This window comes from Delftia lacustris, assembly GCF_040267515.1.
Classification (GTDB): domain Bacteria; phylum Pseudomonadota; class Gammaproteobacteria; order Burkholderiales; family Burkholderiaceae_C; genus Comamonas; species Comamonas tsuruhatensis.
In genome coordinates, this window is record NZ_CP141273.1 from 230,687 (window position 1) to 286,545 (window position 55,859).

Sequence of the window (55,859 nt, forward strand, 5' to 3'; positions counted from 1 at the left end):
GTTTTCGATGAGGAGGCTATTGCGCGTCTCAGTCATGGAGAAGAACTTGTCCATGAGCCCGCGCAGCCGTTCTGCCTCGGCCATACCTTTGTAGGGCTCGATCATTCGGTTGAAGTCCTCCCGGGACATGCTGATGCGGACCTGGTCAGATGGTGGTTCCAATTCGTCCCCACCAAGGAACTCCTTCAGCTTCTCAGCCGCCGTGGCGACACCCTTAGCGTCCTTTGCATAGCCCTCCAGGCGCGTCTTGAACTTGTTCGACGAGTCGATGATCGCTCCGTACTCCTTCTTGGTCTGAGCGTCCTTGCTGAGCCACTGGAAGGCCTCGGCGCCACCGGCAACGATGGAGGCAGCAGTGGCCCCGCCTGACGCGACAGTCACCACCACCATGGAAACTGCGATGACGGTGTTCAGGAAGCTCGCACACGGGTTCTTCCGTGCCACTGCATCCTTGAATTGCTCATCCGCCTTCTGAACCTGCTGCCACACCTCCCAGTAAGTGGTTGCAATCGCATCCAATTGCTTTGAAACGTCTTGCAGCCTCGCATTAACCTCCCCCAGACGCGCCTTGCCGAGGGTTGCCACCTCCAATGCATTACTGATCACCTTTTGAGCGGCAAGGCGGACGGTCTCAACCTGAACGTGCTCATCGCGCAGCTCGGCGACGTAGAAGCGAGCGCGAGCACGGCTTTCCAGCATGCCGCGCAGGTTGTTTATGTGGAAGTCGATCGGGCGGAGCGAGCAATAGACGCCCTGGATGCCTACAGGCGGCATGCCGGCAGATATCCGCGCCAGTGTCGCCGAGAGCCGCAGCCGGATCTCCTGCATCTGGCCGTCGCCCGCCGAGTTGGATATGGCAAACAGCCAGGCCGCAATGGCTGCGGCCTCCTCCTCGTTGCCGCGCAAGTGCTGTAGGTCGGCGTCGATGCCCAGCAGCTTGACGCCCCGCAGTGGGATGGAGAGGCCATGGCGGAAGACATCCCCTGGCGCCGCTGAGCCGTTCTGCCCTGCGCTTCCCTCGGCCGCAGCGTCGGAGATTGGCGAGGCAGGTCTGCCGCGCTGACCGTCGGGGTGCTTCCCGTCAGGAAAACAGTCCCTGCCTCTAAATTGCAGTGGAACCGTGATTTTTGGGCCCCGATCCTGCGGATAGCACTTCCACCGCTTGCCCCCCACCCCTCCCTCACCGGGTGTGCCTGGACTCCCATGCATAGCAGCAGGTGCCGCCGCACCGCCCACGAACGAAAAACTCAGCTGTTCGGATCCGCTGTCCACAAAGGTCCGGATGAGCCCGCCGTTTCCAGCTGTGCCAGGCCGACCAGCATGGCCAGGCGGCCCTGCATCACCGCCAGGCCCACCGGGCTTGCCCTCGGCATTGTCCGGATAGCCCCTCTTCCCATTCGCTCCGTTCGCTCCAGGCTGCGCCAATCCTCCCCGGCCGCCCACCGCGATGAGCGCCAACGGCCCATAGAGATCCTTGAAGAGAACTTCAATGCTGCCCGCATGCCCGCCGCTCCCTCCGTCCTTACCATCCTGTGGCGGAGCAGCGGCATCAATCGGCGTAGGAGGCCGAACCTGCGGCGCGTCTACCCCGTCAATGCCGGACACATTTACGGTGGCCTGCGACCCGCCAAAGGCCTTTCGCGCAATGAGTGTGACGGTAGCGCCCGGAGCAATGATTGGTGAATCCAAACGCAGGGTATCCGCGTGCACTACAACCCGCTTACGCCCGCCGATGCGTGGATTGATTTCTGACGCCCCGATGTCAGTGGCGCAAATTTCAAGAATATTGTCGTCGTCGTATATGACTCGATCTTCCGCGATCCGAATGGACATGCTGACTCCTCCTGGTGGTTGAGGAAGTCATATTGATCACGGTTACAACAGTTTGCAATAACGCTTCTACCCGGGCTGCTGGCACGAGCGCATCTGCAAGCTGTGGTCATCGGAAGGCCCAATGTAGTGCTGGCGCTGGGCAATCGCTACGAACGGCACTCAACGAACAGAAATCATGCGCTACGAGCCGCAGCGCAAATCGGGGCGAAAGCCAAATCCAGCCAAATCAGAAAATCTTATTTGATGGAGCATAGGGTCGCCACCACCATCGAACGGTACGAACACACCGCCTTCATCACACCGGGATGATCTCGCCCCACTCCCAAAACTCAATGCTGGGTAGCCCCTTGGGATTCCCATTCACATCGCAGAAGAAGTCGATGCCCGCGCCCTCCTCATTCACCAGCACCACCTGCCCCTGTTCTCCACCGCGAGTCAGGAATTCCTGCTGAACAGTGAGGTAGTCGCCTAACTTCACGCCCTTGGCCCAATCGGGCATGGTGGAGATCATTTCAACTTCCCCCCTGAAGCTGTCCCCATACAGACAGCGACTTCTGCCCGTTGGGCGCGTGTCGCGCGCCGCCAGCCTTGCGCAGTTCCCACCATAACTTCCCCGGTCTCCATGTCAAGGGCTGCCCACTTCTGCGGGCAGCGGGTGTCCAGCGAAAGCGGGGGAACCGGACCCTGCAACTCGGGCACTTCCCGCCCGCTGCGCAAGATCCTCTTCGTGGCCACCTTGACCCAGTGAAGGTGAGCGTGGCGCTGGATAGCACCCGACTTGGCCATCTCGACCATGAGCGACTGGGCAATCTGGTCGGCTCGGTCGCGCGACCGGGGAGTCGTGTGAGGGTAGATGGCCTGAGCCAGCTGCTGACGCCGGAAAGGCCCCTCCAGGGCATCCAGGAAGGCGGAGGCTGCTCGCCGATGGTTGGGGCGGATAGTGGAACTGGTCATGCGGTATTGTCCGCGCCTGCAGCGGCGATCTCTTCCCTGGTGAGGCAGACGCTTCGCTCCGTGCCCTTCACCATGATGCTCAATGTGCCTTTGCGCGGGCCTGCCTTGGCCACCCTGAACTCCGCTCCCTTGACGCACATCACGCGCCAATCCTCGGGCCGCTTGCCCAACCAACCCGCCTCGAAAAGCCGGAAATTTCCGGGCACCGGCGCCAGCTTCTCCAGCGCCAGCTTGCCGTATTGTGTGTCCGCGAAAACATCCTCTGTCATATCCGAACTCATCCACGCCTCCGGTTCCGCAAAGTTGAAATCCAAGCAAGCAGCAAGAACGCTGCAAGTGAGCTGCTCCACCGTATAAGAAGGTCTACCGTCGTCAGTTGGCAGCTCTCAGAGCAGTCCCACAGGAGCCATACCATCGACCACGCCGCTGACAGGCTGAGGAACAGGATTGCCTTCGTCATAGGTTTAGTACAACTCCCATCAAATAAAAGATCAATTAATTGTCAATTCTAATTGTATCTTAATTGCTAGGAATGTCCCAGTATTGTTCAATTGTTGGTGTGGACCTCAGTTTGCTGGTCGGGTAAACGACCTCTGTTACTCGCCCTCTTGAGGGGGCCGAGCATGCGCTAGAATCTCCGCATCTTTCGCACAGGATTTGCCTGTCGTAGTTCTCCAAGCTGAGGAGCAGAAACCAGCAATTTTCACGTTCGGCGTCGCCGGATGTTCAACAAACCCCCGCGGGACAGCTTCCCGCAGGGGAGGTGGTTCCGGGCTTTTTCTGGAGCCACTATGAAAAGTGTGAACAGCAGCCGCTATGCGCTGCTAATGACCTCCTTACCGCTTGCGGCCAGAGGTCTCAAGAGCTACCGGCACCCCTCCGTCTTCGGATGGGTGATGATCGGAGCCACAGATGATGCTGACGCTCTTCGGGAAGCCGCAAGGAGTGTCGATAGCCCTTCCATGATGCTGCTGCAGAAATGGAACGGATCCGCTTATCAAAACTGCGCTCAGCAGGCGGCGTCATAGCCCTGATCGGTTCGCGCTACCTGAGAACTTTGGTGCTGCTTCTGCGCAAAGAGGCAGTCAGTTCCCTTCATCACTGCCTCTGGGCAGTATCGGACTAAGGCAACCCGCTTCAACGCAAGTGGACCGATGCGGCAGCTGCCCGCGCCTTCGGCAATGCAGCTACTACCGCCCCTGCCACCAGGCTTGGGCATCTCAATCCCACCGGGGACCGCATCCCCAGCGTGGGCGATGTGTACCCGGTTTTTCACATAGGAGAAAGACCATGGACACCAACATCACTCTGCAAACCACCCACCAGGTGCTATACGTTCCCGCCAGCGCCAGCGAACGGCACCCGCGCTTGGTGGATGACCTGGTCACTCTGGAGGATGGCCGCGTGATTGGTCGCTACACCCGGATGACCAAGGAAGAACTCAGCTCGCGCATGAAGACTGAGCTGCTGGTTACCGAGAGGGACACCTTCAGCAGAATGCAGGACGACAGCTACGTGACAGAGCCCAGGCTCATCACCGAAGAACGCTTCCAAGAAGCCTTCGAGTGCTTGCCCCCGCTACGGTGGGAAACGCACCAGGGCGTCGAGAGCTTCCGCTTCATGGAGCATTCCTGCGGCGACATAACCACCATCTTCGCGCGCACAGGCCACCAGTATTGGGAGTTTGAGGACCGGTTCAACATGAGCCGCGACGATTTGGCGCAGAAGGTGCTCGCCGCTGCCAACGCGGCCTCGGCCCAGCACATCCCTGGATGAGAACCAATTCAAAGGAACTCGCCATGGAAATTGATTCGCTCATGTGCGTCAGCACAGTTCACCCGGACATCGTGAAGCCCGTTCGCGGCTTGGTTTGCTGTTGCTGCGGAGGGAGCATCACAGGTCGGCAATTCCACAATCAGGACACAGGCCATGGCCTGGGCGACTGCTGTGTGGAGTTCGTCAAACCCAGAACCGAAGACATGGAACGGACCTACGGCGTTGAGGGAGTGCACTACCTCCTCGATCCCTTAGTTCTCGTTCGTGAGTCGGAAGCCCGGGGGTGGACGAAATGGAGGATCAGCCTACGCCTGACGGACCGCTGCGGATTGCTCAATGCACCGGACCCTGAAAAGCGTCCTGCATTTCCCAGACTCCAGAGCGATCCCGCTCTTCTCCGGAGCCTGCAGGCGCAAATGCCCTGGAACGTCTCGTCCATCGTTCGCAAGGACGGTGTTTGGGGCATCCTGTTCGAGGTTCCCTTCGCCACAGTCGAAAGCGAGAGAGGCAAGGTTGACCCACAGGATCCCTGGTACTTGAGCCTCCCTTTGCAGGAGGAGAAGTCCAGCCAGATCCTGAGAGCCTTTCCAAAGCTCGCCATCGCCTACCCAGGCGTGCAGTTCGCGGTGCCTGATCGCGAACACGTCGAGCTGGGACGCACAACGGTCTGGGCATTCGTGCCTCGTGGCCTGCTTGATGCGCTGCAGCGCTTTGACCTGATCGGCGCGCTGCACCAGCTCTAAGCCTTGTCCCTGGCCCCACCGGGCCAGGAGACACGGCCGAGCCTTCAGCGCGCAATCAGCCCAGCTCCACAGCTTGTCCGCGCCGGGGCAAGGCCTGGAGAACTGGGTGAATCTCAGCCTCTTCGCCAGAGGCGCTGGCGCTGAACAACCACTACATCTTCTGGGAGGTCCCAGAAGCACTTCCCTCCTGACCGCAAGGGCAGGAGGGCTTTCCAAAGCATCAACGCCCGCGCAGGCCTGGTGCTTTGGAAAGCATTCAACTCCTCGGCGTAACGCCTTGGGCTGATACGGCAGCTGGCCGTGCTTTGGCAACCAGCAAATCCGCACCTTCGGGTGCTTTCCTAAAACCCACCGGGGATGCGAAGTCCTCAGGGGTTTCGCTCTTCGGTCCTCTTCACAGGAGTTCTTGATGAGTGTTCTTTCTTTTCCCCAGCGCGGCCCTTGGGGTAATGCCAAGTGGCGCGGCAATTGCTCTGGGTACGTCTACAAAACGATTTTTGAGCAGCTGCGCCCAGCAGTCTTCGTAGATCCCATGTGCGGCTCTGGAACCTCCATCGAGGTTGCAAGGGAACTGAGCATCGAGGCCTACGGCCTTGATCTACACAGCGGACACAACGTACTCCGGGACAGCATCCTGGACGCCGTCGGCAAGCATGCTGATCTTTGCCTCTCACACCCACCCTACGGGGACATGGTGATCTACTCCGGTGAGGTGTGGGGCTCCCCTCATCCTGACGATCTTTCCCGCTGCACCAGCGAAGCAGACTTCCACGAGAAGCTTCACATCGCGCTCCTTAACCAGCGCGATGCGACTAAACCTGGCGGCTACTACGGGACGATTGTTGGCGACAAGCGTAAGAACGGCGCCTATGTTTCCTACCAGGCGGAAGCCATCGCGCGAATGCCATCGCAGGAGTTGGCGGCCGTGCTGATCAAGCAGCAGCACAACGTCATGTCGGACACGCGTACCTATCGCGGCATGAGGCTGCCCAGATTGACACACGAGTACATCCTTCTTTGGCGCCGCCCTGAGGTGATCACCTCGTTCCTTTCCGACCTGGCAAGCATGGCCAAGCAGCAAGCGGCTCGGCTGACCTCAACATGGAAGGCACTGGTGCGAACGGTACTGGTGAGTCTTGGCGGCAAAGCAACCCTGTCCGAAATCTATGCGGTCGTGGCCAAGAATGCTCCTGAGCGTCTCTCGGCCAACCCCCATTGGCAAGCAAAAGTTCGTCAGACGCTGAACCAAAACCAGACCTGCTTTGCACCGTTGGCGCGGGGCGTCTGGTCCTTGGCGAGCTGATCGAACCCCAGGTGGATTGCGTCGTCGGCCAACGGCATCGCACCCACTGCACCTGCTCCTATCAATCGCAACCCAGCCCCCTCCCGTCCTCGGACGGCAGGGGGATAACCCATGACGGGCGCATCAGCCCTCAGGGTAGGTGCCCGTCTTTTTATCTACAGGAGAAAAGAGAATGGAAAGCACCGTTTACCAGGCTACCGCCGCAGACCGCGCATTCGAGAACTACTACTTCGGCAACGGAGTTGAGGTTGCCGAAGTTGCGGGCTGGGAATACACCACCCCCGGCTACGAGCGGACCCGCAAGGTCTACGTCGAAACCGAGATTGAGGATGACGGGCCCGCCCCGCGCTACACCCTCAATTTCACAGTGCGCTTCGACCCTGCGACAGGGGCCCTAGTGGAAGCTACAGCCACCGACAGCAAAGGGCAGACCTGGGGCACGCTGGCAGCAGTCGTCATCCTGCAGCTGAAGGAGCTCGCCGCCCAGATCGATCCAGATACACGGGCGCCGATTGTGCCCGTGCACGTCGATGGAGACAGGCTCAACTGCTTCGTCGTCGTCCAAGGGGACGCGTCTGATGAGGACGATGGAGGTCTTCCCGGCATCTTCCTGATTGAGCTCCGCCTTGCACGCGCGGTCGCTCCTCTGGCTATGACTAAGCGGGAGTCCTCAGCGATTGCTGCGGCGGTGCTGACCGAGTTTCATGAGAACCAGGGTATCGCAGTCCTCGATGACTTCGAGATCTCGGTGTTCCTGGAAGACGGCACCATGCTTGAAGAAGACGATTCCGAAACCTCGGGAGACGATCTGGTTGCTCACTCCGAATGCTCAGGCCAGTTGGCCTATGAGGAGATACCGGCCGCCCTCGTGCAGCACTACTTGTGCGCCAAAGCTGTCTACAACGCGTCGATTTACAAGGGAGTTCTCCGGCTGGCGAATGGTGTGCTCATCGACTTGTTGCAAGCTCAGGCGACCCTCAACGCGGGTTTCCAAGCGACAGGAGACCGCGAGATGATGGGCGCCTGCGACAAGTTGTCCCTTGCCACCGGCATGGTTTCAGGCGTCCATGGCCGCCTCGTTCCCAGCGGAAATGCGGATGCACAGCCGCAACGTGCGGCAGAGCTCGCCGCCTGTAAAACGGTGATCTGCGCGGAGCTAGCAGGCCAGTTCATGGTCGAACTGCTCAACAGCGTTGAGACACTATCGGGCATCGCCGAAGTGCATGGCACGTGCACTCTCGCGGATCTGATGTACCTCCATAGCGCCATCCTCTCGGATAGCTTTATTGAGCATCTCTCCGCCATGTCGAAGGTGGTGGATATCGCATCCGCGCTCCCATCCGGGGAACGTTGGGCGACGTACATCCACCCCCTGAAAGACTGCGAGTAGTCGCGCAACCATCGCCTCCCGTGCCGTTTGTGGCACGGGGGTATTGAAACCCATGGAGGGCACCTGATGCCCACTGGGCCGGAGCCTTCCGCATTTCTCAAGGAAATTACGATGACATGCACCGACCCGAAGTCCACAAAGGCCCTGCAGCTCCGCAGGCAGGCGCTGGCCATGCTGCAGGAAGCTCAGCAGCTTGACGGACTCAAGCCTTACACAGTCACGCATACCCACTGCGCCGGCTGCTCGACCTACGTCATCTGGGCGGAATCCATGCCCAGTGAGGCGCACGCGAAATCAGTGCTCGACTGCGAATTCGAACCTTGGCGAGACGAGCAGCTCTCGGTGGAAGGCCATCATTTCTTGGACGACATTGCGGGTGCGTCCGAGACCTCCCGACTTCCCGACATCCTGGAGAGCTTCACCGCTCCTGCCAGTTCAGAAGAGGCCTGCGCCTCCTGATCTCGGCACCCCACCAAAGCCCCACGCTTGCTCTCTTGAGCATGCGTGGGGCTTTTTCTTTTCATCGTCCATCACTTGTCAGACTGGGCCGTACCCCCTAGAATCCCTGCCGCCACCTCCGGACGCAATCGGGGGGCCGATTAGGCAGGGCCTTGTTTTTTGCACCAACTTCATCTTCCCTTTCGATCTCTGGATCACCGGGTTGTTGTATGCGTCCACGGCTTTCGCCCGGGAAAACTGGAGAACGACATGGATTTTCACTTTCGCAACGACGAGGCTTTCGCCGGCCGCGTCCAAATCTCGCGCCTCGCGCGCAGCATCAAAAAGCAACTCCGTCCCGATGCCTCACATGATGAGTGTCTGGACCTTGCATCGCGCCTACTGGGCTGTGACAGCTACTACGACCTGCGCAGGCGCGCCACTGATCCTGACATTCGCGGCTGGGACCACCAAGAGGCAGTGAAGCTACTGCAGTCCGAGGCTATCAAGCGAGGCTCGCGGTTTCCAGGCAACCTCCCTCCTCGCTTTGACGAGAGCTGGCAGCGCCAGGCTTACCAGCTCATCGACGAAGCCTTGAGTAGTGTCCACCCTGGCACTCTGGAGGTTGTGGCCCTCATCGGCCCTCCCGGCAGCGGAAAAACGCTCCTGGCGGCGCACGTCGTGGACCGTAAGGGCGGCTTCATTGTGGACGTTGGTCAAGCCTCGCTCATCGACATACAGCGCATAAGGTTCAAGGAAAGCGACAGACTGCTGGTGTTTGACCAGTCGTCCGAACCTGCCCGCGAGTTCTATGAACACCCCGCCTTTGGTGAACCCAGGCCTGCACCTCCACCGCTCACGACGCTGAGCGCTCTGGGGAAGTCACGCCGGGTACGTCACGCCACGCTTCCCCTCGACTCCTATCGGTATGTCGGCATGACGGATACGGGCACGACGACGCTGCGCACACTGCTGGCGAAGCACCCGGGCCTCGTCGTCGTGGCCACGTTCGCAAACGAAGATGAGGCACTGAACGGTATCCGCAGCACGGCACGGATTGTCAGCGCAAACCCTGCGCTCACCTTTCAGCGGAACTGGCAACGCCTGCATGTCGTGTCGCTTGAGGAAATGCGCCTTAAGACCATTGACCTGGCGCAGGCGCCGTCTACTTCATCGCAGGGCGACTAGCACTCCCCTACCCAAGCGACTTATAAGCCCCGAGGTGAAGGCCCCGGGGCTTTTTCATTTCAGGATGCCTCCAGCACCGGACTTCGCTGGACTACGCCACAGCCAGATACAGCAGGTTTATCAAGGACTTAGGCGAGTTCAACATATGCCGGTGCTTTCCGAAACTTGACCCGACTTCCCCTCTGTTGGCCCCTAGAAGGCTCCTGGGAACCGGGTCTCTCCGAGGAGTCATCATGGCAAAGATCAAGCTCACCAAGTCCGCTGTCGATGCGGCACAACCCCAGGCGCAGGCCGTCGAACTCCGGGACACGTTGGTGCCCGGCTTCTTGTGCAAGATTACCCCATCGGGTCGCAAGGTGTTCATGCTCCAGTACCGGACGAACGCCGGCGAGCGCCGCAAGCCCGCGCTCGGTCAGTACGGAGAGCTGACTGTCGAACAGGCCCGATCCTTGGCACAGGAGTGGCTGGCTCAGGTACGTCGGGGCGGTGATCCCGGCGCAGCCAAGGCCGAAGCGCGCAAAGCACCTACCGTCGAGGAGCTGTGCAAGAAGTTCATGGAGGATCACTCCAAGAAGCGCAACAAGCCCAGCACCCAGGTCGGCTATCAGCGCGTCATCGACCGCTGCATCATCCCGCTGCTGGGCCGCAAGAAGGTCCAGGACGTGAAGCGCCCCGACATTGCCGGGCTGATGGAAAAGTTTTCGTACAAGCCCACCGAGGCGAACAAGGCGTTCAGCATCTTGCGCAAGATGTTCAATCTGGCCGAGGTGTGGGGCTACCGGCCCGATGGCAGCAACCCCTGCCGGCATATCCAGTTGTTTCCGGCTGGCAAGTCCACCCATCTCATCAGCGACGAGGACATGGGCAAGCTGTTCCGACAGCTTGACAAGATCGAGGCCGAAGGGCTGGAGAACTACGTGGTCCCGTTGGCGATCCGCCTGCAGTTCGAGTTCGCTGGCCGCCGTGGCGAAATCGTCTCGCTCGAATGGGAATGGGTCGATCTGGAGAACCGGCGGGTCGTCTGGCCTGACAGCAAGACCGGCGGCATGTCCAAGCCCATGAGCGAGGAAGCCTACCGGCTGCTTTCGACAGCGCCGCACAAGGAAGGCGCTCGCTATGTGCTACCGTCGCCGCGCCATCCGGGACAACACCTGACCACAGGCGAGTATTACGGCGGCTGGAGCCGTGCACTCAAAGCTGCGGGGGCAACGCACGTGGGGACGCACGGCATTCGACACCGCTCGGCGACCGACATTGCGAACTCGGGCATTCCGGTCAAGGTCGGCATGGCACTCACGGCGCACAAGACCGTGGTGATGTTCATGCGCTATGTCCACACCGAGGACAAGCCGGTCCGGGAGGCCGCCGAACTGGTGGCGAGTCGGCGCAAGGCGATCACCGGCGCCAAGCAGCAGCCTGCCGAAGCGACGGCATGACCAGGCACCAGGGATTTGCGTCGTCCGCAGCGCCGTCGGCGCTGCTGGGCGATCCGGCTTCAATCCCTGCCTTACCATAGGCATCAGGATTTCCGAGACGCTGTCTCGGAGTTCGAGCGACTTGCGAGCGGCCTGACGGCTGCTACGCTAGGGCTATCGCTGCGCCGGCTTCCTGAAACCCCCGTTCAAGCAAGACGGGTCTCAATTCCTCCAGCGCATTGGCCGGTACACCGAGCCACAGAAGATTGCGGGCGCGAGTCACGGCAACATAGCCGATGCGCCCGACTTCGGTGTCTACGCCGGCCAGCAGCGCATTGGCGTGTTCCCGGTTCGCCAAGTACAGCACAGCATCAAGGCTTTCGCCCTTCGCCTGATGGACTGTGTCCACTCGGATGCGCGGTGCGTCGTCGTTCGCTGCCAAGTCAGCGGCGGTGATCAGCGGCGCATTGGGCAACCCCCTTTTTGCGAGCTTGTTGCCCAGGTTGTTGGTGCTCGCCAAGCCGTGGTCTTGTGCGATTTGCGCCAGCAATGTCCTCGTCCGTTCCAGCAGCAGCGGATGCCACTGCGTGTCCCCGGTCAATGTCGCGGCCGGCAGCCCCGAATCCCGATTGCGTGTGAATGCCCAAACGAGCCGTCGCAGCATTCGATCATCCGGGTAGCGCGCGGGCTGCGTGATCCTTGCCACCAGTCCCTGCGGCGGGTTGGCAAGTAGACCGACGATGCCGGAAGCCACCAGCTTGAACGCGGCGAGATAGTCCTGGTGCCGGTCGCGCAGGATGGCGGCCTGTGCGAGAGCCTTGACGGTTCCCTGGCCTGGCGCCCCTTCGTTGCCGCCGAGCTTGTTGGCCATGTCCCGGGCGCGGCACAGCACGGCCGAGCTTTCCAGCTTCAGGTCGGCCGCCAGCACCGCCGCCTGGAAAGCAGCGATGAGGTTCTCGCGTTCGGCGTTCCGGTAGGGCACGAAGAAAGCGCCATGCGTCGTATCGGGCACTAACCTGTCCGCGGTGTCTGCCCGCGTTGACAGCATATTGGCCAAATCCAGAATCGCTGGCACAGACCGGAAGTTCCTGGTCAGGTGGAGACTGTTGACACCTTCCCGCTGACCGTACCGTGTCAGGAACGCCCCATTGGCACCGGCGAACTCGTAGATGCCTTGGTTTGGATCACCGATCAACGAGACCTGGCAGCCCGCACCGACAAGCTGCTCGATGATGGCCTGATGAGCCGTACCGATGTCCTGCGCTTCGTCGATCAGAATGTGCGGATAGCGGCGGACCAGGGCGCGCAGGATGCCGGGCTGTTCTACCAATGTGCGGTAGCACCAGTAGCGCCCGAGGTTGTGTGTATAGGCACCTACCTGTCCAAGACGATGCACAAGGCGCGTCGCTTGCATGGTATCCAGCCTGAGCGTCCGGTCGTTGTCCGCGTAGCAGAAATAGGCACCGTTGTTGTCGATGCCAACCTGCATCTGCGTGATCTCGCGAGGATACGTGTTCGTCTGGAACCTGAAGCCGCCCAGGAACGCTTCACCGCCCATCACAAGGAATGCGGCCTGCTGCGCACCCATCGTTCGATATGCGTGTGGGCGCAGCACGTTGCCGGTGATGAAGGTGTCTAGCGTGTCGATCTCAACGCGGCCGTGGGCGACTCTGGAGGGCACCTCCTGGACCATATTCTGGTATTCGCGCCGAAAGGTATCCACGGCGACATTGGAGAACGACAGGAGAGCGACGCGACCGCGGTCGTCACCGAGCTGTCGGCGCATCTGCGCCAGCCGGCGTACAGCGGTGAACGTCTTGCCGCTGCCAGCGCAGGCAATTACGGACATCGGTGCGATTGGTGCGCCGATGACCTGCAACTGCTCGTCGGACGGCTGGGTCACTACTCGGGCTCCTTGACTTGACAGGCGTGGGTGATTGCCTCGCGGATGTAGTCCGGCACTACGCACGCGGCGCCATCGGCAATCACCTGCGCGAGTGCCTGGCCGAAGCGGCCTTTCTGCACATTGTTCTGCGGGCGCTCAAACATGCCGCTGAAAAGGGCGCGCGCCTTGGCCGCATCGCCTTCCGCGGCTTCGACCGCTACTGCGACGGTTTCGCCGATCTTCGGATGCAGTTCCTTGAGAGCCGCCAGCATCGCGACACGGTTGTCGGCATGCAGGGCCAAGTCGTATTCGAATGTCTTGAGACCGTGGAATACCTTGACGAAGGTATCCTCGCCTTCCTTCATCTTGGCGGTGTTGTCCGACACCTTCACAGCAGTACCGGGCGCGGGGTAGGCCGCCTGCGGTTCTCCGTCGCCGTCGGGTTCGCCGACCGGGTCCGCGTCTGTTATGACAGCGACCGGGATCTTCAGTGCCTTTTCGCCGAACAGCGGCAGGAACGAGTCGAAGTTCAATCCTTCGACGCTGATCAGGCTGACACCGTGTTCGCGCAGCCTATGCCCGCACTTCTCCGCCAACACGCTCACCAGCATCAACTCGGCCGCACCTTCGACGAAGATGACACGGCGGGCAAAGAACAACTCGGCACGGGTCACGTCGAGGTAACGTTCCAGCTTCTCCCGCTTCCCCTTGCCGAAGGCGATCGTACGCGGAAAGAATGTCTCCACGGAGCTCCCCGTATCGACCAGGCAGGCAAGGCTGTCGAGATCGGCGATGCTGGCGAAGTTGGGGGAGTGGCTTGTAACGAACAACTGGACAGGCTTCTCGCCCTCGACGGCCTTGATAGTCCCCAGATAGTCCAGCAGTACCGCCTGAAGTTGCGGGTGCAGGTGCGCCTCCGGCTCCTCGATGATCAGGCCTCGATAGCTTGCTTCCGGGTTCTTGGCCAGCTCACTGAGCACGACGGCCATGAAGATCAAGTTGTTGAAGCCGAGCCCGTTCTGCTCAATCTCGAACGTGTCCACCACCAGCGACAGGCGCGACGCCAGCCGCTGAAAGTCGCTACCGCTCAGGCCAAGATCCAGAATTTGGGCAAGCTGCGGCCCAAGCATCGTACCGTGCCGGTTCTTGATGGCTGTGTGAGTGTTGACGACAGGCTCGTGCTTCTTCAACTCCTCGTCGAGCTTCTTCAGCGCGTCATTGATGCCATCGCGTCCCGCGTCGTCAGCCAGGAGCTGAAACAACCGGGCCAATTGGCTGGTGCGACTGGGCTTGAGTCCTTGCGAAGCGTCCCGCAGCGGGGGCAGATAGACACCGCGCAAGTTCTCCATCATGTCTGCGGTCAAGCCCATGTCCTCGTGGTCGCCACACCAGCGCTTGGCACGCAGCCTTCCCGTCTTGTCGGCTTCCGAGTAACGGATGGTGATATGCGCTTCGAGCTTGCCGAGTGCGTCGGGCTTCAGCGCCGCCAGGAAATCGGCCTCGTCATCCGGGTCCAAATCACGAAAGACGTACTGGAACTCGATGTCGCCCGCCGGAGCACCGCCCTTGGGCCGGTGCATATCCTCGCTGTCGAGGCGAGGGTACGGCTCATCATGCCCCGCAAGCAGCGCACGCAGTGCATCGACGACAGCGGTCTTGCCGACGTTGTTAGAGCCGACCAGAACGTTCAGTCCTGGCTGGAAGCTCAGATCAACTTTCTGTAGTTTCCTGAAGTTGGATATTCTCAGTTGTGCCAGATACACCGATGATGTCCTCCTGCGGCCTGTTTCGTGAGTCGGTCGGCAGCCAAGATTGTCGTGTCGGTGTCACGACAATTGGCTTCCGAGAGCACACGTGGTTCGGCCGACCACCACTACTCCATTGATCTCCAACTATCCGAGCAAAGCGCGTAGGTTGTCGCGAACGAGGTTGGCCACATTGGTCGCAGGCAGCCCATGCAAACGGCCCAGCGACTCCACTACGCCCGCCACATCGGCCGGCTGCGAGGGTCTGTCGCCGGCGCGAGTGAAGGGACCGTCGGTTTCCGTCAGCATCCGATCCAGCGGGATGGTCTGCATCATTGGCGCGTGTTTCTCATTGCCAAGCATTCCTGCGTTGATCGAGAAGTAGCAGCCCAACTCCAGCGCACGCTTCGCCTCGCTCTTTGTCCCGGTGAACCAATGAAGAACGATCTTGCCGCGCTCGGGTGGCAGATGCGTCTCGACAAGATCAAGCACCGCCTTGGCTGACCTGATGCTGTGGACCGTGATCACTTTCCCACCGGCCTGAGCGCAGCGCTGCAACACATGCTGGAATACGCGCTTCTGCGCATCGAGTGACTTGAAGAACCGGGGGCCGGCGTCCAATCCGACCTCACCGATGTAGCGCGTCTCCGCAAGGTATCGATCCCACAATTCGATTTCGTTTTCACGCTCCGCGACCAACTGCGGATGCAGCCCCAGTGCCGCTCGAACATGCTTCGTTCGCTGCGCGAGTTCGTGATTGCGAGGCCAGGCGCGCGGTGTTGTCGTCACCGCCAGCGTGAACACGCCGGCCGCCTCCGCGTCCCGAACTGCCACGGCATGGTCCGGGTAGAGATCGAGGTGGCAGTGGAAGTCCACGAGGCCGGTTGAAGAGATCATGCACGCATCCTCGTCAACTCGGTTTCGCCTCGGTGCCATCAATGAGCCGCGCAACTTCGCCAAGGCCGCGCCGATAGACATCGGCAAGCTCATCCAGATGCTCGGCTTCTTCAGCAAGCGAGCCCGGTTTGTGAATCAAGAGGTTTGCGAGCTGCGGTTTTTCCCTCAAGCGCTCGATCGCGTACTGAAACGACCTGACCTGTACTCCGGTCGCTTGGCGCGTATCCAACGGCTGGGCGTGAAGGTCGGATACGGTGTACGTCGTCGGATCGCTTCCCGTACCCCATGCTGCCTCCAACGCTGCGCGGCGGATCAGACATGGCAGACAGTAGCCGCAGTGCTCGATGCCATGCCCTAGCCATCGGGCTTTGGCGGGGGACGAGCACGACAACGAATCTGGCGCCAGCTTCTTCAAGAGGGCCGGGTTGCGGCAGGCTGCGGCCATCTCGCCCTTCGTCTTGTCCCAGTACGGATTCTGAACTTCGCCGTTGATGCCGAGTTCGCCGAGTAGGTCGTTCCACCTTGCCATGTAGTAAGGATGCGTAGTTCGAGTGCTGTTCGAGCCCAGCCGCAAAGGGTCCAATGGCACATTCAGAGCGATCAGACCATTCTCGGGTACGCGCAGTACAAAGCGGTGCCCCAGCCCAGTGCCCGCGAACACGCCGAGTGCGAAGAACAGGAACGACCTGCCGCGCGTGCTGTCTTCCGAGCCAACGTCGGCCACCAAACCTTTCTTGAAGGTCATGCCGACACGCAGCCGCTCGAAAGACGACTTGACATACTGCTTTCTCAAACCCGTGAACAATTTGCCTTGCGCGTCGCTGATTGAACCTTCACCAAAGTGACTGATCAGTAACGGCGTGGCACCATCCTCCAACAGGTCGATGGCGCCAATCAGGCTGTCCAGTCCTCCGGAAAACAGGCTGACGGAATCAAAGGGGAGAGCGATCAGGCTCGGAGGAACTGTCTGGGCGATCGTCGCGAAGCGAGCCGGACGTGCTCTGAAGCCAATCGTCCAGCGATCGCCTGTCAAGAAGTCAAGCGACTTCTTCAGCGTCGGTGCTGCTGCGCTCCAGCGAGCTGGATCGCTGACTGGAACAACCAGCCGTATTTCGCGCGTCCACGAATCCTGTGACTGCTCGGCACGAGAGATGCGTGTGTCGGCCGCATGGACATGAGCTGCCAGCACCAGCAGGTCGATGCCGATCTCCGAGGGGAATACGCCGATCTTCTTCAGGCTGGTGAGCGCGCCACCGAGACCGTGGTCCAAGGACTTTTCGCCGATGACCAATTGCAGGTAGGTTCGCTGCTCATCGGCGCCTACCGTTACATCAACGTGGTCGTCAGGGCCGAAACGGCCAGCCAGGAGTTGCCGCTTCATTGATTGGCCTCCGCATCACCCAAGGTCTGCAAGATCGCGAATGCGGACTCGTACACTGCGTCCACGAAGCCCTGAATTCGTTCGGGCGTGAGATTGGGTGTCTCTGCCCTGGCACGAGTGACCGCGTCGCTTACCCCGCCTCGGATGAAGTCGCGCAACTGCTGCTCGACGCGGTGTGCAGCCTGCGCGTCCGCTGGCATGGTCACGGCCTTGGTGCCGATGTCGTTGCAGATGCGCGCCTCGATCGCATGGGTGGCATACAGCTCGAAAACCGTCTGCATCTGATCCGGGGTGAACGTGGCAAGGTCGGTGAGACCTTCACTCGCCAGTTCAACGATGGTTTCGATGTAGGCCTCGCGGGCGATGCCTTCGTCAACCGTTCCCGCGCCCGGACAGATGTAGTCGGCCAGGCCCACGAAAATTTCGGTGATCGGGCGACCCGCCAACGATTCCAGGTCCAGCGCTCGCAACGCCTCGCGCACACCCCGCGTTTGCGCATCGGTCAGGAAGCCGAGGAGCCGCGCGCCGGAACCCCGAGAGGCGCCCATGCGTTGGGCAGCCTGGCGCGCGCCCCCGGCGGACGTCGAGACGTACCTTGAGACGGCGCGGCCCAGGCTGGCCCGGTCGCTACCGCCGGAGCCCGCGAATCGTGTGAGGTTAGAGCGAGCACCGGCGAAGCGTTGCGGGTCCGCAGTCCGGGGAATGGGCGGGCGGTTCGGCGGCACCGGTGGCGCAGTACCATCCGCGGGCGCCTGGCCGTCCGGACCTGCCCCATTGCCCGGAGGGGCAGCAGGAGCGTCACCGCCACCGGCGTCGCCCAGCCATGAAGGAACAAGCGGTGTTCCGCCGCCAGGGCCGCCGTAAGCTGTCGAGGTTCCCATCAACGGCCTCCCTTCAGATCCCTGAGCACTGCTTCGGCGCTTGCCTTGAGGCCGGGGTTGTTGGTGACCTTGCCCCAGTCTCCCAGCAGCTTCGTCAGGCGCGTGGCACATTCGGTGTCTTTGATGACACCCTGCCAGCCGCTGACCGCCCAAGGCCCGCACTTGCCGCTTGGCAGTGCCTCCAGGAAATCCATCAAGCGGGTCTGAAGGCCGGGCTGGGCCTTTACGAGGACAACGAGGCCTTCGACACCCGCCGGCCTGGTGTCGAAGGCTCCCGTGCTCATGATCTTGCTGCGCACGGCCTCAAACACCTTCTCGGCTTCGGGCTGCACGAGCTGCTTCAACTCGGCGTCGTAGCCTTGGACGGTCATCTTGCCCCCGAACAGCTTCTCCACCACGCCAGCCAAGTGACCCAACACAGACACCGGGCCGAAGTAGTCCTTCTTGTCCTTTGTCACGAACAGGTAGGGGCGCAGATCGAGCCCCGACAGCTTCGGCGAAAGGTGCGCCCAGTCGCGCACCGTCTCCAGCGACTTCCACTCGGTCAACACGGCGCTGTCGGGTGCGGGCGGGGGCTCGCTGGTCTTATGTCCCTTGGGCTCACTCTCTTTGTCACCAGCCGTCGCCAAACCCGTTTCCAGCGCTTCCAGGTCTTCGCACAGCCCTTGCGGATGGACCGCCGCAACGAACGCGATCTGCTCGAACAACCTCGGGATGAAGCGCTCCGCGAGCATGAGCTTCGCAAGCACGGGGAGCTTGATGTCGTCGCCGAAACCGCGTGCGATCGCGGTGCGCTCGCGCAACAACAGCGTGTTGAGAAAGCGCTTGATCTGTCTCGGGTTGCCCTTCGTACCACTGGCCAGGATGGGACCGATCTGGTCGCTGAGCGCAAGCGCATTGTTCGCCTTCTCGGCCTGCTTGCCGAGTGTCGCCTTGACAGTCGCTACGTCCAGACCGCCGCTGGTCCAAGGCCGCTTCAGCTTTTCCCTAGCGACGGCGATCAGCTTCCCATAGTCTGCGTCGTTCTCGCCGATCTCGGCGCCGGTTAGCAACAGCGTGACGTAGATCCGCGTCTCGGCCTCTCCCAAAGCCGGGATGCGGAACGGAACCTGGATGAGCTTTTCGAGATAGTTGCGGGCGTAGTCGCGCGGGCCGGTGCTGTCGGGCAGATCGGGGAAGTGTTTGCGCACCGCGTACTCGATCATCGCCTCGTCGGCCGCGACGACGAACGCCGTCCGCGCCGTGAACACGAACAGCCGGATGGCTTCGAGCGTTTCAATGGCGGTGTCGGGCAGGCAACGGTCGAGGTCATCGATCAGGACAACGAGCTGCTTGATGCCTGCGTCTTTCAAGAGCTGGTCGAACGCCTTGCGGAACGCCTCCACTTCCTCCGGCACATTCTTGGACTCGTCCGGCTTCAGCAGGGCCTTGGCCTCATCGATGGCCGTCGAGATGTTCTCTTTTGTCACGAGCTTGGCGGGGTCTGCCACCAGCGCTTCGAGCGAGCCGACGACGGCTCCGATTTGCTCGGGCGTCGGGATTCCCGTGAAGGCGGTCAAGGCCAAACCACCGGCTCTCTTGGCGACCTTCAGCCAGTCGATGCGGCGGAAGACATCCTTGACGGCCACAGCCGCCTTGTTCAACGCTGGTCGTTTCTCGACCAGGCCCGTGACGATCCCTTCGATCAGAGCTATCTTCGCGTCCTCAAAGCCTTGAAAACGCCACCCATTGAATTTGAGGCACAGGACATCGTTCTTGTCTGCAAAGCCCGCCTCGATCATTTCGAGCACGCTGGACTTGCCCGCCCCCCAGTCGCCGTGCACGCCGATCGTCACCGGATGATCGGGCTTGGCACGAAGCAGCCCGACGATCGTGGCAGCGATGGCCTCGTTGTTCAGCAGGTCGACTTTGGTTTCGTTGTCGGTCAGGATCATTTCCCTTGTCCTCTTCCTCGGTCCGCGTTCGGCAACGCCATCAGCACCGAGCGGATCGCCTTGCATATCGCGTCGCGTGGTCCGTGCAGCCTGAGTCCTATTGTCAGTTCGAGCTGCACACCGATGCCGCGTCGTCCCCGATTGCAAATGTTCTTCGGGTCTGTGGCGGGAAACGGGTGATCCTCGCTTTGGGCATCGACTCCGATCCCATGCATCGCTTCTCTGATCGCCAGCTTCAAAGGTCCATCAAGCCCGCCGAGAAGAACTCGTTGATCATCGCCGCCGCATCCGTGAATCGCAACGACGTAATCGCACTTGGACAGGAGTTCCAAACAACGCGGCTCGTCGAACCGATGGCTTGTCAGATGCAACGTTGAATAGTTGCCGGACTGCCTAATTCCTTCAAAGGAGTAGAGATTGAAGTCTCCTCCAGCAACGCCGCAGGCGATGTCCGACGTGTACTGCTCGATCCTTCCTCCATGTGGCGCAATGACAGCGATCGACGACGCCGCGACCGGACGCACAAGCACTCTGTAGTCCTCACCTTCGGCTTGGGCTTTGGCTAGATCGGCATAGCCCCTATAGCTGGAGGCGAGGCTGCTCATTCTTGATTCCAGTGGATCTTTGACAGGTTCTTGGGTGACATAGCGATCGCCTGCATCTCAGAGCTTCTTCTCGGCACCGGATATGGGATGGACGTAGATGAGCCCTTTGGTTTGTGCCGCCTTGACTTTGCGATCGATCATCTCCCGCAAACTCAGGTGCCCTTCCAGTACCAAGATCAGATCCTCGCCGTCGATGAATAGCGTTTGAATTTCCTTGCCCATTACGAGGCTGCGAATAACCTCTGAACTAAAGCCATTCACTGAAATGAACAGGCCGCGTCCGTATAGTTTGCCCGCCACTTTGCCGGCAAACTGGTAGACGGGCTCGTTGCTTGCAGACCGTTCCTGCCACTTCGCTTCAATCAGATAGTGTTCCCCGTCGAACTTCACTGCGCCATCGACCTGCTCTCCGTTTACGCGGAAAGCCTCGGTGGCCTCCAGATGAGAGAGGCGTGACAACTCGGCCAAGATCCGTTCCAGCGCGTACCCGCGCTGCTGCCGTGAGGTCTTGTCGGCGAGGAGATCGAGGTATTCGGCGCGCAGTTGATCGAGCGACGCCGTGGGTTGCTGGCGAGCTGCCTCCTGTGCAGCTCTGCGCTCGCGATCGGCCTTGATCTTGGCGTCTCGAATTTCCTGCAGTTGGCGGAGATGCTCCAGATTCTTGTTGGCTGTGTTGCGGTCCAGCTTGCGTAGCTTGTCGAAGTAGTACGGGTCGAAATGCGACCAGCTCAGTAGCGATTGCAGCATCGCCCGGAACGGGCCAAGGCCGTTGTCAGAACGTGCTGCGAGTGCGGAGAACAGAGCATCGACCACTTCATGCCGCTTGAGCGCATGCTCGCCCTCGAGCTGCAAAGGCGCGATCTCCGCCTTCGTGCATCCGTGCTTCTCGAAGAAGCCCACGATATCCTTGCGTGGCCAGAACAGGGACAGGATGCAGTCCTTCATACAGCCTTTGATGTCAGCGGGAAAGCTCATGTCGCTGACCCTTGATCGATCCTGGCCAGCAGTTGCTCTATCACGTCACTGGCCTGCCGCTGCCGCAGTGCCCGTGCTTCGCGCAGATCTGGCTCGTCGCTTTCACCGAGCTCGAACCTGGCGACCGATACGGGGCCATCCTTGCGATAGCCCTCGGTTTTCTCGTCGCCCGTGAAACGGCTGCGCAGGATCACCAGCGAGGCCTCGATGACGGCACCGTGCTTGCCGCGCCGCTCGTTGCGGAAGGCTTCGGCCACGGCGGCCATGCCCTCGGGCGCGTGCTCGATGCAATAGACCAGGTCGTGCGCGTCCTTGCGCTCGAAGCGCTGATCGAACGCGAAGGACTTCAAGCAGGTGAAGCTGACGAGATTGGCGTGCTTGATCTTCTCGGTGGCGATGCCGTTGCCGCCCAGCAGTTCGGCCTGGATCTCGGTGACTTGGTACAGGTCGAAGACGATGGACGAGTGCGGGATGTTCAGGGCCGAGATCGTCCCTTCGGTCGGCAGCGGTTGTACCTTGCCGCCAACGAGGTCCGGCGCATCCGCCAGCAGTTCCAGCACCATCAGCGCACCATGCTCGGTGCGGGTCTGCCAACGCCACGAGAGCTTCTTCCCGGCTTCGTTCTCGGCACGCTCGAAGCCCATCTTCTTGAGGTTGTCCTCCAGCGTGTGATAGGCCTCGGTGTCGGCCAGGATTTGCAAATCGATCACGATGTCCACATCCAGCGTGCCGGCGTGCGCCGGCACCGCGGGTGGCCGTGCGGCGACGAGATACCGCGGCGTGAGCCCGCCGACCAGGTAGACCGAATCCTTCCACGGTCCGAGACCGCGCAGCAGCGTCACGAGGACACGTTCGCAGTCCACGGTGTACTGGTCGCTGTAGCCGTCGAGCGTTGCGGGCTTGGCCATCAGAAGCCGATCCTTTCTTTGCGGAAGTGCTCGGCCATTTCCTTGGAGCGGCCTTCGCCACGCAGCAGGTCGAGATAGATCTGAATTGGGCTCGCCAGCCATAGGCCGTCGATCTGCTCGCGAAACAGCAGTTCGCCTGACGACTTGGCTTCGATGACCCCCAAATTGGCGCCCTCATTGACGACACGCGCGTCCAGGTCACCGATCGCGGCATCGGCGTTCGCGCCGATCAGCACGCGCACCCGCACTTGGGAGACATGAGAAATGAACGGCGCATAGCGCTGCGCGGCGGCTTCGTGGCTGATCGCGTACTGGACCTCGTGCGCGTCGAAGACCTGGCCGATTCGCGTCGCCAGCGTGTCTGCCTTCGTGCCCGGCACGTAGTACCGCCGCACAGGTGACGGACGGATGGTGGCGAGCTGCTTGGCCCATGCGTCCAGCAAGGCCGCCGGCTCGCGAAGGTGGCGCTCCTTCCCCGGGCCTTGCCCACGCGCTACCAGCCAGTCGAAGCGCTCCAGTTCGGTCAGCACTTGGGAGGCGGTGGCGGGCGACACCGTCGCCTGCTGTGCCAACTCGGTGACGCCGAACCACTTCTGATGCCGCACCAGCAGGGCGTGAAGCACCTGGGCACGTCGCCCGGTGAACAGCGTCCGCACCGACTTCGCCAGGGCTTTGGGGGGCGGCTTGTCGATATAGAGGTACGCACCGGGGGCGGGTAGGTACAGGCTGCCGCCGCTGTCGTAGTAGCCGACGCGCTCGCTTCTGAGCAGTTCCTTCGCGCCGGGGGAGATGGACTCGGCGACGAGGAGTGGCAAGGGGTTCTCCCGCTGCCCGGTGGGCCTCCCGTGGCTCGCCGCCCGGAGTTGCCAGATTACTTGGCGGACATCTCGCGGAAAGACGACCTTCTTGGCTTCAAGCAACAGGACGAAGGGCTTCCCAGCAACGTGCAAATCGACCTGGGCGTCGTACCCGCGATCGCTGTGCTGGGCGGCTGGCTCCTGGGCGAGGTCGGCCTCTACCTCGGGTAGCTCCCGCAGGGCGTCAACCAAGCGCGCGATCAACTCTCGTTCAGTCAGGGTGGACTCAAACATGCGGCGTGGAGCCTTGTTCACTGTTCAGTAAATATGCGAACTCTACCGAAAATTCAGCCGAATGGCAATTTTTACTGTGCAGTGAAAGAGCGACGGCAGCCTACAGCCCATGCCGAGCCCCCTGTCGGGCGTCACGGCGTTCCGTCGGCGGGCTGGCGGGCTGGCGGGCTGCGCTTCGTGCCGAATCGCGGCCATTCGGCTTTGACCCCTGACGCCTCCGGCCCTCCCGGGCCTGCGCGCTCCGCTTACCGGAAACCCCGCATGCGTGGGGTGGTGTGAGGGGGCGGTCTTGCTGTGTCCCTTCACCGTATCACGGCGTTCTCGCCGTCAAGGGCGGCGCGTGCCAGCACGCTTGCGGCCCGTGGCCGTCTCCGACCCCTGACTGCTGCGCTACGCCGTGCTGGCGACGGTTCCGGGCAATTCCGCCCGTGCAACCGGAGATCGTCATGAACGACAAATCACACATTTCCCTCGAACAGCATGTTTGCCTCGTTTGCGGCACGGCGTTCGATACCGGCGCCGTCCTGTTGGACAAGCGCCTGCGCGCGAGCATGGAGCGCCATACGGCAACCGGCTGGGGGCTTTGCCCCGAGCATCAGAAACTGTCCGACGACGGCTTTGTCGCGCTGGTCGAATGCGATCCGCAGCGCAGCGGCTCGCAGGCCGGCGGGCGCATGAAGCCCGAGCAGGCATATCGCACGGGCCGCCTGGCCCATCTGCGACGCACGGTGTTCGCGCAGGTGTTCAACGTGCCGATCGCGGACGAGCAGGCTTGCGTGTTCGTTGAGCCTGGCGTGATCGACCAGTTGCAGTCGATGGCGGCGCCGGCGGCGAACTGATCGCGCCGCGCTGCCTTCGGTGCGTCGTCCCTGCGGGGGCGGCGCACCTTTTTTCTGCTGCGCTCGTTGCCGATACCTTCGCGCCTGGTGCGCTGCGCGCTTCGCTTGCCTCCAGGGGAAAGCCCTGCGGGCTATCCCCGCCGCGCGATGCTTGGCGCCCCTCAAAGACCGCCGAACCGGCTGCGCCGGATCGGCCAGACCACGGCAGTCGCTGTCGAACCTGTTTCCCGATGACGGGCGCATGAGCTTGTGCATCAAGCATTGAAGGCTGTGCGTCCCCGGCCAAGAAACATGGCCGGTCGCGCTGTCGTGCGCGTGGCGCATCGAGCCGCCTGCGGCGTCTCGCCCCTGACGGGCTTCCATCGTTCCCTCGCTCCGCTCGGCTGACGCCTCCGGCCCGGATTCCAGATCCGGGCCTGCGCGCTTCGCTTGCGTGCGGTCGGCACACAGGGATGGCCGTTGCCATGTCCAGCCGTCTTCCCTGACTTCATCACCTTGTCCGCGACTGTAGCCCGCGGCCGTGTGCCGTCAAGGCGCGCAGGGCCGTGTCCTCGGCTTCGCCTGCGGGCCGCACCAACCCTGCGCTTGTCTCCTTGACGGCCCCCGTCCGCGCGCTCCTGACCGTCGCGGGCGATGAACTCAGGAAAGACGGTGGCAACAGGGCCAACCGGGTTCCTCGTGCCGACCGCACCGAACAGCCGAAAGGCTGGGCTTCCGAATCTAGGAATCCGGTGTGCGGTGAACAGCAAACCCTTTTTTCTTTGTCAGGAGAAATGCCATGCAACTCGCATCCCGCTTCGCTTCCCGCTCCCCGGTGCTGCGTTCGGAACGTCCCTTGTCCGATGACCAAATCCGGGCCGTGGCCCCGTCGATCTTCGCCGAGGCACCGCACGAAAGCCGCTCCGAGCGGTACAGCTACATCCCCACCGCGACTGTGCTGCAAGAACTGCGCGGGGAAGGCTTCGAGCCTTTCATGGTGACGCAAACCCGCGTGCGCCACGACGACCGCCGCGACTACACCAAGCACATGATCCGGCTGCGCCACGCGAGCCAGATCAACGGCCGCGAGGCCAACGAAATCATCCTGCTGAACTCCCATGACGGCACCAGCAGCTATCAGATGCTGGCCGGGATGTTCCGCTTCGTTTGCAGCAATGGCCTTGTCTGCGGCGACACCGTGGCCGACGTGCGCGTGCCGCACAAGGGCGACGTAGCCGGGCACGTCATCGAAGGCGCTTACGAAGTCCTGCACGGCTTCGACCGGGCGCAGGAATCGCGCGATGCCATGCGCGCCATCACGCTGGACGCCGGGGAATCGGAAGTGTTCGCCCGCGCTGCGCTGGCGTTGAAGTACGACGAGGACAGGCCCGCGCCCATCACGGAATCGCAAATCCTGATGCCGCGCCGCCACGACGACGACCGCCGCGACCTGTGGAGCGTGTTCAACCGCACGCAGGAGAACTTGACCAAAGGCGGCCTGTCCGCCCGCGCCGCGAATGGCCGCCGCCAGACCACCCGGCCCGTGCAGGGCATCGACCAGAGCGTGCGCCTGAACCGCGCCCTGCGGCTGCTGGCCGATGGCCGATGGCCTGCGCCAGTTGAAAGCCTGAATCCCCCTTGCTTCCCAACCCGGCAGGGGCAGGCAGCAGCCCTTGCCGCTTCTCTCGCTGCTGCATCCCTGAACCGATAGGAGTTATCACCATGAACGCCATACTCAAAACCGAAGCCGTCGCCATCGAAGCCGCCGCGCCGCTGGAAGTGGCCGACCCGACCAAGAACCTGATCTTGGTTCCCCTCTCGCAGTTGCTGCCGCGCCGCTCCAAGCGCAACGTCCGCACGACCCCACGCCAGTCCATCCCCGAACTGGCCGCGAGCATTGCCCGCATCGGCCTGCTGCAAAACCTGATCGTCATCCTCGCCGCCGATGGCGAGCAATACGAAGTCGTCGCAGGCGACCGCCGCCTGACCGCCTTGAAGCTGCTGGCAAAGAAGAAGCGCATCGCCGCCGACTACGAAGTGCCGTGCCTGCTAGTGGCGGATGCTTCGGCCCGTACCGTGAGCCTCGCCGAGAACGTGCAGCGCGAGAACATGCACCCCGCCGACCAGTTCGCGGCCTTCGCCGCGCTGGTCAAGGAAGGACGCCCCATCGAGGACATTGCCGCCGACTTCGGCGTGTCCCCGCTGGTGGTACAGCGCCGCTTGAAGCTGGCGAACGTCTCGCCGCGCCTCATGGCCGATTACCGGGCCGGAGGCGTCACGCTGGAACAGTTGATGGCCTTGACCATCACCGACGACCACGCCGCGCAGGAAGCCGCGTTCTATGGTGCGCCGGAATGGCAGCGCAGCCCGTCCAAGCTGCGCGAGCGCCTGACCGAGCGCGAAATCGACGCTGCGCACGCGCTGGTGCGCTTCGTCGGGCTGGACGCCTACCGGCAGGCAGGCGGCGGCATCCGCCGCGACCTGTTCGCGGAAGGCGATGCCGGAACCTACCTCACCGATACCGCAGTGCTGGAAACGCTGGTACGCGACAAGCTGGCAACGCTGGCCGAGGACGTGCGCGCCGAGGGCTGGGCATGGGTGGAGGCCGTGCCGCATCTGGCCTACGAGGAACGGCAGGCTTTCCAGAATGCCCCGCGCCATCGCCGCGAGCCGACCACCCGCGAGGCCCGCCGCATTGCCTCGCTGCAAACCCGCCTCGACAAGATCGACGCCGAACTGGAAGAAGCCTGCGACGCCGAGGACGAGGCCAAGGCCGAGAAACTGGAACAGCGGCGCGATCAGGTGGTCGGCGAACTGCAAGACGCGGAGGACGCCTTGCAAGGCTATGCCCCCGAGGTGCGCGAGGTGGCCGGTGCCATCGTCACCATCGACCGCAACGGCGAGGCCGTCATTCATCGCGGCTTGCTGCGCGAAGCCGAGGCCAAGGCGCTGCGCACGCTGGAAAAGCTGCGGCGCGGTTTCGGCAGTGCCGAAGGCGAAGCCGCCGACGACGAGCACGAGGACACCGACGACGCGCCCAAGGCCGCGAGCCTGTCCGACCGGCTCGCGCAGCGGTTGAGCGCCCACCGCACGGCGGCGCTGCAAATCGAAGTCGCACGGCATCCGCACGTCGCGCTGGCCGCGCTGGTGCATGGCATGGTGCAGACCGTCTTGCAGGAAAGCCACTACGGCCACGACCTGCCGCTGGGCGTGCGCCTCACGGCGCAAGACCGGCTGGAAGGCATGGCCCCGGACTGGCCGGAATCGCCTGCCGCCGTGGCGCTGCGCGAACTGCAACAGGTAGCCGGTGAAGCCTTGCCGGAGGACGGCGCCGAACTGTTCGCCGCGCTGCTGGCGAAGTCGCAAGACGAACTGGTGCGGCTGCTGGCCGTGTGCGTGGCTTCCACGGTGGACGTGGTGACGCCCCGTGCCACGCCGCACCAGCCCGGCAAGGAACTGGCGCAGGCCGTGGGCCTCGACATGGCCGCATGGTGGAAGCCGACCGCAGAAGGCTACTTCAAGCACGTTTCCAAGGCCGTGATTCTGGATGCCGTGGGCGCGTTTGCACCGGAATCCGTCACCCGGCTGGCGAAGCTCAAGAAGGCCGACATTGCCAGCGAGGCCGAGCGGCTGGCCGATGGCACCGGCTGGATGCCCGCCATCTTCAAGGCCGAAGGCCCGCAGGAGGCCGCGCAGGAAGAAGGCCCGGAGCAGGATGCCCCGGAGGATACCGAGGCAATGGCGGATGACCCCGCCGAGGCACTGGCCGCTTGACCCGCGCCGAAGGCAAGCGCCCCGGCCTCGACCGGGGCGCTTCGCTTTGTGTGGTGGCGCATCGAGACGAAGGAATAACCGCGATCAGCACCGCGCCCAGGCCGTTCCGCCCTGGGCGCGGTGGACGCGAAATCCGGGTGCGACAGTCGCCGCGCCCGGTGTTCAATAGCCGAATTAGAACGCCGCCGCCTTCGCGCTGGCTCAGGCGGCGGCGTTGAAGGCATCGCTGTAGTGCGCGATGCCTTCCGGCACTGTCCCATGCAGGGCCAGCGCCATGAAATAGCCGGGCGGCACGCCCGGCAGTTGCAAGCCCGCATGGGCCTGGAAGCCAAAGCGCGTGTAGTACGTTGGATCGCCCAGCAGCACGCAGCCTGCGGCCTGCATAGCCCGCAGTTCAGACAGCGCCTGTTCCATCAGGCGCGAACCGATGCCTTGCCCCTGCCTTGGCGGCAGGACGGAGATCGGCCCCAACCCATACCAGCCCTCGGTCTTTCGCCCGTGCTCATGGGTGATCGTTACTGGCGACAGCGCGACGTGATCGACGACGCGCCCATATTCTTCGGCCACGATGGAAAGCGTCAGTTCGTTGGCGGCACGCAAGGCGCGCACGATGAATTGCTCGGTGTGGCTGGTGTGTGGTGCATCAGCGAACGCGGCGATGGTCACGGCCTCGATGGCGGCAATGTCGTCCGGGGTTTCGTGTCGGAGCTGGAGGGTCATGGGCTTGTCTTCGATTGCTTCCTGAAAATATAGAACGGCCTGGGCGTGTCGGCGCACTGCGCCGCCGGGCTTTCGGGCTGCGCCCCGTGCCGCCTTTGCCGTCACGGCCATTCGGCTTCAATCCCTCACGCCTTCGCGTCTGCGGCGCTGCGCGCTTCGCTTGCCTCCAGGGGAAAGTCCTGCGGGCTATCCCCGCCGCGCGATGCTTGGCGCCCCTCGATGCGGCCGAATCGGCTGCGCCGGATCGGCCCGGCCAGCGCCCCGCCCCGATGGGCGGGGCGCTGGCGAACACGCTGGCGCTTGCTGCGGCAGGTTGTGCAGGTGCGTGCCGTCCTCAACGCTGGCGGTTCCTGCCCATCACGTCACGAAGGACGGTTCACGGACAACCCGCCCGGCATCGCTATGGAGCTTCAACGCCACGCCTCAAGAGCGGCGCCGCAAGGTGCGGCGGGGGCGTTCTCGCTTGTCGTCGGGTGGTTGACCTGGCCCGCGTCAGTGGGCGAGCCGGAGAAGCCTTCATGCGGGGATGCCGAGTCGGCCCCATCTCCTTTCGGAGCGGTTCGGCCCAAGGCGTCCTTGTCTCGTTGTGAATCCTGGTGGGGGCGCGGCTGCGCCTCGGGCTTATGGCTGCAACCGTCCGGCGAAAACAATTTCCCCTGCGCTGCGCGCATTCCTCGCGGGACAAATTCTTTTCGCCTTCCGGTTCTCCACTGCGTTGCGACCGCAAGCGGTGCAGCCAGCCCGTCCCCCGCCGGCCGGATCACAACAAGGACGCGATGGGCGCGAACCTTGTTCAACCGAAAGGAGAAACATCATGGCCAACATCGGCACCTTCACCGCAGACAAAGACGGCTTCACCGGCACGCTTCGCACCCTGACGCTCAACGTCAAGGTCAAGCTGGTTCCCAACGACAAGGGCGACACCGAGAACGCCCCGGACTTCCGCCTTCAGGCGGCCGGCCACGACATCGGCGCGGCGTGGAAGAAGACCAGCGAAGCCGGGCGGCCCTACGTGTCCGTATCCCTCGACGATCCTTCGTTCCCGGCGACGGTCTATGCCCGCCTGATCGAGAACGAGGACGAGGACGGTACGCACGACCTGATCTGGTCGCGCAGCAAGCCCAAGGCGGCGTGACCGCCGCAGCGCCCCGCCCATCGCGGCGGGGCGCTGTGCTGCTGTTCGCAGCACATCACCACGTCACGCGCGCGGCTTCGCCGCGTCGCGTTCCTTCAACACCGCCTCCAGCTCCTGGCGCACCTGCGCCAGGAGCTCGTCGGCCTTGTGCGAGCTGTCGCCAGCGTAGGCCAGAGTCAGCAGCGTGAGCGGGTGGATCTCCATCACCTCGCACAGCTCGGCCAGCTTATGCAGGGTCGGGCTTTTAAGGTCGCGTTCGAGGGTGCTCATATAGGTGCGACTGGACACGTCAGAGAAGGCTTCCTGGCTCAAGCCACGCGCCTTTCTAACTGTCTTCAATGCCTTCGCCAATGAGTTCCCAGCCGCCACCTATGGTTTCCCTCGAAAAACCAAGATGACAGCCCATTGCGCTCTATAGGGCTACAATCTATAGTGTTCATTTGGTGTTCTACGTTTTTGTGCCTTTACGGAAATCCGCATCGGCGGGTTCCAGCAAAGCCACGCAAGCGCATCCGTGCTTGCGCACGAAGGCGTAAATCCGGTTTGGCGGTTCTGCGCTTCAACGTGAAACCGCATCCGTGCATCATTGGATTTGTGGGATTGCCGACCATGCCCCAGCCACTCGCCACCGTCCCGGAGCGCGCGCAACTGCTCGCCAACGGCGAGGCCCGCGCCGCTGGCCGGGCCATCGACCCGGTGCCCGTGGTGCGGCTGTTCACGCCGGACGCGCATGTGACCTGGCTGCTGGCCGCACTCGATCCCGCCGATGGCGATACCGCCTGGGGTCTCATCGACCTGGGAATCGGGATGCCGGCGCAGGGAACCGTCAAGCTGTCCGAGCTGGCCGGCATCGTCGGGCCGCGCCAGCAGCCCGTGCTGCGCGACCGCTATTTCCGCCCCACACGCACGCTGTCGGAATACACCCGGCTGGCCGAGCGCGACGGCGCGATCCCGGACTGAATACGGCCGACTGTGACTTTTTCAGTCTGGCGTCATACCGGGCAGGTCTTAATCAGCATTCTTGCGGCGTAGCCCCACCAGTCTGATCCAAATAGACATGATGCCCAGCGCGGGCTGCGGCAGGCTGGCCTGTGCAGCACTCCAAGTTCGGGGCGCTGCCGCCGCATCATTGAGACGAATATCGCAACGCATCGGAGCCAATCGGTCTTGACAACCCCATTCGCCTTTTTAACCCATGACGCTCTGACGATGGCGATGTAGCGCGTAGTTCTTCCGTGGCGGCGAGTCCTGTTCGCAGGAGGAGGCGTCATGGTCAATCCTCATCACCTCGCGTATTGGTATCCGACTGCCGCATACCTGTATGTCTTTTGGCTGGATGCGCTCGCGCTCGCTTGGGAGTATTTGCGCAGGCATCCCGACTACCGGCTCGACTGGCTTCGCCGTCATCGCGGGCCAGACACAGCGCATCGCTGGGGTTTGCGCCTACTGGAAGACCCGGCGCTCGATGCGCGCGACGCGCATCCGGCCTGGCTGCCCGGCCATGCCGCCGTGGTGAAGCTCTACCCCGATGCCGATCCGCCACAGGATGCGGCGACCTTCGCGTTCTGGCGCATCCCCGGTCACAAGCAACTGCTCCATGACGGCAAAGGGCTGGCGCTGATCGCGCGCAGCCCAGGTCATTGCCTGCGCTTCGCGCTCGCGCCCGGCCTGGAAGACGGCATGGCCGTGGCCTATGCCCACCGCGGCGAGGCTGCCGCGCCTACGCGCGGTCATGCGCTCCAAGCGGCACTGGCGGCGGCCAAGCCCAGGCCGACACCTACCGCGCTGCTGGAACTGCACAGCTTGCAGGCGCTCGACGCGACCCTGGCGGGCGCGTCCTTGCGTGAAGTCGCGGAAGGACTGTTCGGCGTAGATGCCGCAGCCGATTGGTACAGCGATGGCGGGCTGCGCTCCAAGGTGCGCCGCCTGGTGCATCGCGGCGATGCGTTGATGCGCGGCGGCTACCGCCGGTTAGCACAGCTTCCGCCGCTTGAGAAGGGTCGTTTTGATGTGGATGCAAAACGGCCCTGATCTAAAACCCCTCGCTTCTTGAGACTGCCTCCATCCGGTCGCGCTGTGTGGCCGGGCGCTTTCAACCGATGGAGGTTCACACCATGCGTCCCGCTCCCTTGCGGCCTGCCGCCACTGTCTCGACCGCTGCCGCGCAGCCCCAACGCTATCTCACCAACGACGAAGCCGCCGAGTACCTGCGCTTGTCGCCGCGCACGCTGGAAAAGCAGCGCGTGATCGGCGGCGGCCCGCGCTTTCGCAAGTTCGGCCGGCGCGTCATGTACGCCGTGGCCGACCTCGATGCCTGGGCTGCCGACCGCAGCTTCGAGACGACTTCCGATCCCGAATACGCCGAGCACCACTCGGCCGACAGCCGTGCGCGCTGATCGGCGGCGCGCGGCAGGCCATCGCCATGTCCAGCACCGCGCTGCCGTCCCGGCAGCGGCCGTTGCAGGAGCGCGAACAACTCGACCTGTTCCGCGCCTTGCCCGGCGACATGGCGCCGCGCGACAGCCAGGATTTGATGGCCTATCCGTTCTTCTCGCTCGGCAAGTCCAAGCGGGTCAAGCCCATCGACTTCCGCGCGGGCAACGTCACGATCCGCGTGGAAGGCACGCAGGAGCACGGCATCGCCACGATTTGGGATGCGGACGTGCTGATATGGGCGGCCTCGCAGATCGTGGAAGCGAAGGACGCGGGCCTGCGGCCGTCGCGGCTGATGCAGGCCACGCCCTACGAGATTCTGCGCTTCATCGGGCGCGGCAAGTCGCTGCGCGACTACCAGCGCCTCAAGGCCGCGCTGGATCGCCTGCAATCGACCACGGTGGCCACGTCCATCCGCGAGACGACCGGGCGGCGCCTGCACCGTTTCTCGTGGATCAACGAATGGAAGGAACTGGCCGATGCCAGCGGCACGCCGCTGGGCATCGAGCTGATCCTGCCGGACTGGTTTTACGCGGGGGTGTTGGATGCTGCGCTGGTGCTGACCATCGACCCGGCGTACTTCCGGCTCACCGGCGGCATCGAGCGTTGGCTGTACCGCCTGGTGCGCAAGCACGGCGGCAAGCAGGCATACGGCTGGCAGTTCGACTTTCGCTACCTGCACCAGAAATCCGGCAGCACCGCCAAGCCTTACGACTTCGCCTGCGACCTGCGCGCGCTGGTCGCGCGGCAGTCGCTGCCCGGCTATGTCCTGGGCATCGAGCGGATGCCCGACAACGGCATGGAGTTGCTGACGTTCCGGCCCGTGCCGCAGACGGCACGGGGATAACTCCGGGAAAACTTGTGAATGGTGTCGTGCTATCAGGCGTGCGGGGTATCGTGCTATCAGGCGTGGGACTATCGTGCTATCAGGCGTGCCGATCGGCCGCAAACCCGCGCCAGCATTGGGTTTCGCGCCCCTCTAACTTCCCTAACTTAAATTCTCTAACTTTTAGTAGGGAAACGCCGCTGCGGTGGACAACCACCACGCGGCCACAAACGGCAGGCAATACCAGCCGGCAGCCGACAGGTTTTGCAGGCCAATCAAGGCAAGGCTTTCCAAGAGGGAGGGCCGCGCCATGATCGTCGCTCTGCTCAACCAGAAAGGCGGCGTGGGCAAGACCACGCTCGCCACACACATCGCCGGCGAGCTGGCGATGCGCGGCCAGCACGTCGTCCTGCTGGACGCCGACCCGCAGGGTTCATCGCTGGACTGGACACAGCGCAGAAGCCAGCAGGGTTTGCCAAGGTTGTTCAGCGCCGTGGGCCTGGCACGCGAAACGCTGCATCAGGAAGCACCAGAACTCGCCAGGCGGGCCGATCACGTCGTCATCGACGGCCCGCCACGCATCGCGGCACTGGCGCGCTCCGCGCTGCTGGCGGCCGAGCGCGTGCTGATCCCCGTGCAACCCAGCCCCTACGACCTGCGGGCCAGCGCCGAGATGGTGGCGCTGATCCGCGAGGCCCAGGTGTTCCGGCCTGCGCTGCGCGCGGCCTTCGTCATCAACCGGCGCGTCAGCACCACGATCATCGGGCGCGAGGCGCGGCAGTCGCTGGCCGACCAACCGCTGCCGGCGCTGCGCGCCGAGGTTCGCCAGCGCATCGTCTTCGCCGACAGCGTGGCCGCCGGTCGGCTCGCACGCGAGACGGCGCCGGACAGCGCCGCCGCGCGTGAAATCACCGCGCTGGTGGACGAACTGCTGCGGTGGCCGACATGACCGAGAAGCCGCCACCGAACAGCAGACGCACGGCAAAGCGCGTCGGCATCGGCGCGCGTCCGCCCGCGAATCCGCAAGCCGAGGCGTGGATTCGCCAAGGCGACGCCGATGCGCTGGGCAAGGGCGACCTCTACACCGCCCGCCTGACCCTCGACATCACGCCCGCGCTGCGCGCGCGCATCAAGGTGTCGGCCTTCACGCAAGGCGTGACCGTGGCCGATCTGCTGCGCGGCCTGCTGGAGCGGGAGTTTCCCGAGCATCGCAGGGAGAACACCCCATGACCGCATCCGCTTCGCCTGCCGCTGGCGCGGCTACGGCTGCGCTCGCAGCTCCTTCCGGCCATCCTGCCAGGGCGCCGCTGACGCGCGTGGCACTGGCCTACATCGAACCGCGCTTCAAGCTCTACCTGCGCTTCGGCGAACCTGCGCGCACGCACCAGCTCGACCGCTGGCGGCGCTGCGCGGTGTTCCTGCCGCGTGCAATGTTCTGCCGCGTGCGCTGGGAAGCAAACGACTACGGCACGATCCGCTGGCAACTCATGGTGATGCAAGCCGCCACGCCGCTGGACGACATGCAGCGCATCCCCGGTGTGCGGCCGGGCGCACGCCTGCTGCTGCACGCCGAAGGCGAAAACACGGTGCGGGCCGTGCTGGAACGCATCGACGGCATCGAAGGGCAAGGCATCGTCGCCATCGACGTGTCACCCGCGTACTGGCGCACGCTGGGCAACCGTCTGGCGGCCCGCCTGGCGCTGCCCGAATACACCGCCGAGCGGCACGCCGCCTGGCTGGCCGGAAGGGCGCTGCCATGACGACCCAATCCAACACCACATGCACGCACGAAGTCGCGCCGCATCCTCGCTCGCGCCTGCGCGTTCGCATCGTGCTGGCGGGCTTCGCTGCCGTCGGCCTCGCTGCGCTGGCCTGGGCGGTGTTCGTGTCGCCGCTGCCGCGTCTGACCTACAACCCGTCCGACAGCGTGGCGGTCGGCTGGTATCGCATCGAACCGTTCGACCCGCGCACCGCCTCGCTGCCACGTCCGTTGTCCGTGGACAGCATCGTGCTGGTGCCGCTGCCCGACAGGGCCGCCATGCTGGCTGCGCAGCGCGGCTACCTGCCGACCCGCGTTCCGCTGCTCAAACGTGTGGGCGCAGTCGCGCCGCAACACGTTTGCATCGTCGCCGGGCAGGTACGCATCGACGGCGTGCCTGCGGCCGCCGCGCTGCCTACTGACCGGCTGGGCCGGCCGCTGCCATCCTTGCAGCTTTGCCGCCGCCTCGAACCCGGCGAACTGTTCCTGTTGAGCGTGACCAATCCGGCATCGTTCGACAGCCGTTATTTCGGCCCGGTCAGCGCATCCGCCGTGATCGGCGTCGCGGACCCGGTCTGGCTGGAGACACGCCCATGATGGCCGCCGATTCACTGCACGTTGCCGTGCCTCTCATCGTGCCATCGGGCATGCCGTTCCGGCTGCCGCCGCCGTGTCGTCGCGCGTGCAGCGCGGGCGCATTCGCGCCGCGCTTCGCGCAACATCCGGCGCAGCCGTCCAGCGTGCAGGCGTCTTGCCTCGAACGCGCCTGGCCTGCGGCCATTGGCGCGTTCGCCGGCGTGCTGGCTGCAAGCAGCACAGCGCCGCCGGGCCGCCGACGCCCGGAGCGACAGCGAAGGGCAAAGGCGGAAGGCAAGACAAAAGGACGCGGCACCGGGCCGCGTCGAAAGCCTGTCTGCACATGGGGGTGGCGCGGCACGGAGCGGCTTCGCCGCCGTGCCGCTTGGGGCGCGAAGCCCGCGCCGATGCGGGCATGTCTGCGTGCTTCGCACGACCGGACACGCCGGAGCTTACAGGGAACGCAGCCATGAGCGACCGCCGCGACGACGATTTCCGCATCCGCCCCAGCGCCCCGAAGAACCGGGGCCAGGGCTTCGTCTCCAAGGTGCTCAAGCAGGCGGGCAAAGCCAGCAGCGGCAAGTCCTCGGTGCGCCGTCCCGCATCCAGCGGCAGCGGCGCACGCGCTGGCCAGCGCCCAGGCTCGCGCCTCGGGCGCGGCCACACAGCGGCTCGCTTCGCGGGCGCGAAGCTCACGCCCATGTCGCGGCGCGTGACCATCAAGACGCTGCTGGTCAATCAGCGCAACGCCAGCCCGCAATCGCTCGCCAAGCACCTGCGCTACATCGAGCGCGACGGCGCCGGCCGCGATGGCGAGCCGGGCCGGGCCTACGGGCCGCAGGCCGACGACGCCGACCTCGACGCTTTCAAGGAACGCTGCGCCGACGACAGGCACCATTTCCGCTTCATCGTCTCGCCCGAGGACGGCGCCGAACTGGACGACCTGCGCACCTACACCCGGCATCTGGTGAGCCGCATGGAAGCCGACCTGGGCACGCGGCTGGATTGGGTGGCGGTGGATCACTGGAACACCGACAACCCGCACACTCACCTGATCGTGCGCGGGCGTGACGACACCGGCAAAGACCTCATCATCGCGGGCGACTACATCGCGCACGGCTTTCGCCATCGCGCCGCCGAGCTGGCGACCGAATGGCTGGGGCCACGCACCGAGCTGGAGATCCAGCAGACCTTGCAGCGCGAGGTGGCGCAAGAGCGATGGACGAGCCTGGATCGCACCCTGCAACGCGAGGCCGGCGAGGACGGCCGAGTGCAGATCGGACGCTTCAACGAACCGCGGCTGCAACGCCAGCGCCTACTGTTGATCGGTCGCCTGCAACGCTTGCAGCGCATGGGCCTCGCCGACGAGATGCAGCCGGGCACCTGGGCCGTCCATGCCGACGCGGAAAAGACTCTGCGCGCGCTGGGCGAGCGTGGCGACATCATCCGCACCATACAGCGGGCCATGCGCGGCGAGCCGCGCGAGCTGGCGGTGTTCGAGCCGAGCGACGACGGCCGAACCATCATCGGCCGCGTGGCCGCGAAGGGGCTGGCCGACGAGCTGCGCGACCGGGGCTATCTGGTCATCGACGGCGTGGACGGCAAGGCCCACTACGTCGCGCTGAACGCCCGCGACGAGCTGGCGAACTATCCGATCGGCGCCGTGGTGGAAGTGAAGGGATCGGCCGACGTGCGCGCGGCCGACAAGAACATCGCCGCGCTGGCGAGTGATGGCCTCTACCGTGCCGACCATCACTTGGCCGTGGCGCAGGGTCAGGCCGTGCCGGGCCGCGACCCGCACGAAGTCGTAGCAGCCCACGTCCGGCGCCTGGAAGCCCTGCGCCGGGCGGGCATCGTGGAGCGCGTGGCCGAGGGGCTATGGAAAGTGCCGGACGATCTGCCCGAGCGTGGCCGCCAGTACGACGCGCAGCGCCTAGGCGGTGTGGCCGTGGAGCTGAAATCGCACCTGCCGATTGAGCGGCAGGCCCGCGTGATAGGTGCCACCTGGCTCGACCAGCAACTGATCGGCGGCGGCTCGGGGCTGGGCGACCTGGGCTTTGGCGCAGACGCCAAGCAGGCGATGCAGCAACGCGCCGACTTCCTGGCCGAACTGGGGCTGGCCGAGCGACGCGGACAGCGCGCGATCCTGGCGCGCAACCTGCTGGGCACGCTGCGCAATCGGGAGCTGGCGCAGGCCGCCAAGGGCATTGCGGCCGAAACCGGCCTGGAACACCGGCCTGTGGGCGACGGTCAGCGCGTGGCCGGCATCTACCGGCGCAGCGTCATGCTCGCCAGTGGACGCTACGCGATGCTGGACGATGGCATGGGGTTCAGCCTGGTACCGTGGAAGCCCGTGATCGAGCAACGGCTGGGACAGCAGATTGCCGCAACGGTGCGCGGTGGTGGCGTGTCGTGGGAGATGGGGCGGCAGCGCGGGCTGTCAATCAGCTAGTGCTAACTCATGTATTTCGCTTTGTTTGCAAACCTCCGTCAATTCCGAGAGCGCGCAGTGCCAATGTGATTTCAACTCACGTATCGCGTTGTTTCCACGTTCAGTCAGAACAATTTCGATAACTCTGCGGTCATGCGTGCGATCCAAACGCTCTTGCGCCGTTCTTTGGATCATGCCCTTATTCTCAAGACGGTCTAATAGCCTAGTAACCGAGGCAGAATCGACTGCCAGGCTACGAGCCAAAGTGCTAGGCGTACATGCTGGAGTGACCGACATCTGGTGTAGCGCCATCACCTGCACAGCGGTCAAACCAAACGGAGCAGCCACGCGATTCAGCACTTGATTCCTTGCTGTGAAAAGCCGCGTGATGGCCGTAGAAAGCGCCATCACCCTAAGGGCAACGTCTGATTTCTCCGTGCCGGTTGCCCCATTCGGCATCATGATCGGGAGCGTCTACTGGGCGCTTCCTCACCGCAACCATAGGCACGCATGAATGTCACCACGGCTGCGTTCGCCCACTGGTCAATCTGCGCCGAGGAAGGTGCGGCATCCGGATGAGTCAGGCACTGAAGCTGGGGTTCGCCGCGAACCAAGTTGATGAACAGGCTCGCGGCAGTGTCACGGCCAATTTCTCCAAGATCGACTTCGCCGGACGCTGCCGCTCTGGCCAGTTGTTCGGACACCATCGTCGTCATCACCTGCGGGCCGGCCAGATAGAACGTCCGTGCGAGCTGGGGAAAGCGTGGGCCTTCGGCGATCACGACGCGGAAGACAGCCAGCCCGCCCGGAGACAGCACGATGTTCAAGTAGGCCCGAGCCAACAGGGTCAACGTTTCTCGCAGCTTCCCCGGGCGGAACTCGATGCCCTGCACCGTGTTCGTGAACGCTGCACATTCGGCTTCGATTACCGCGGTGAAGAGTGCTTCCTTGTTCGCGTAGTGCGCGTAAACCGTGGACTTGGACACGCCAGCCTCGCGCTGGATCATGTCGGTTGTTGCCGCGCTGAACCCATGGGTCAGGAAGACGTTTCGCGCAGCGCGCAGAACGGTGAGAGCCTTGGCGTTCAGCTCGCCGCTGCTCGGCGGCGGGGCGGTCATGACTTGGTTGGTTCGTCGCATCTGCTTGGGTCGGAAGTTTTGACACGGTGGCCAGGATTCTATATAGTACCAAACCGCTCGGTACGCATCAACCTAACCATTCGTCTCACAGGCATCTGCACCTAAGCAGGTTTCTTGTGAGCCGTCGGCTTAACTTTTATCGTAAATCACACCGAGCGGTTCGGTACTATTCGCGCATTGGATAAACCTTCATGACGTCACAACCGCTGCTCTCACAACTGCTGCGACAAGCAGGCACGGCGCTCTGCACGATCTCACTGGTCGGCTGTGCGGTGGGTCCTGACTTCGTGAAACCCGACGACAGGCTTGCAGCCGTTCAACTGTCGCCCAGGGCGGATTACGCGCAGGCTCAGGAAACATCCGCTGCGAACTTCCCATCGTCATGGTGGACGCTGTTCAACGATGACGTGTTAGCGGATCTGCAAGCCCGTGCGCAGGCGGGCAACCTGAACCTGCAGATCGCTTCCGAGCGCATTGAGCAAAGCCGGGCGCAGTTGGGGATTGCTTCCTCGCTGCTGCTGCCCAGCGTGGGCGCATCGGCAGGCTATTCCCGCGAGGCCCTCAGCGAGCACGGCAAGTTTGCCGCGTTGGGTGCACCGACGAGCGCGAGCGATTTCTGGCAGTTGGGATTCGACGCCAGTTGGGAACTCGATCTGTGGGGCCGCGCGCGGCGATCGCGCGAAGGCGCCGCAGCCGCCTTCGAGGCCACTGTGTATGAGCGCGAGGCGGCACGGGTGGCCTTGTCCGCCGAAGTGGCCCGCACCTACCTCCAATTGCGAGGAACGCAGGCGCAACTGGACATCACCCGGCAGAACCTGGAGGTCGCCGATCGCACCCTGCGCCTTGCCGAAAGCCGTGAGCGCAACGGTGTCGCCACGCGCTTTGAAACCGCTTCGGCGCGCGCGCAACTGGCAACGGTGGAGGCGCTGGTGCCAGAACTGGTCCAGCGCCGCAACACGCTGATGAACGCCTTGGCACTGCTGCAGGGGGAGGAGCCGCGCGCCCTCGATGCGCAGTTGCTTGAGGCGATGCCCTTGCCTTCGCTTCCTTCCAATGTGCCGGTGGGCCTGCCCTCCGAATTGGCGCACAGGCGGCCGGACATACAGCGCGCCGAAGCCCAGCTCCATGCCGCGACGGCGGCCATCGGCGTCGCCAAGGCCGATTTCTACCCGCGGATCGGCTTGCGGGGAAGAGTCGGCGTCGAGGCCTTCGAGTTCAACGACCTCGACAGTTGGGATTCCCGGTTCTTCTCCGTTGGCCCGACAGTCTATCTCCCGATCTTTCAGGGCGGTCGTTTGAAGCAGCGCCTGGCGCTGAACGAGGCACGGCAAAGAACAGCCGCCATTGCCTATCGGCAGACGGTGCTGCAAGCCTGGCATGAAGTGGACAACGCCCTGGACGCCTGGGCAGCCCAGCAGCACCGACATGCCGAATTGCTGGTTTCGTATGAACAGAACAAGCAGGCGCTGCATGCTGCCGAGCGCGGCTATCAGGAAGGCGCTGCCGACTACCTGAATGTCCTGGCCGCGCAGCGTGGCGTCCTTGCCAGCCAGACCAGCCTCAATGCCAGCGCCACCAACGCCGCGCTCACCCTGGTCAATCTCTACAAGTCGCTGGGCGGTGGCTGGGACCCTGACGCACTCACATCCGACCGGCAGGCCGGCGGCGATGCGCCCCTGACGACCACTGCGTCGTCTGCCACCTCGCCATCAAAGGCCGGCCAATGAGTGCCGCAGCGTTGCAGCCGACAGCGGCGCCACCCGCACCCGCTGCTGCGGCAGCCCCGCCGAAGCGGGCGATCGCCGGGCTGGTCGGCATCCTCATCGCGGCCATGATGGCCGGACTGAACAACCGCGTGGGCGCGTTGGCGCTGGCGGACGTGCGTGGCGCGCTGGGCTTCGGCCTGGACGACGCCTCCTGGCTCACGACCGTCTATAGCGCCGGCGAAGTGATCGCCATGCCGTTTGCGGCATGGTTCGCCATCACGCTCTCAGTGCGCCGCTTCGAGCTGTGGATGATCGGCGCATGCACCTTGCTGGCGGTGTGCATTCCCTTCATCCATGACCTCGATCTGCTGCTGGCCATGCGCTTCCTGCAAGGCATCGCCAGCGGCACGATGATTCCCGTGCTGATGATGGCGGCGTTGAAGTTCCTGCCACCCCACATACGGCTGCACGGACTGGCGCTGTATGCACTGACGGCCACCTTCGCCCCCAACCTCTCGATCTGGCTGGCGGGGCAATGGACGGATGGCCTGTTCGATTGGCGCTGGGTGTACTGGCAAATCCTTCCGCTCGCGGCCATTGCCGCCTTGTTGATCGGATGGGGCCTGCCGAAAGACCCGATCCAGACAGACCGCTTCCCGCAGGCCAACTGGCCGGGCATGGCTTTCGGCATGCCGGCATTTGCCCTGATTACCGTCGCCCTGGATCAGGGCGTGCGGCTGGACTGGTTCAACTCCCCCCTCATCGTCGTCTCATTGGTGGCCGGGCTGACGCTGCTGGCGGCCTATCTGCTGACGGAGTGGTATCACCCGGCGCCGTTCATCAAATTGCAGATGCTCAGCCGCCGCAACCTGGCGTTGGGCTTCACCTTGTTCATCTGCCTTCTGGTCGTGCTGACCTCTGGCGTGATGTTGCCGATGACCTATCTCGGGCCGCTCCAAAGCTACCGACCGCTTCAGATGGCACCAATCGGGCTCATCGTCGCGCTGCCTCAACTGGTCCTGGGTTCCGTGGTGGCGCTGTTCCTGTACCGGAAATGGGTCGATGCCCGATTCGTGTTCGCGGGCGGCCTGCTGCTGATCGCCCTGGCGTGCTTCTTTGGTGCGCAATTGACTTCCGATTGGAACCGCGACCAGTTCGTTATGACGCAGACGCTGCAAGCCTTTGGCCAGCCCATGGCTGTCGTCTCGATGCTGTTCCTGTGTACCAGCGTCGTACATCCCAGCGAAGGCCCGTATGTGTCGGGGAACATCAACACGCTGCGCGCCCTGGGGTCGGTACTCGGGGGCGCGGTGGTTGGGCAACTCGTGACCGTGAGACAGCGGTTCCACGCGGAAATGCTGCTGGACCACGCTGCGTTGGTAGGCAACTCCGTCCCGCTTGCTCCGGAGCCCGCTCAACTGATGGGAATCATCGGCCAGCAGGCGCTGGTGCTGTCGGTCGCGGATGCCTATCGCGTGCTGGGCGTTCTGGCGCTGGTGATGGTTCCCTTCGTACTGCGGCTGACCTACATTCCCGCGCCCGACTTGCAGGCCCCCGCTTCTCATTCCACACCGTCGTCGTCCCAAGGATAGTTTCACCATGGCAATGCCGAAGAAAGCCAAGATCACCAGTGCCGTGCTGCTGCTCGCAGTCGCAGCGGGCTGTGTCATTTATCTGAATCGTCCCGAGTCCAGCGCATCGACCCAATCCACGGACGACGCCTATGTACAGGCTGATTTCACCCTCGTCGCGCCCCAGGTGTCGGGAGTGATCGGCAAGGTACTGGTCGAAGAAAACCAGCCAGTGAAGGCAGGGGATTTGCTCGCAGCCATCGACGACCGGGATTTCATCGTTGCGGTGGATGCGGCAAAGGCACAAGTCGCCGCCGCCGAGGCCAGCGTCGCGGGGCTTGCCGCGCGTGTGGCGCAGCAAGAAACCGCGATCCGCCAAGCGCAGGCAGCCGTTGCGGTGGACGATGCCGAACTCAAACTGGCAGAGGCCAACCAAAAACGCTATCGCAACTTGGCAGCCGATGGATCTGGTTCGATCCAGGCACAACAACAGGCCGAAGCGCAGTTGGCCATTCGGCTGGCCAGCCGGGACAAGAACCGCGCGGGCCTGCAAGCGGCGCGGCAGCAAACGGACATCCTGAAAGCCGATCTTGAAAAGGCCAAGGCTGCGCTTTCTCAAGCGCAGGCCGCACAGGCGGCTGCGGAGTTGAAGCTTTCCTATACCCAAATCACCGCGCCCATCAACGGCATGATCGGCCAGAAGTCGGTACGTGTCGGCGCATTCGTGAATGCTGGCAAGCCGTTGCTGGCGGTGATTCCACTCGATGCCCTCTATATCACGGCCAACTTCCGCGAGACGCAGTTGGCGCGTGTACGGGCCGGACAATCGGTGGACATCAAGGTGGACGCCTTGCCGGGTGCCGTACTGAAGGGAACCGTGGAAAGCCTGGGGCCGGCCAGTGGCGTCAGCTATTCGGCTGTCGCGCCACACAACGCCACGGGCAACTTCACCAAGATCGTCCAGCGCCTGCCTGTGCGCATTCGCATCGACCCCGACCAGCTTGACGCTGCAAACCTGCGCGTCGGCATGTCCGTGACGCCGAAGATCCGCATCGGTGAATAGCGTCATTAGCCCAACGTGAGGACCCATGCAAATGAGGCAATACCGTTATCGCGTAACTCTGGAGCAATTGACTGATTCACATGGCGTTCCCACCGATCGCAAGCCTCTACAGTTTGAGGTTGGAAATCATGACGACATCATCTCTGTCGTGACGTGGATTCGCAGCAGAGGTGATTTCAGTAGCCAGGCGGAAGCCGCTGCTTTTGGAGTTGGGTTGAAGTTATTTGGTGGAGCCATCTTGGCAAACAAGGATGACCCGCTTCTGTCTTCGTTCCTGCCGCAGCTATATCAATTCGTGAAGGATTTCAAGGCAGGATCAAGCGACATCCAAGGAAAAGATTGATTCGGCTTCTCTGCGCGACACGGGATATGAATCACTATGGAGCTTCGTCACCTTCGATACTTTCTGGCCGTGGCCGAAGAACTCCGCTTCGCTCGCGCAGCGGAGAAGCTGCATATTGAACAATCGCCGCTGTCGCGGGCCATCAAGGAACTGGAAGAAGAACTCGGCGTGGCGCTGTTTGCCCGTACCACGCGCAGCACGCGGCTAACCCATGCCGGAACATTGTTCTTGGAGCATGTGCGTCGTGTGTTCGCTGCCCTGGAACAAGCGCGTGACAGCGTGAAAGCGGCGGCTAATGGCTTTCATGGGCAATTACGTGTGGCCATGTCGGATGGCATCACGCCGTCGCGCTTGCCGGCCTTACTGGCGTTGTGTCGTCAGGAAGAACCCGAGGTCGAAATTCGCTTCTTCGAGGTGCCGTTATCACAGCAGATCAAAGGGCTTCATGATGATCTGTACGACGTGGGGTTTGCCCAATCCGACGAAGTAGGCGATGGCATCGTCGCCGTGCCCGCTTGGAGCGATGCGCTCATGGTGGCGGTTCCCGCCCGCCATCCGCTGCTGGCCCACAAGCGCATTCCCTTGGACGAGTTGCTGCGCTATCCGCTGGTCCTGTGCGATCCGCAAGTGTGTGAAGGCCATGCCAAGCACGTTGAACGAGTGCTGCGTCGTGCTGACATGGAGCCGCTCATCGCAGAACGAGTTGCCACGTGCGATCTGATGATGGCACTGGTATCGGCCGGCTTCGCGCTCGGGTTGGCGGGCGCTGCACACATTGCCACCAGCCGTGAGCTAGGTGTCGTGGCCCGGCCGCTGGCGTCGCGCGTTCCGCCGCTTACGACCTACTTGCTTCGTCTTGACGGTGATCCGTCCGACGAACTGACACGGTTCATTGAGCGCGTACAGGCCATCGAACTGCCGGAAACTCCCAGGCCCATACGAGGCCGCAACCCTGATCCCCCGGAGGAATTGATGCCATGAAGAAGATCATTCCGTTCTTGCTGGTGACTACCTTGGCCGCTTGCGGCCAATCAGAGGCACCTCAGAAAGCTGCCGATTCGGAGGCAAGCATTCCGACGGTGGAAGAACTGGCGGCCAACCCCGACCGGCTCAAGGAACTGCGCCAGCAATGCAAGACCGACCGCTCCAAGCTGGGCGACGTGCTGTGCAACCGGGTAGCAGAAGCCACGCGCAAACGGTTCTATGGCGACGGAGAAACGCCCTACACACCGCCGAAAGAGTCGCCAAAGTTCTGATTGTTGGCCGTTCGCCGATTCGCCTTCACTTTTTTCTCGACACGCCGCAATGCGCCCGCGCTTGCGGCGTTTTTCTTTGGCTCGCCACCGCACTCATTCTTTCTTTTTCCTCGACCTTTCTGCTCTAAACGGTCTTTGACCGGCACTGACCCGGCACCGATCCTGACGCCTGCGGCACGCCCTTGTGCCGCTTCTTCCATGAGGAATCAGCGCAGGAGAAATCGGAGGCCAGGTCATGCAAGGGACGAACGTGCTGTTCGGTCAGATTGCCGTGGTATTCGGCATCTTGATCGCCGGCGTGTGGGGCGCCACACAATGGACAGCAGCCGCCCTTGGCTATCAAGTACGCCTTGGCTCGCCCTGGTTCGATTTTCTTGGCACGCCGATCTACCACCCGTGGAAGTTGTTTGAGTGGTGGTTCGTTTTCGATGCTTACGCGCCGCGCGTGTTCGATACCGGCGGCGCCATCGCGGGCGGCAGTGGGTTATTGGCGGTGGTCGTCGCCATCGGCATGTCGATCTGGCGATCGCGGCAGTCGCGCCTGGTCACGACTTACGGCTCGGCCCGCTGGGCGAACGCGGATGACATTCACAAGGCGGGCCTGACGCAACCGGCCGGCGTTTTCCTCGGCCAGCACGGCCGCCAGTACCTGCGCCACGAAGGCCCGGAACACGTCCTGACCTTCGCGCCCACGCGCTCGGGCAAAGGTGTCGGTCTGGTGGTGCCGACGCTGCTGTCCTGGCCCGCGTCGGCCGTCATCCACGACATCAAGGGCGAAAACTGGCAGATCACCGCCGGCTGGCGCTCGCGCTTCTCGCATTGCCTGCTGTTCAACCCGACCGATGCGAAGTCAGCGGCCTACAACCCGCTGCTGGAGGTTCGGCGCGGCGCGCATGAAGTGCGCGACGTGCAGAACATCGCGGACATTCTGGTCGATCCCGAAGGCGCGCTGGAGAAGCGCAACCATTGGGAAAAGACCTCGCACGCGCTGCTGGTCGGGGCCATCCTGCATGTCCTCTACGCGGGCGAAGACAAGACGCTGCGCGGCGTCGCCAACTTTCTGTCCGACCCGGCCAGCCCGTTCGAGCTGACCTTGCACCGGATGATGACCACGCCGCACCTCGGCGATGGGCCGCATCCGGTCGTCGCATCGGCGGCGCGTGAAGTCCTCAACAAGAGCGACAACGAACGCTCGGGCGTGCTGTCCACGGCCATGTCGTTCCTCGGCCTGTACCGCGATCCGACCGTGGCCGAAGTCACATCGCGCTGCGACTGGCGCATCGCAGACCTGATCGCGGCCGGGCATCCGGTGTCGCTGTATCTGGTGGTGCCGCCTTCGGACATTTCGCGGACGAAGCCGCTTATCCGCCTGATCCTCAACCAGATCGGGCGACGCCTTACCGAATCGCTCGATGGCTCCGATGGCATCGCGCGCCGCCACAAGCTGCTGCTGATGCTCGATGAGTTCCCGGCGCTGGGGCGCCTGGATTTCTTCGAGACGGCGCTGGCCTTCATGGCCGGCTACGGCATCCGCAGCTTCCTCATCGCGCAGTCGCTCAACCAGATCGACAAGGCGTATGGGCAGAACCATTCCATCCTCGATAACTGCCACGTCCGCGTGACGTTTGCGACGAACGACGAACGCACCGCCAAGCGCATTTCCGAGACGCTGGGTACGGCCACCGAGTTGCGCGCGCAGCGCAACTACGCTGGCCACCGGCTCGCGCCGTGGCTCGGGCATCTGATGGTGTCGCGCCAAGAAACAGCGCGCCCGCTGCTGACGCCCGGCGAGGTGATGCAGCTTCCGCCCGACGAGGCAGTAGTGATGGTGTCCAGCGTGGCGCCGATCAAGGCCAGGAAGCTGCGCTACTACGCGGACAGCAATTTCAAGCAGCGCGTGCTGCCGCCGCCCACGCTGGCGGATGGGCAGTACGCCGACGCGCCGCCGCTGCGCCCCGACGACTGGAGCGGGTTGGCGATTCCGGTCGTGCCAGCCGCGCCTGTGACCGATACCGCCGAAGGCTTCGGCGCATCGACCGACGACGGCGGCCCACGCCGTCAGCCCGAACTCTCGGAAACCGTCGCCTATGACCCCGACCTGGCCGCGCCTGCGGCCGACCTCGCGCTGCTCGATGACGACGACGACCTGCCGCTTCCCCTTCCTCGCCAGCTTGATCCGGCCATGCAGCGCACGGCCCGGCTGGCTTCCCTCGACCCCAACGACGGAATCGAGCTATGAGCCACTACCGCCTCAACCTGTTCATCCAGCCGGAGCACGCCAAGCGCCTGGACGAGCTGGCCGCCAAGAAAGGCGTATCCAAGTCCAGCATCGTAGCCGCTGCTTTGGCGTCCTGGTTGTCGCCGGACGCAGCAGACCAGCGCGAGGCGGCAGTCGCCAAGCGCCTTGATCGCCTGTCGCGCCAAGCCGAGCGCCTGGAGCGCGACCAGAACATCCAGATCGAGACGCTGGCGCTGTTCATCCGCTACTACCTCACGGTCAGCACACCAGTCCCCGAGGCTCACCAAGAGGCCGCCCGCGCCCAGGGCAAGGCGCGCTTCGAGCAGTTCGTTGAACAGTTGGGCCGCCACCTGCTGCGCGGGCGCAGCCTGGTGCGCGACGTGGTGGAAGAACTGCATCCCGACCCGATGCGGATGGAGGACGCGGCGGCAGCCGCGCAAGCGCAGGAGCGTGCGTCATGAGCGCCGCTCCGCAGTCCATGAGCGCCACGTCGCTCGACCGTCGCATCCAGATGCTGCGCACAGCGATGGGGCCGCTGATCGCCACCGCGCTCGAAGACCCGGACGTGGTGGAAATCATGCTCAACCCCGATCGCACCCTTTGGGTAGATCGGCTGTCGTCGGGCCGCGCGCCGATGGGCGTGGAGCTGTCCGAAGCGGACGGCGAGCGAATCATCCGCCTCGTGGCCGCCCACGTCGGCGCGGAGGTGCATCGCGGCCAACCACTGCTGTCGGCCGAGTTGCCCGAAACGGGCGAACGCTTCGAGGGCATCTTGCCGCCCGCCTCACCGGGGCCGGCCTTCGCGTTGCGCAAGCGCGCCATCGGCGTGATCCCGCTGGAGCGATACGTCATCGACGGCATGATGACCAGCGCCCAGGCGGGCTTTCTCGTTCGCGCGGTGCGCGAGCGGCAGAACGTCTTGATCGCCGGCGCCACCAGCAGCGGCAAGACCACGCTCGCCAATGCCTTGCTCGCGGAGATCGCCGCCACGGGCGACCGCGTGCTGGTGCTCGAAGACACGGTGGAGCTGCAATGCGCGGCTCGCGACCACGTACCGCTGCGCACGCGCGCAGGCGTGGTGTCCATGACGGAGCTGGTGCGTTCGTCCATGCGCCTGCGCCCGGATCGTGTCGTCGTCGGCGAGGTGCGCGGCGCCGAGGCACTGGATCTCATCAAGGTGTGGGGCACGGGCCACCCCGGCGGCATCGCCACGATCCATGCCGGCTCCGCGCTCGGCGCGCTGCTGCGCCTGGAGCAACTGATTCTCGAAGTGGCGGTGAACCCGCCGCGTGCGCTGATCGCCGAGGCGGTCAACGTGGTGATCCACATCGCCGGGCGCGGGCGCAAGCGCCGCATCGAGAGCATTGCCCGCGTCGTCGGCTTCGACGGCGTGGGCTACCAACTGGCGGATGCCCTGGAAACGCCGTTCCCCGAGCTGCTGCCGATCCCCAATGCCGCACCTGCTGCGGCGACATCCCTGTCCCCTGACTCTCTTGGAGAACTGCCATGACACACGCCCATGCTTTCCGTGTTTCCGTAAATCCGCCTTCCCACCTGGCCGAGCTGTCCGGCTTCGCGCGGTTGCGCAGTCTGGCCCGCCCTGCGGCGCAAGGGCTGCTGCTGGCCGCGCTGCTGCTGTTCCTGGCCGGAACCGCGCAGGCCGCCGGTTCCTCGATGCCGTGGGAAGGCCCGCTGCAATCCATCCTTGAATCCATCCAGGGGCCGGTGGCGCGCATCGTCGCGGTCATCATCATCATCGCCACCGGCCTCGCGCTCGCCTTCGGCGACACGTCGGGCGGCTTCCGCAAGCTGATCCAGATCGTGTTCGGTCTGACCATCGCATTCGCGGCTTCGAGCTTCTTCCTGTCGTTCTTCAGCTTCTCCGGCGGGGCTGTCGTATGAGCGCCCCGGATACCTTCGCGGCCGGGTTCGAGGTGCCTTTGCACCGCTCGCTCACCGAGCCGATCTTGCTGGGCGGTGCGCCGCGCACCGTGGCGATTGCCAACGGCACGCTGGCTGCCGCTGTGGGGCTGGGCCTGCAACTCTGGATTCCCGGTGCCGTGCTCTGGATCGTCGGCCATTCGCTGGCGGTGTGGGGAGCACGCGTCGATCCGCAGTTCATGCAGGTCTTTGCGCGACACATCAAGCATCGCCCGCTGCTGGACGTGTGAGGGGAGGACGCCGCGATGCTGAACCTCGCCGAATACCGCCAGCGCCCGGCGCTGCTCGCCGACTGGCTGCCCTGGGCCGGGTTGGTCGCGCCGGGCATCGTCTTGAACAAGGACGGCAGTTTCCAGCGCACGGCCCGGTTTCGTGGGCCTGACCTCGACAGCGCGACGCAAGGCGAGCTGATCGCCACGTCGGCGCGGTTGAACAACGCGCTGCGTCGCATGGGGTCGGGCTGGGCGCTGTTCATCGAGGCCGAGCGCCGGCCCGCTGCCGACTATCCGCACTCGGAGTTTCCCGAGCCGCTGTCGTGGCTGGTGGACGAGGAACGCCGCGCCACCTTCGAGGAATCAGGCAACCACTTCGAGAGCGGCTATCACCTGACGCTGGTGTACCTGCCGCCCGAGGAATCGCGCGCCCGTGCGGCGGGGATGCTGTACGAGAACCGGCCCACCGACGGCGTGGACTGGCGCGAGCGGCTGCAAGCCTTCGTCGCGGAAACGGATCGCGTCTTTGACCTGCTCGATGGCGTGATGCCGGAAATCGCCTGGCTCGATGACGGCCAGACACTGACCTACCTGCACGCCACCATCTCGACGCGGCGCTATCGCGTCGGCGTGCCCGAAGTGCCGTTCCACATCGACGCGCTGCTGACCGACTCCGCACTGGTCGGCGGCCTGGCGCCCATGCTTGGCGACCAGCACCTGCGCGTGGTGTCGGTGCGGGGCTTCCCGACCTCGACCTGGCCGGGGATTCTGGACGACCTCAACCGCCTCGGTTTTGCGTACCGCTGGAGTACGCGCTTTCTCTGCCTGGACAAAGCCGAGGCGGAAAAAGAACTTTCCCGCCTTCGTCGCCAGTGGTTCGCCAAGCGCAAGAACGTCGTCGCGCTGCTGCGCGAAACGATCTTCCAGCAGGAAAGCCCGCTGGTCGATACCGACGCCAGCAACAAGGCGGCTGACGCCGATGCCGCCTTGCAGGAACTGGGCAGCGATCAAGTCGCCTTCGGCTACCTCACCGCCACGGTGACGGTGCTCGATGCCGACCCGGCCGTAGCCGACGAGAAGCTGCGCATGGTGGAGCGCGTCATCCAGGGCCGGGGCTTCGTCACCATTCCCGAAACCCTCAACGCCGTGGATGCCTGGCTGTCGTCCCTTCCCGGCAATGCATACGCGAACGTGCGCCAGCCCATCGTCTCGACGCTGAACCTGGCGCACATGATGCCGCTGTCGGCGGTATGGGCTGGCCCAGAGAAGAACGAACACCTCGACGGCCCGCCGGCCATCGTCACCCGCACCGATGGCGCCACGCCATTCCGATTTGTTACGCACATCGGCGACGTGGGGCACATGGCCGTGGTCGGCCCGACCGGCATGGGCAAATCCGCATTTCTAGCCGTGTTGGCGATGCAGTTTCGCCGCTATCCGCGTTCGCGCATCTTCGCATTCGACATGGGGCGCTCGATGCGCGCCACGATCCTCGGGCTGGGCGGCGAGCACTACGACCTGGGTGTCGATGGCGGCATCGCGTTCCAGCCGCTCGCGCGCATCGAGCGCGATGGCTATCGCACCTGGGCGGCCGAGTGGGTGGAAGGCCGGCTGCTGCATGAAGGCGTGGCGGTCGGACCCGACGAGAAGGCGGCCATCTGGTCGGCGCTGGGCAGCCTTGTCGGTGCGCCGCTGGAGCAGCGCACGATGACCGGCCTGTCGGTGCTGCTGCAATCGAACGCGCTGCGCCAGGCACTCGCGCCCTACGTGCTCGGTGGCGCGCACGGCAAGCTGCTGGACGCCGACCACGACCGGCTGGGTACGGCCGACGTGCAGTGTTTCGAGATGGAGGAATTGATGGCCAGCCCGGCCGCCGTGCGGTCGGTTCTGGGCTATCTGTTCGCGCGCTTCGATGAGCGTTTCGACGGCGCACCGACCCTGCTGATTCTCGATGAGTCCTGGCTGTTCCTGGACGACCCGATGTTCGCCGCGCGCATCCGCCAGTGGCTCAAGACGCTGCGCAAACGAAACGTGAGCGTCATCTTCGCCACGCAGTCGCTGGCGGACATCCAGAACTCCAGCATCGCGTCCGCGATCATCGAGAGCTGCGCCATCCGCATCTTCTTGCCGAACCCGCAGGCGACCGAGCCGCAGATTCGCACGATCTACCAGGGCTTCGGCCTCAACAGGCGGCAGATCGAAATCGTCGCCACCGCGCAGCCCAAGCGCGACTACTACTACCAATCCCGTCTCGGCAACCGCCTGTTCGACCTCGACCTGGGGCCGGCGGCGCTGGCCTTCGCGGGCGCGTCCACGCCGCAAGACCAGCGCGACATAGACCGCCTGCTGCTGGACGCCGGCGCACCCGGCTTCGCGGGCGCCTGGCTGCGCCATCGCGGCCTCGATTGGGCGGCCGACCTGCTGCCCTCGTTCCCCGGCCTCGCGCCGGGTTCCCTCGCTGACCAACCTCTGGAGAACCTGCCATGAAAAAGCGTCTTGTCGCCGCCGCCATCGCGGCCATGCTTTGCACCGCCACCGCCCATGCGCAATGGGTCGTGGTCGATCCCACGAACCTCGTGCAGAACACGCTGACCGCGATCCGCACGCTGGAGCAGATCAACAACCAGATCCAGCAGCTCCAGAACGAAGCGCAGATGCTGATGAACCAGGCGCGCAACCTCGCCAGCCTGCCGTCCAGCGTGGTGAACCAGTTGCGCGCCAATCTGGCGACGACCGAGCGGCTGATCGCCCAGGCGCGCGGCTTGGCCTACGACGTGACGAACCTCGATCGGGAGTTCGCGCGCCTTTATCCCGAGCAGTACGCCGCCACCGTCAGCGGCGACCAGATGTACCGCGACGCGCAGGAGCGTTGGCGGAACACGCTCAACGGCTTGCAGACCACTATGCAGATGCAGGCCCAGGTGTCGCAGAACCTGGGCGAAGACGAAAGCGTGCTGGCCGATCTCGTTGGCAAGAGCCAGTCGGCCGAAGGTGCGTTGCAGGCGATGCAGGCCATGAATCAGTTGCTGGCCTTGCAGGCCAAGCAGTCGATCCAATCGCAGCGGCTCCAGATCACGCAAGACCGGGCGGCGTCGCTGGAGCTGGCGCGGCAGGCGGCAGCCACGGAGCGCGCCCGCGAAGTGCGGCGGCGTTTCCTGGGCGAAGGCACGCCGTACACGCCCCAGTCAGTGAACTTCTACGGCAACTGACGGGAGGCCGCCATGCGATGCGTCCTCGCCCCGTCTGTTGTGGTGCTTGTCGTGCTGCTGGCCGCTTGCGGCAAGCAGCCGGCCGACAACCTTGCCGATGCTCTGGCCGCCGATCCCGTGCGGCTGAAGGCATTGCGCGCGCAATGCGCGGCAGACCGGCAGGCCGCGGGCGAGGACGCTTGCCGCGCCGCCGCCGAAGCCTTCCGGCGGCGCTTCTTCTCCGGCCAGGCTGGGCCGGATGAATACCAGACCTTGGCCGACCTGCCGCCGATCCCGCCGAGCTTCGATGAACCGGCCGATGGCATGGCGCCGGCCGTTCCCGCCGAACCGGAGGACACGCCATGAATGACGTGACCATCATCGACCAATTTCTCAACACCTTTGCCGCTTATATCGACTCGGGTTTCGGGCTGCTGCGGGGCGAAGTGGCGTTCCTCACGGCCACGCTGATCGTCATCGACATGACGATCGCCGGCCTGTATTGGGCCATGAGCCATGCCACCGGCCAGGGCGAGGACGTGATCGCCAAGCTGCTGCGCAAGGTGCTCTACGTCGGTGCCTTCGCCTACATCATCAATAACTTCAACTGGCTGGCCAGCATCGTGTTCCGCTCGTTTGCGGGATTGGGCATCACCGCCACCGGCTCGGCCATCACGATGGAAAACTTCCTGCAGCCGGGCCGGTTGGCGAAAACCGGCATCGACGCCGGGGCGCCGATTCTGGAGCAGATCGGCGAGATGGCGGGCTTTCCCGAAGTGTTCGTGAACCTCGACCCCATCGTGGTGATGTTCCTCGCGTGGCTGGTCGTGGTCTTGTGCTTCTTCGTGCTGGCGATCCAACTGTTCATCACGCTGATCGAGTTCAAGCTGACCACGCTCGCCGGATTCGTGCTGGTGCCATTCGCGCTCTGGAACAAGACCGCGTTCCTCGCCGAAAAGGTCTTGGGCAACGTGGTGGCCTCCGGCGTCAAGGTTCTGGTGCTGGCCGTGATCGTCGGTATCGGCTCGGGCTTGTTCGCTCAGTTCCAAGTCCATCCCGCCGAGCCGTCTATCGACCACGCGCTGGTCATCATGCTGGCCTCGCTCACCTTGCTGGCGCTCGGGATCTTCGGCCCCGGCATCGCCACGGGCCTCGTGTCCGGTGCGCCGCAGCTCGGCGCTGGCGCAATGGCCGGTGCTGCTGTCGGCGCTGCCGGCACGGCCGTCGCCATCGGCGCCGCCGCGACGGGCGTGGGTGGCGCCGTGGCTGCTGGCGCGCGCATGGCCCCGGCTGCCGCCAAGCTGGCCGGTAGCGGTGCGCGCGCCGCCACGTCGGCGGCCAGCAGTGCGAAGTCGGCGTTCCAGGCCGGTTCCGCCGCCGCTGGCGGCGGCGCAAAGGGCGCGATGGCGGGCCTAGGCAACGTCGCCAAGACCGGCGCGCAGTCCACCGGACGCGCGGCTGCATCCCGCGCCTCCGCTGCCGGGCAACGCATGGCCGCTCCCTTCCGCGCTGGCTGGAATGGCGCTGCCGCCGATGGCGGCGCGGGCGCGGCATCCGGTCAGGGCGCCGCAGGCGAGGCCGCATCCGGCGCCGCTACTGCGCAGACGCAGGAACAGCCCGCTTGGGCCAAGCGCCTGCATCGTCGCCAGCAACTCACCCATGCCGCGACCACCACCGCCCACGCGCTGCGCGGTGGCGATGGCGGCGGCTCCGGCCAGGGGCCGAGCCTGCGCGATTCCGATTCATAAGGAGAACCGACCATGCGATTCAAGAAACCGCAGGTGCGCTACGCCGACACGCCGCAGCCTGCCACGCCGTACCAAGCTGCCGGCCAGGTGTGGGACGACCGTATCGGAACGCCGCGCGTGCAGGCGAAGAACTGGCGGCTGATGGCCTTCGGCTGCCTCACGCTCGCGCTGTTGATGGCCGGCGGCCTGGTGTGGCGCTCGGCGCAGTCCTTCGTGACGCCCTACGTCGTAGAGGTGGACAACGCGGGCCAAGTGCGCGCCGTGGGCGAAGCCGCCACGCCGTACCGGCCCAACGATGCGCAGACCGCGTACCACATCGCGCGCTTCGTGACGCTGGTGCGCTCGCTGTCCATCGACCCCATCGTGGTGCGGCAGAACTGGCTCGACGCCTACGACTACACGACCGACAAGGGCGCGGCCGTGCTCAACGACTACGCACGGGTCAACGACCCGTTCGCGCGCATCGGCAAGGAGTCGGTGACGGTGCAGATCACCAGCGTCGTGCGCGCCAGCGACACGTCTTTCAACGTTCGCTGGACGGAACGCCGCTACGTCAACGGCGCCGCGGCGGGCTTGGAGCGGTGGACGGCAGTGGTGTCCATCGTGCTTCAGCCGCCGCGCACCGAAGAACGCCTGCGCAAGAACCCCCTGGGCATCTACGTCAACGGCCTGTCGTGGAGCCGCGAACTGGATTCTTCCGAAGGAGCCAAGCCATGAATGATCTTTTCCGTAAAACCGCTTTGCCGGTGATCCTGCTGGCCTCGACGGTCTTGTTCGCGGGCTGCGCCACGCAAGGCAAGCCGCCGCCTGTGATCTCGCTCGATGAGCCGGTGCAGGCCCAGCCGCTGCCAGAGCCGCCCGCGCCGGTGGAGGTGGTGGCCGTGCCCGAGGTGCTGCCGATGCCAGCCCAGTTGAAGCCCGTGCCCGAGGCGGAAGATGCCAAACCCGCGCCGGAACCGGCAGACGAGAAGGTGCGCGTCTCGCGCGCCAATGCCGAGGCCCGCGTCGCGCCCACGCGCGAGGGCTATGTCAACGCGATTCAGGTGTGGCCCTTCACCGATGGCGCGCTCTACCAAGTCTATGCGGCCGTGGGCCGCGTGACCGTGATTGCCTTGCAACCGGGCGAGGAACTGGTGACGGTGGCCGCCGGCGATACCGTGCGCTGGATCGTGGGCGACACGTCCAGCGGTAACGGCGCCGACTTGCGCGTGAACGTGCTGGTTAAACCCATCCGCTCTGGCCTCAAGACCAATCTCGTCATCACCACCAGCCGCAGGACGTACCTGCTGGAGCTGTCCTCGACGGAAAAGACGTGGATGGCATCGGTGTCCTGGGAGTACCCGCGCGACCGAATGCTGGCCTTGCAGCGTCAGGCGCAGGCGGCCAGCGCCGCCGCGCCGGTCGATACCGGGCTGGCGCTGGAGAACCTGCGCTTCCGCTACGCGATCAGCGGCAGTAGTCCGTCGTGGAAGCCGTTGCGCGCCTTCGACGACGGGCAGAAGGTCTATATCCAGTTCCCCGCCGGCATCGCGCAAGGCGAACTGCCGCCGCTGTTCGTAATAGGGCCGGAAGGCGACGGGCAACTGGTGAACTACCGCTTCCGCTCGCCGTACTACATCGTGGATCGCCTCTTTGGCGC

55 protein-coding genes (2 of these 55 running past the window's edge) are annotated in these 55,859 nt (G+C 64.1%); 37 read left to right on the forward strand and 18 right to left on the reverse strand.

The genetic code is table 11. The annotated features are described in order from the left end of the window. The 3 genes from U6958_RS01135 to U6958_RS01145 all read right to left on the reverse strand — a co-directional run. On the reverse strand, positions 1-1,833 hold the 5' portion of the coding sequence (locus U6958_RS01135) for a hypothetical protein (RefSeq protein WP_143044564.1). The gene continues 1,035 nt to the left of window position 1, outside the view; 1,833 of the gene's 2,868 nt are visible here — the first part of the coding sequence; it begins with the start codon at positions 1,831-1,833; its stop codon lies beyond the left edge, outside the window. A 295-nt stretch (positions 1,834-2,128) separates the two neighbouring features. Beyond that, the gene (locus U6958_RS01140; protein WP_047219634.1) at positions 2,129-2,344 is read right to left on the reverse strand and encodes a hypothetical protein; all 216 of its coding nucleotides are present in this window, start codon (positions 2,342-2,344) and stop codon (positions 2,129-2,131) included. Positions 2,345-2,783: 439 nt separating this feature from the next. Then, positions 2,784-3,056 (reverse strand): hypothetical protein, encoded by a 273-nt coding sequence (locus U6958_RS01145; RefSeq protein ID WP_232244071.1) that lies wholly within the window; start codon positions 3,054-3,056, stop codon positions 2,784-2,786. Between the two features lie 1,021 nt (positions 3,057-4,077). On the opposite strand from U6958_RS01145, the gene U6958_RS01150 reads away from it, so the two are divergent. The 7 genes from U6958_RS01150 (at position 4,078) to U6958_RS01180 (ending at position 11,061) form a co-directional block, all read left to right on the forward strand. Beyond that, positions 4,078-4,563 (forward strand): hypothetical protein, encoded by a 486-nt coding sequence (locus U6958_RS01150; RefSeq protein WP_047219636.1) that lies wholly within the window; start codon positions 4,078-4,080, stop codon positions 4,561-4,563. A 23-nt stretch (positions 4,564-4,586) separates the two neighbouring features. Beyond that, complete coding sequence (locus tag U6958_RS01155; RefSeq protein ID WP_047219637.1) at positions 4,587-5,306, forward strand: hypothetical protein; 720 nt, start codon at positions 4,587-4,589, stop codon at positions 5,304-5,306. Between the two features lie 409 nt (positions 5,307-5,715). Then, positions 5,716-6,609: a hypothetical protein gene (locus U6958_RS01160; protein WP_074921880.1), complete on the forward strand. Its 894-nt coding sequence runs from the start codon at positions 5,716-5,718 to the stop codon at positions 6,607-6,609. Positions 6,610-6,781: 172 nt separating this feature from the next. After that, a complete protein-coding gene (locus U6958_RS01165) occupies positions 6,782-7,999 on the forward strand; it encodes a hypothetical protein (protein ID WP_047219291.1) in 1,218 nt (405 codons plus the stop codon). A 111-nt stretch (positions 8,000-8,110) separates the two neighbouring features. Next, a complete protein-coding gene (locus tag U6958_RS01170) occupies positions 8,111-8,458 on the forward strand; it encodes a hypothetical protein (protein ID WP_074921878.1) in 348 nt (115 codons plus the stop codon). Between the two features lie 249 nt (positions 8,459-8,707). Next, complete coding sequence (locus U6958_RS01175; RefSeq protein ID WP_047219293.1) at positions 8,708-9,625, forward strand: ATP-binding protein; 918 nt, start codon at positions 8,708-8,710, stop codon at positions 9,623-9,625. Between the two features lie 233 nt (positions 9,626-9,858). Next, on the forward strand, positions 9,859-11,061 hold the full coding sequence (locus tag U6958_RS01180) for a site-specific integrase (RefSeq protein ID WP_035480906.1): 1,203 nt from the start codon (positions 9,859-9,861) through the stop codon (positions 11,059-11,061). Between the two features lie 142 nt (positions 11,062-11,203). Here the strand turns inward: U6958_RS01180 and U6958_RS01185 are convergent, their stop codons facing one another. From U6958_RS01185 to U6958_RS01230, 10 genes are all read right to left on the reverse strand, one after another. Beyond that, positions 11,204-12,943, reverse strand: a complete 1,740-nt coding sequence (locus tag U6958_RS01185; RefSeq protein WP_035480908.1) for a UvrD-helicase domain-containing protein — start codon at positions 12,941-12,943, stop codon at positions 11,204-11,206. Further along, the gene (locus tag U6958_RS01190; protein WP_052814407.1) at positions 12,943-14,688 is read right to left on the reverse strand and encodes an ATP-dependent endonuclease; all 1,746 of its coding nucleotides are present in this window, start codon (positions 14,686-14,688) and stop codon (positions 12,943-12,945) included. The genes U6958_RS01185 and U6958_RS01190 overlap by 1 nt, the downstream gene beginning before the upstream one ends. A 129-nt stretch (positions 14,689-14,817) precedes the next feature. Further along, entirely contained in the window at positions 14,818-15,567 is a 750-nt protein-coding gene (qatD, locus tag U6958_RS01195) for a Qat anti-phage system TatD family nuclease QatD (RefSeq protein ID WP_035483945.1), read from the reverse strand. A gap of 13 nt (positions 15,568-15,580) precedes the next feature. Then, positions 15,581-16,948 carry a Qat anti-phage system QueC-like protein QatC gene (qatC, locus tag U6958_RS01200; protein WP_035483948.1) on the reverse strand — a complete coding sequence of 456 codons (1,368 nt, stop codon included), beginning with the start codon at positions 16,946-16,948 and terminating at the stop codon, positions 15,581-15,583. Continuing rightward, a complete protein-coding gene (gene qatB, locus U6958_RS01205; protein WP_035483950.1) occupies positions 16,945-17,829 on the reverse strand; it encodes a Qat anti-phage system associated protein QatB in 885 nt (294 codons plus the stop codon). The genes qatC and qatB overlap by 4 nt, the downstream gene beginning before the upstream one ends. Continuing rightward, positions 17,829-19,763, reverse strand: coding sequence for a Qat anti-phage system ATPase QatA (gene qatA / locus U6958_RS01210; RefSeq protein WP_035483953.1), 1,935 nt, complete (start codon positions 19,761-19,763; stop codon positions 17,829-17,831). Before qatA ends, qatB begins: the two co-directional genes overlap by 1 nt. After that, positions 19,760-20,368, reverse strand: coding sequence for a poly-gamma-glutamate hydrolase family protein (locus tag U6958_RS01215; RefSeq protein ID WP_051224672.1), 609 nt, complete (start codon positions 20,366-20,368; stop codon positions 19,760-19,762). The genes qatA and U6958_RS01215 overlap by 4 nt, the downstream gene beginning before the upstream one ends. A 57-nt stretch (positions 20,369-20,425) precedes the next feature. Continuing rightward, a complete protein-coding gene (locus tag U6958_RS01220) occupies positions 20,426-21,343 on the reverse strand; it encodes a restriction endonuclease (RefSeq protein WP_035483956.1) in 918 nt (305 codons plus the stop codon). Next, entirely contained in the window at positions 21,340-22,251 is a 912-nt protein-coding gene (locus U6958_RS01225; RefSeq protein ID WP_035483958.1) for a nucleotidyl transferase AbiEii/AbiGii toxin family protein, read from the reverse strand. The genes U6958_RS01220 and U6958_RS01225 overlap by 4 nt, the downstream gene beginning before the upstream one ends. Further along, positions 22,251-23,342 (reverse strand): hypothetical protein, encoded by a 1,092-nt coding sequence (locus U6958_RS01230; protein ID WP_035483961.1) that lies wholly within the window; start codon positions 23,340-23,342, stop codon positions 22,251-22,253. The genes U6958_RS01225 and U6958_RS01230 overlap by 1 nt, the downstream gene beginning before the upstream one ends. Before the next feature lie 446 nt (positions 23,343-23,788). Between U6958_RS01230 and U6958_RS01235 the strand changes: the two genes are divergently transcribed. The 3 genes from U6958_RS01235 (at position 23,789) to U6958_RS01245 (ending at position 27,934) form a co-directional block, all read left to right on the forward strand. Further along, positions 23,789-24,181 (forward strand): hypothetical protein, encoded by a 393-nt coding sequence (locus tag U6958_RS01235; protein ID WP_035483964.1) that lies wholly within the window; start codon positions 23,789-23,791, stop codon positions 24,179-24,181. 778 nt (positions 24,182-24,959) lie between these two features. Further along, the gene (locus U6958_RS01240; protein ID WP_109864693.1) at positions 24,960-25,871 is read left to right on the forward strand and encodes a DUF932 domain-containing protein; all 912 of its coding nucleotides are present in this window, start codon (positions 24,960-24,962) and stop codon (positions 25,869-25,871) included. Between the two features lie 11 nt (positions 25,872-25,882). Continuing rightward, positions 25,883-27,934, forward strand: coding sequence for a ParB/RepB/Spo0J family partition protein (locus U6958_RS01245; RefSeq protein ID WP_052814406.1), 2,052 nt, complete (start codon positions 25,883-25,885; stop codon positions 27,932-27,934). Between the two features lie 201 nt (positions 27,935-28,135). Here U6958_RS01245 and U6958_RS01250 read toward each other — a convergent pair whose 3' ends face one another. Further along, positions 28,136-28,654, reverse strand: a complete 519-nt coding sequence (locus U6958_RS01250; protein ID WP_035479616.1) for a GNAT family N-acetyltransferase — start codon at positions 28,652-28,654, stop codon at positions 28,136-28,138. 814 nt (positions 28,655-29,468) lie between these two features. On the opposite strand from U6958_RS01250, the gene U6958_RS01255 reads away from it, so the two are divergent. Beyond that, positions 29,469-29,789 (forward strand): DUF736 domain-containing protein, encoded by a 321-nt coding sequence (locus U6958_RS01255; protein WP_034008064.1) that lies wholly within the window; start codon positions 29,469-29,471, stop codon positions 29,787-29,789. A 63-nt stretch (positions 29,790-29,852) separates the two neighbouring features. On the opposite strand, the gene U6958_RS01260 is transcribed toward U6958_RS01255, so the two are convergent. After that, positions 29,853-30,158: a helix-turn-helix domain-containing protein gene (locus tag U6958_RS01260; RefSeq protein ID WP_034008067.1), complete on the reverse strand. Its 306-nt coding sequence runs from the start codon at positions 30,156-30,158 to the stop codon at positions 29,853-29,855. Positions 30,159-30,398: 240 nt separating this feature from the next. Between U6958_RS01260 and U6958_RS01265 the strand changes: the two genes are divergently transcribed. The 4 genes from U6958_RS01265 (at position 30,399) to U6958_RS01280 (ending at position 33,069) form a co-directional block, all read left to right on the forward strand. Continuing rightward, the gene (locus U6958_RS01265) at positions 30,399-30,749 is read left to right on the forward strand and encodes a DUF2958 domain-containing protein (protein ID WP_034008069.1); all 351 of its coding nucleotides are present in this window, start codon (positions 30,399-30,401) and stop codon (positions 30,747-30,749) included. Positions 30,750-31,058: 309 nt separating this feature from the next. Continuing rightward, entirely contained in the window at positions 31,059-31,820 is a 762-nt protein-coding gene (locus U6958_RS01270) for a DUF2285 domain-containing protein (protein WP_034008072.1), read from the forward strand. Positions 31,821-31,903: 83 nt separating this feature from the next. Further along, positions 31,904-32,185 (forward strand): AlpA family transcriptional regulator, encoded by a 282-nt coding sequence (locus U6958_RS01275; protein ID WP_003107109.1) that lies wholly within the window; start codon positions 31,904-31,906, stop codon positions 32,183-32,185. A 26-nt stretch (positions 32,186-32,211) separates the two neighbouring features. Continuing rightward, positions 32,212-33,069, forward strand: a complete 858-nt coding sequence (locus tag U6958_RS01280) for a replication initiator protein A (protein ID WP_035479500.1) — start codon at positions 32,212-32,214, stop codon at positions 33,067-33,069. Positions 33,070-33,231: 162 nt separating this feature from the next. Here the strand turns inward: U6958_RS01280 and U6958_RS01285 are convergent, their stop codons facing one another. Next, a complete protein-coding gene (locus tag U6958_RS01285; protein WP_256380743.1) occupies positions 33,232-33,360 on the reverse strand; it encodes a hypothetical protein in 129 nt (42 codons plus the stop codon). Between U6958_RS01285 and parA the strand changes: the two genes are divergently transcribed. The 5 genes from parA to U6958_RS01310 all read left to right on the forward strand — a co-directional run bounded on the left by parA (position 33,359) and on the right by U6958_RS01310 (position 37,835). Next, on the forward strand, positions 33,359-33,997 hold the full coding sequence (parA, locus tag U6958_RS01290) for a ParA family partition ATPase (protein ID WP_034008074.1): 639 nt from the start codon (positions 33,359-33,361) through the stop codon (positions 33,995-33,997). The two genes, U6958_RS01285 and parA, sit on opposite strands and share 2 nt — an antisense overlap. Beyond that, complete coding sequence (locus U6958_RS01295) at positions 33,994-34,278, forward strand: hypothetical protein (RefSeq protein ID WP_034008121.1); 285 nt, start codon at positions 33,994-33,996, stop codon at positions 34,276-34,278. Before parA ends, U6958_RS01295 begins: the two co-directional genes overlap by 4 nt. Further along, positions 34,275-34,808, forward strand: coding sequence for a DUF2840 domain-containing protein (locus tag U6958_RS01300; protein WP_034008076.1), 534 nt, complete (start codon positions 34,275-34,277; stop codon positions 34,806-34,808). Before U6958_RS01295 ends, U6958_RS01300 begins: the two co-directional genes overlap by 4 nt. Then, positions 34,805-35,404, forward strand: a complete 600-nt coding sequence (locus U6958_RS01305; protein ID WP_034008077.1) for a S26 family signal peptidase — start codon at positions 34,805-34,807, stop codon at positions 35,402-35,404. Before U6958_RS01300 ends, U6958_RS01305 begins: the two co-directional genes overlap by 4 nt. A 448-nt stretch (positions 35,405-35,852) precedes the next feature. After that, positions 35,853-37,835 carry a relaxase/mobilization nuclease and DUF3363 domain-containing protein gene (locus U6958_RS01310; RefSeq protein WP_035481257.1) on the forward strand — a complete coding sequence of 661 codons (1,983 nt, stop codon included), beginning with the start codon at positions 35,853-35,855 and terminating at the stop codon, positions 37,833-37,835. On the opposite strand, the gene U6958_RS01315 is transcribed toward U6958_RS01310, so the two are convergent. Together U6958_RS01315 and U6958_RS01320 are read right to left on the reverse strand one after the other, a co-directional pair. Beyond that, positions 37,824-38,276 carry a MarR family winged helix-turn-helix transcriptional regulator gene (locus U6958_RS01315; RefSeq protein ID WP_202904314.1) on the reverse strand — a complete coding sequence of 151 codons (453 nt, stop codon included), beginning with the start codon at positions 38,274-38,276 and terminating at the stop codon, positions 37,824-37,826. The two genes, U6958_RS01310 and U6958_RS01315, sit on opposite strands and share 12 nt — an antisense overlap. Next, a complete protein-coding gene (locus U6958_RS01320) occupies positions 38,273-38,932 on the reverse strand; it encodes a TetR/AcrR family transcriptional regulator (RefSeq protein WP_074921864.1) in 660 nt (219 codons plus the stop codon). Before U6958_RS01320 ends, U6958_RS01315 begins: the two co-directional genes overlap by 4 nt. Before the next feature lie 212 nt (positions 38,933-39,144). Between U6958_RS01320 and U6958_RS01325 the strand changes: the two genes are divergently transcribed. From U6958_RS01325 to trbG, 17 genes are all read left to right on the forward strand, one after another. Further along, positions 39,145-40,680 (forward strand): efflux transporter outer membrane subunit, encoded by a 1,536-nt coding sequence (locus U6958_RS01325; protein ID WP_005304555.1) that lies wholly within the window; start codon positions 39,145-39,147, stop codon positions 40,678-40,680. Next, the gene (locus tag U6958_RS01330; RefSeq protein WP_074921862.1) at positions 40,677-42,251 is read left to right on the forward strand and encodes an MFS transporter; all 1,575 of its coding nucleotides are present in this window, start codon (positions 40,677-40,679) and stop codon (positions 42,249-42,251) included. Before U6958_RS01325 ends, U6958_RS01330 begins: the two co-directional genes overlap by 4 nt. Before the next feature lie 7 nt (positions 42,252-42,258). After that, positions 42,259-43,293 (forward strand): HlyD family secretion protein, encoded by a 1,035-nt coding sequence (locus tag U6958_RS01335; RefSeq protein WP_011806069.1) that lies wholly within the window; start codon positions 42,259-42,261, stop codon positions 43,291-43,293. Positions 43,294-43,324: 31 nt separating this feature from the next. Further along, complete coding sequence (locus tag U6958_RS01340; RefSeq protein WP_035481292.1) at positions 43,325-43,636, forward strand: DUF3861 domain-containing protein; 312 nt, start codon at positions 43,325-43,327, stop codon at positions 43,634-43,636. Positions 43,637-43,672: 36 nt separating this feature from the next. Further along, complete coding sequence (locus U6958_RS01345) at positions 43,673-44,617, forward strand: LysR family transcriptional regulator (RefSeq protein WP_052814403.1); 945 nt, start codon at positions 43,673-43,675, stop codon at positions 44,615-44,617. Further along, a complete protein-coding gene (locus U6958_RS01350; protein WP_011806066.1) occupies positions 44,614-44,892 on the forward strand; it encodes an EexN family lipoprotein in 279 nt (92 codons plus the stop codon). Before U6958_RS01345 ends, U6958_RS01350 begins: the two co-directional genes overlap by 4 nt. Before the next feature lie 235 nt (positions 44,893-45,127). Beyond that, a complete protein-coding gene (locus tag U6958_RS01355; protein ID WP_035481265.1) occupies positions 45,128-47,131 on the forward strand; it encodes a conjugal transfer protein TraG in 2,004 nt (667 codons plus the stop codon). Continuing rightward, positions 47,128-47,592 (forward strand): ribbon-helix-helix protein, CopG family, encoded by a 465-nt coding sequence (locus U6958_RS01360; RefSeq protein ID WP_035481266.1) that lies wholly within the window; start codon positions 47,128-47,130, stop codon positions 47,590-47,592. The genes U6958_RS01355 and U6958_RS01360 overlap by 4 nt, the downstream gene beginning before the upstream one ends. Then, on the forward strand, positions 47,589-48,641 hold the full coding sequence (trbB, locus tag U6958_RS01365) for a P-type conjugative transfer ATPase TrbB (protein WP_035481267.1): 1,053 nt from the start codon (positions 47,589-47,591) through the stop codon (positions 48,639-48,641). Before U6958_RS01360 ends, trbB begins: the two co-directional genes overlap by 4 nt. Further along, positions 48,638-49,033: a TrbC/VirB2 family protein gene (locus U6958_RS01370; RefSeq protein WP_035481269.1), complete on the forward strand. Its 396-nt coding sequence runs from the start codon at positions 48,638-48,640 to the stop codon at positions 49,031-49,033. Before trbB ends, U6958_RS01370 begins: the two co-directional genes overlap by 4 nt. Then, on the forward strand, positions 49,030-49,302 hold the full coding sequence (locus U6958_RS01375; protein WP_035481271.1) for a VirB3 family type IV secretion system protein: 273 nt from the start codon (positions 49,030-49,032) through the stop codon (positions 49,300-49,302). The genes U6958_RS01370 and U6958_RS01375 overlap by 4 nt, the downstream gene beginning before the upstream one ends. Before the next feature lie 15 nt (positions 49,303-49,317). Next, a complete protein-coding gene (gene trbE / locus U6958_RS01380) occupies positions 49,318-51,771 on the forward strand; it encodes a conjugal transfer protein TrbE (protein WP_035481272.1) in 2,454 nt (817 codons plus the stop codon). Next, positions 51,768-52,493: a P-type conjugative transfer protein TrbJ gene (gene trbJ, locus U6958_RS01385; protein WP_035481274.1), complete on the forward strand. Its 726-nt coding sequence runs from the start codon at positions 51,768-51,770 to the stop codon at positions 52,491-52,493. The genes trbE and trbJ overlap by 4 nt, the downstream gene beginning before the upstream one ends. Positions 52,494-52,505: 12 nt before the next feature. Continuing rightward, on the forward strand, positions 52,506-52,838 hold the full coding sequence (locus U6958_RS01390; RefSeq protein ID WP_035481276.1) for a hypothetical protein: 333 nt from the start codon (positions 52,506-52,508) through the stop codon (positions 52,836-52,838). Continuing rightward, positions 52,835-54,220, forward strand: coding sequence for a P-type conjugative transfer protein TrbL (gene trbL, locus U6958_RS01395; RefSeq protein ID WP_024162190.1), 1,386 nt, complete (start codon positions 52,835-52,837; stop codon positions 54,218-54,220). Before U6958_RS01390 ends, trbL begins: the two co-directional genes overlap by 4 nt. Before the next feature lie 12 nt (positions 54,221-54,232). Then, the gene (gene trbF / locus U6958_RS01400; RefSeq protein WP_035481280.1) at positions 54,233-54,937 is read left to right on the forward strand and encodes a conjugal transfer protein TrbF; all 705 of its coding nucleotides are present in this window, start codon (positions 54,233-54,235) and stop codon (positions 54,935-54,937) included. Continuing rightward, on the forward strand, positions 54,934-55,859 hold the 5' portion of the coding sequence (trbG, locus tag U6958_RS01405; protein WP_035481282.1) for a P-type conjugative transfer protein TrbG. 79 nt of this gene lie beyond the right edge of the window; only the first 926 of its 1,005 coding nucleotides appear in the window; it begins with the start codon at positions 54,934-54,936; its stop codon lies beyond the right edge, outside the window. Before trbF ends, trbG begins: the two co-directional genes overlap by 4 nt.

Coding starts and splice junctions, on each gene's coding strand:
- U6958_RS01225 (WP_035483958.1), bottom strand. CDS start 22,251: ATGGCCAAGCCCGCAACGCTCGACGGCTACAGCGACCAGTACACCGTG.
- U6958_RS01280 (WP_035479500.1), top strand. CDS start 32,212: ATGTCCAGCACCGCGCTGCCGTCCCGGCAGCGGCCGTTGCAGGAGCGC.
- U6958_RS01250 (WP_035479616.1), bottom strand. CDS start 28,654: ATGACCCTCCAGCTCCGACACGAAACCCCGGACGACATTGCCGCCATC.
- U6958_RS01245 (WP_052814406.1), top strand. CDS start 25,883: ATGAACGCCATACTCAAAACCGAAGCCGTCGCCATCGAAGCCGCCGCG.
- U6958_RS01315 (WP_202904314.1), bottom strand. CDS start 38,276: ATGATGCCGAATGGGGCAACCGGCACGGAGAAATCAGACGTTGCCCTT.
- U6958_RS01270 (WP_034008072.1), top strand. CDS start 31,059: ATGGTCAATCCTCATCACCTCGCGTATTGGTATCCGACTGCCGCATAC.
- qatD (WP_035483945.1), bottom strand. CDS start 15,567: ATGATCTCTTCAACCGGCCTCGTGGACTTCCACTGCCACCTCGATCTC.
- U6958_RS01335 (WP_011806069.1), top strand. CDS start 42,259: ATGGCAATGCCGAAGAAAGCCAAGATCACCAGTGCCGTGCTGCTGCTC.
- U6958_RS01150 (WP_047219636.1), top strand. CDS start 4,078: ATGGACACCAACATCACTCTGCAAACCACCCACCAGGTGCTATACGTT.
- U6958_RS01300 (WP_034008076.1), top strand. CDS start 34,275: ATGACCGCATCCGCTTCGCCTGCCGCTGGCGCGGCTACGGCTGCGCTC.
- U6958_RS01230 (WP_035483961.1), bottom strand. CDS start 23,342: ATGTTTGAGTCCACCCTGACTGAACGAGAGTTGATCGCGCGCTTGGTT.
- trbB (WP_035481267.1), top strand. CDS start 47,589: ATGAGCGCCGCTCCGCAGTCCATGAGCGCCACGTCGCTCGACCGTCGC.
- U6958_RS01350 (WP_011806066.1), top strand. CDS start 44,614: ATGAAGAAGATCATTCCGTTCTTGCTGGTGACTACCTTGGCCGCTTGC.
- U6958_RS01375 (WP_035481271.1), top strand. CDS start 49,030: ATGAGCGCCCCGGATACCTTCGCGGCCGGGTTCGAGGTGCCTTTGCAC.
- U6958_RS01360 (WP_035481266.1), top strand. CDS start 47,128: ATGAGCCACTACCGCCTCAACCTGTTCATCCAGCCGGAGCACGCCAAG.
- trbJ (WP_035481274.1), top strand. CDS start 51,768: ATGAAAAAGCGTCTTGTCGCCGCCGCCATCGCGGCCATGCTTTGCACC.
- U6958_RS01175 (WP_047219293.1), top strand. CDS start 8,708: ATGGATTTTCACTTTCGCAACGACGAGGCTTTCGCCGGCCGCGTCCAA.
- U6958_RS01265 (WP_034008069.1), top strand. CDS start 30,399: ATGCCCCAGCCACTCGCCACCGTCCCGGAGCGCGCGCAACTGCTCGCC.
- U6958_RS01295 (WP_034008121.1), top strand. CDS start 33,994: ATGACCGAGAAGCCGCCACCGAACAGCAGACGCACGGCAAAGCGCGTC.
- U6958_RS01145 (WP_232244071.1), bottom strand. CDS start 3,056: ATGACAGAGGATGTTTTCGCGGACACACAATACGGCAAGCTGGCGCTG.
- U6958_RS01240 (WP_109864693.1), top strand. CDS start 24,960: ATGCAACTCGCATCCCGCTTCGCTTCCCGCTCCCCGGTGCTGCGTTCG.
- U6958_RS01180 (WP_035480906.1), top strand. CDS start 9,859: ATGGCAAAGATCAAGCTCACCAAGTCCGCTGTCGATGCGGCACAACCC.
- U6958_RS01320 (WP_074921864.1), bottom strand. CDS start 38,932: ATGACCGCCCCGCCGCCGAGCAGCGGCGAGCTGAACGCCAAGGCTCTC.
- U6958_RS01140 (WP_047219634.1), bottom strand. CDS start 2,344: ATGATCTCCACCATGCCCGATTGGGCCAAGGGCGTGAAGTTAGGCGAC.
- U6958_RS01220 (WP_035483956.1), bottom strand. CDS start 21,343: ATGAGCTTTCCCGCTGACATCAAAGGCTGTATGAAGGACTGCATCCTG.
- qatC (WP_035483948.1), bottom strand. CDS start 16,948: ATGAAGCGGCAACTCCTGGCTGGCCGTTTCGGCCCTGACGACCACGTT.
- U6958_RS01370 (WP_035481269.1), top strand. CDS start 48,638: ATGACACACGCCCATGCTTTCCGTGTTTCCGTAAATCCGCCTTCCCAC.
- trbF (WP_035481280.1), top strand. CDS start 54,233: ATGCGATTCAAGAAACCGCAGGTGCGCTACGCCGACACGCCGCAGCCT.
- U6958_RS01305 (WP_034008077.1), top strand. CDS start 34,805: ATGACGACCCAATCCAACACCACATGCACGCACGAAGTCGCGCCGCAT.
- trbL (WP_024162190.1), top strand. CDS start 52,835: ATGAATGACGTGACCATCATCGACCAATTTCTCAACACCTTTGCCGCT.
- U6958_RS01325 (WP_005304555.1), top strand. CDS start 39,145: ATGACGTCACAACCGCTGCTCTCACAACTGCTGCGACAAGCAGGCACG.
- U6958_RS01255 (WP_034008064.1), top strand. CDS start 29,469: ATGGCCAACATCGGCACCTTCACCGCAGACAAAGACGGCTTCACCGGC.
- U6958_RS01330 (WP_074921862.1), top strand. CDS start 40,677: ATGAGTGCCGCAGCGTTGCAGCCGACAGCGGCGCCACCCGCACCCGCT.
- U6958_RS01235 (WP_035483964.1), top strand. CDS start 23,789: ATGAACGACAAATCACACATTTCCCTCGAACAGCATGTTTGCCTCGTT.
- U6958_RS01155 (WP_047219637.1), top strand. CDS start 4,587: ATGGAAATTGATTCGCTCATGTGCGTCAGCACAGTTCACCCGGACATC.
- U6958_RS01170 (WP_074921878.1), top strand. CDS start 8,111: ATGACATGCACCGACCCGAAGTCCACAAAGGCCCTGCAGCTCCGCAGG.
- U6958_RS01285 (WP_256380743.1), bottom strand. CDS start 33,360: ATGGCGCGGCCCTCCCTCTTGGAAAGCCTTGCCTTGATTGGCCTGCAA.
- U6958_RS01275 (WP_003107109.1), top strand. CDS start 31,904: ATGCGTCCCGCTCCCTTGCGGCCTGCCGCCACTGTCTCGACCGCTGCC.
- parA (WP_034008074.1), top strand. CDS start 33,359: ATGATCGTCGCTCTGCTCAACCAGAAAGGCGGCGTGGGCAAGACCACG.
- qatA (WP_035483953.1), bottom strand. CDS start 19,763: ATGATCCTGACCGACAACGAAACCAAAGTCGACCTGCTGAACAACGAG.
- U6958_RS01390 (WP_035481276.1), top strand. CDS start 52,506: ATGCGATGCGTCCTCGCCCCGTCTGTTGTGGTGCTTGTCGTGCTGCTG.
- U6958_RS01310 (WP_035481257.1), top strand. CDS start 35,853: ATGAGCGACCGCCGCGACGACGATTTCCGCATCCGCCCCAGCGCCCCG.
- U6958_RS01340 (WP_035481292.1), top strand. CDS start 43,325: ATGAGGCAATACCGTTATCGCGTAACTCTGGAGCAATTGACTGATTCA.
- U6958_RS01160 (WP_074921880.1), top strand. CDS start 5,716: ATGAGTGTTCTTTCTTTTCCCCAGCGCGGCCCTTGGGGTAATGCCAAG.
- U6958_RS01215 (WP_051224672.1), bottom strand. CDS start 20,368: ATGAGCAGCCTCGCCTCCAGCTATAGGGGCTATGCCGATCTAGCCAAA.
- U6958_RS01165 (WP_047219291.1), top strand. CDS start 6,782: ATGGAAAGCACCGTTTACCAGGCTACCGCCGCAGACCGCGCATTCGAG.
- U6958_RS01355 (WP_035481265.1), top strand. CDS start 45,128: ATGCAAGGGACGAACGTGCTGTTCGGTCAGATTGCCGTGGTATTCGGC.
- U6958_RS01345 (WP_052814403.1), top strand. CDS start 43,673: ATGGAGCTTCGTCACCTTCGATACTTTCTGGCCGTGGCCGAAGAACTC.
- trbE (WP_035481272.1), top strand. CDS start 49,318: ATGCTGAACCTCGCCGAATACCGCCAGCGCCCGGCGCTGCTCGCCGAC.
- qatB (WP_035483950.1), bottom strand. CDS start 17,829: ATGGGAACCTCGACAGCTTACGGCGGCCCTGGCGGCGGAACACCGCTT.